Raw genomic sequence first — 57,671 nt, 5'->3', positions numbered from 1 at the left:
TCGTAGGTCATTATTGCGTAATTTGCTATTTGCACAGCACTATCAATATTTCCAGTCTCTAATAGACTATCAATAATATTTATAAAATCTTGTTCATTGAAATAATTCCAATCGCCTTTATCATATAATTGTAACGCTTCTACTTTGAAGCTATTTGAATACAATATGGCAGCAATCTTTGATAGTAGTTTCCCTTTTAAATGCTCTATATTTTTCAACATTACTGAACAAACATCGAATTTTTTATATAATATTAAATTTTTCAATAGAAATAGTATTAAACTCTCATCAATGTTTTCATCCCAGCTTTGACCATTTATAAGTTTAAGCAGTGCTTTATATTCATTATTTTCTTCATAAGGTTTTAATGCTATAGATAGTTTTTCACTCTCATTTTTAAAATTATTTAATATTAATAAATCAACAATATTGATCCAATTAGAATTTATTAGACTTTGGAATAAATCTAACTCAAATAACTCACTCAAATTATTTATATTACCCTCATTATTTATTACAAAATTCTTTAATAAAGACAATTTTTCCAAAAGTTTATGGTCTTCATGATTCCGATCTATCAATCTGATTGCTAAAGTAGGATTTCCAGCATCAAAACATGCTCTCACATAATCTTTAATATTATGAGGATTTATCAAATTATTTGAATACAGAAATTCGACAATCTCATCTACTAAATGAAATTTATTCAAAATAAAGATGACCTTTGCAATACTCTCTTTATGATTATTATTTATATTTAATACACTAGTATAGTGAAAAATGGCACTATTATAATCCTGCTGAAGAAGAAAGATCTCTCCTAGACGAAGATGCGGCCTTTGTTCTTTTAAATCTGGTCTAAAGATAATCTGATTATATTTTTCACTGTTATTTGTTATTTCCAGAAATACTGTTTTGGCGTCCTCTAATTGTCCTCTAAGGAAAAAAATCTCACCCTTTAAGTAAGGGAATTCTGGGGAATTTTCATAGATATTTTCTGCATCCTCTATCACATTTAGTGCATCATTGTATCTTTTTAGATTAACCAAACAAATTATTATTTGAACTAATGTTGCCGATACCCATGATAAACGAAAATCCTTTTTTTGCTTATATGCCTCTAAATAAGCATCTAGTGCCTTAGAGTATTCACCAAGTGAGCAATATTCATTTCCATAATTAAAATAATCAAATGCATTGGTAATACCTTTTCCTATTTCCTGATCAAGCAATTCCTTATTACGGACGCTCTTATCCTTTTCACTTACTGTATGATTCAAATAACCGGAATGAAATATTACTAATTTTGAGTGTTTATTTTTAATTGATTCATTTTTATTACTTTTAAATTGTTCATGTATTTTGCGATAATAACTAATTTCACCATTATTCTTATAAATTCTATCATGAAAATTTTGCACCAAGTTTTCACCAAAATTCCCAGTAAAATTTATTATTTTCGCATAATAAGTATCAAATTTTCCATTATCATCTTTTAATTGTTGAACGAAGTCTTTAAAGTTTTCTTCATCTACATACTCATCAGCATCTAAAACTAGTATCCATTCTCCCGATGCCTTTGAAGCAGCAAAATTTCTAGCTGCAGAAAAGTCATTTATCCATTCAAAATTATATATATTAGATGTATACATAGAAGCAATTTCTTTCGTTCGGTCAGTTGACCCTGTATCTACGATTATTATTTCATCAACTAAGTTCACTACAGATGATAAACAGCGTTCTATAACTTTTTCTTCATTTTTAACGATCATACAAAGAGAGATATTAGGGTTCATTACACATTGTTCCTCCTAAAATTAATGAATCTAATAAAAACATCGTGCTTAAAAGTAATAAGCACGATATTTCGATAGAATCATTAATTAAATTATTAATTAACGAAGTAATTGTAGTACACCTTGTGGTTGTTGGTTTGCTTGTGCAAGCATTGCTTGAGCAGCTTGAGAAAGAATTGAGTTCTTAGTTTGAGCCATCATTTCTTTCGCCATATCTACGTCACGAACACGAGATTCAGCAGCTGTTAAGTTTTCACTTGAAGTACTTAGATTATTGATAGTGTGCTCTAATCGGTTTTGATAAGCACCTAATTTTGAACGCTGAGTAGAAACTGCTGCGATAGCACTATCTAAAGCTGAAATTGCTAGACTTGCAGCACCATTAGTTGAAACTGCAATATTACCAGTGCTAATTCCTAAACCTGTAGTATTCATAGCAGAAATACCAATGTTGATAATTTGACCATCATTTGCACCAATTTGAAGAGTTCCTGAGAAACTTCCACCTAATAGGTTTTGAGTATTGAATTCTGTAGTATCAGCAATACGATCAATCTCAGACATTAATTGGTTTAATTCGTCTTGAATTGCTTCACGGTCAGCAGTTACGTTAGTATCGTTACCACCTTGTACTGCTAATTCACGCATACGTTGAAGGATTGCATGTGTTTCGTTTAATGCACCTTCAGCTGTTTGGATTAAAGAGATACCATCTTGAGAGTTTTTCGCAGCCATGTCTAATCCGCGAATTTGTCCACGCATTTTTTCAGAGATTGCTAGACCTGCTGCATCATCTCCTGCACGGTTGATACGAAGACCTGAAGATAGTTTCTCCATAGATTTTGATTGTGCATCATTTGCTGCACCAAGTTGACGATATGTGTTTAACGCAGCGATATTGTGGTTAATTCTCATTTTAATTTTCCTCCTTGAATTTGAAGTTCACTTCCTTGTGAACGATAAAATGTATTTTTCGAGAAAAGAGAAGCGGCCGTCTTTTCTTTTTCTCCCTTACATTAATAATATCGACAAAATTCGTGGAGGTTTTATAGTTTTAAATAAAATTTTTTATTATATTTTTAACGCCAATTTTTCCCTAGATATAAGACGCATATATGACTTTACTTTTCATTAATATTTGAAATAAAAAAATGGAAGATAACTTTTTTGTTATACTTCCACTTAATTATTTTATTCAACTTTAATTTTCTTTCATCTTTTTATTAAACGCTATTAGTATGTCGGATGATACTAAAGCTGCCTTTTGATTTTCTTCTAATATATTTTCATATACTTCTTTACGATAAACATCTATATTTTTTGGTGCCTTGATTCCTATTTTTACTTGTTCTCCCTGGATCGCAGAGATTGTTATTTCTATATCATCACCGATTTGTATCGTTTCACCTTTCTTACGTGTCAGGATTAGCATTGTATCACTCCTTTATCTTCTTCGCAAAGAGCGGATGTCGAATGTCATATGATGTGTCATTTAAAATAATTTGTTTTGCTTCATTATTTTTCAAATTGATAATAATCGGCGCTTGAAAATTAGCAGTCGTTTCTTGAAGAGGCTCTTTAACTGTTACGATTGAAAATATGCTCACATCTTCGTCTTTTTCAATTGATAACTGTTCAAGCGTGACTTCATCTAAGATAATTTCGTAATTTTCGATATAGCTAAATGGATTGGTAAGAACAAAAGCCAGCTCAGGAGTTTTAACAGATTGCATAATCGTGAATAAATCCTGCTCAGGTAGAGCCATTAAAATAAATTCATTTTCATCAGGAAAGGCTGGAATTCCTTTAGAAAAATGTAGAATATTCTTTTTATCTATTTCAGTCTCCCCATGATACCTTGTTAATATTTTCATCAAAATCTCCCCTAAATTTCCAATTCATAATTTATTCCCACATATTTTAGATTATCAAAATCAATTTTTAAATCCTGGTATTGCTTCATTCGTATGTCTACTGTACCTGGTTGATAATCAATAATCGGTTTTCTTGCTATAGTATTGTTAACAGGCTTATGTAACTCCCATTGTATATCAAGCTTAGTTGGAACATATTCCAGTTTAACGCTTCCTGCTTTAGGGACATATCCAATATTAAAGTCAAAAGTATGAAATAATTTCCCATTTTGTTTAGCGATATTAGCAATAGCATTTCCACCATTTTCTATTCTCATAAGTTCGTTGCCTTCTTGTGATCTTCTTGCAATTCCATTTAACCATTCTTGATATCCATTTTGTGCAAATTCTTCTACTCTTCTTCTAATTGATTTTAAATCTATATCTGCTCTTGCTTCTGTTTGATCAATATATAACATAGATGGGGTTCGAGTGATATGGAGCTCAGCAGGTGGTTGCTGTAAATCTAAATCAGGTCCAGGCTGTTCGATCGATTGGATTGCTGGATTAGTAGTCATTTCAATTTTTGCCATTTGTGACTGCATTCGTATTTGTGGTAATTCCATAATTCTCACCTCTAGTAAAAAAGGATCTAACCTTGAGGGGTCAGACCCTGATTATTTTATCGCAAAAAGTCTAGTAATGTTGGCTGAATGATTCGAGCACCCATACCTAAAGATGCACGTTGAACAGATTCTTGGGTAATTAATTCAGTGATGACTTTTTCCATATCTACATCTTCATTATCAGACATCATTTTTGAAGCACTTACTTCCTGCTGATCAATTCTATCTTCCATTAATTCAATACGATTATCACGTGCCCCTATAGTTGCACGTTCATTAAGTATTGTATTAATGCTATTGTCTAAGTTTACTAGATCATCTTTTAAATCAACTGTAGTGTTATTGGGATCTAATTTATTTATTAACGTATTAAGGTTAGTAAATAATTCTTCTGAAAATACTTTTGTCCCATCTGTATTTACTTGAATATATACACCTTTTGCTAATTCTAATTTTACTGGTTTATTATTATCAGATACTTTTGGTGGATCCACATCAATAACCAAAGGGGTAAGCGTATCTGTACCGTTAAACAAATATTTATCACCAACTTTTGTATTAGCCACTTCTTTTAACTGATCACGTAATTGCTCAATTTCTTTAGCAATCGCGTTTCTCTGGTCACCTTCTAGTGTTCCATTATTTGCTTTAACAGTTAGTTCTCTAATACGTTGTAATGCTTGTGTCGCTTGATCTAGAGCAGCATCCGAGTTGTCAATCCAGTTATGTGCTTCTGTAAAATTACGTTTAAATTGCTGCACTTCAGCTAAATTTGTTCGATAAGCTATCCCTTTCATTGCAACAACCGGGTCATCAGAAGGACGAGTAATTTTCTTCTGTGTTTGCATTTGTTCAGAAATTTTACCCATTTTTTCATAGCTATTACTGATATTTTTTAAAAAGTTATTAGAAAGCATTGATTGTGTAACACGCATCTTCTATCAATCTCCTTATCTACCACCAAGGCCCATACCATTGATGATTTTATCTAGCATTTCATCGACAATGGTGATATTTCTAGCCGAAGCATTGTAGGCTTGTTGGTATTTAATCATATTAATAAATTCTTCATCAATAGAAACAGCACTTACTGATTGACGTCTTTCGTCAACGGATTGAAGGAGGTTTCCACTGTTCGTTGTAAGACGATTTGCTTGTTGGGCATCTACTCCTAAAGTACCAATAATAGATTGATAGTTTGTTCCTATTGTTCCAGATTCAAAATAATTATCTTTATTAAAACCTGTAATTGCACCTATATTTAGTACTATTCCACCCTCTAATGTAATATCTTTTCCCGCTAATAAATCGTTTAGATTAACATTTTGAACATTCCCTAGATTTAATGCATTCAATCCATTCCCCGCTTCACCATTAGGTCCTGAAGCCGCAATATCTTTATTCTTCAAACTGTCTGGGACATTTATATTACTAGCAGCTCCTTTGTAATCTGTGCCAAGTCCGCTAAAAAACTCGCCTCCAATATCATATGTACCATCTGCTTGTTGATTTAGTGTATAGCCTTGTTTATGTACAGCATTAAATAATGTTCCAAAAGTAAATGCCAATTTATCCAAATCATCCAGCATTTTAGGATAAGTACCTTTTAATTCTCCCGTACTATCTTCATAACCATAGCCCTCAATAAGCCCACGAATTTTCCCTTGTGAGAAATCTTCAATGTTTATTTTTTGTCCATTAACTTCCAATGTTTTGAGTGAATCGTTGGAAGGAACCTTATCTAAAATTCCACTTGCAGGATCACTTGCTTCTCCACCTGTAATTTCTAAATAATGAGGGGTTGATCCATCTATTAATGAAGGACCTTCACTACCATCCTTATTAACAAGCTTAATATTATATATCCCTTCGGCAATCTTAGATGGGTGACCACCGCTTTTTTCCACATCAATTTTAATATCTACATAGGTTGATAGTTCATCAACTAAGCGATCTCGTTCATCATACAAATCATTAGGTACGTATCCATGGGGTTCAATTTCAGAAATTTGTTTATTTACATTGGCAATTTGTTGAAGAACAGAATTCATATTTTTAACAGAAACACTTATTTCATTTCCTAAGTCCTTTTGAACTCCTTTTAGTGAGTCATTTAAATAATGAAAGGTTTCTGCAACAGCTTTTCCACGTTGAATGACTACTGATCTCGCACCATCATTTTCTGGATTGGCACTTAAGTCCTGCAATGCCTGCCAGAATTGCCCCATGGCTGCTGACAGTCCTGAATCACTCGGTTCATTCATTATGTCTTCCAGTTTCGCAAGTGACTCTGCTTTCGTACTCCAATAGCCGAACTTATTATTTTCACCACGATATTGCTGGTCAATGAAGGATTCACGTACACGCTGTATCGATCCTGCCTGTACCCCTGTCCCCATTTGTCCAGGTATTTGCGGACGATTCATTGCTGCTGCTGGGTAAGCTGGTGTAGCTTCAAAATTGACCCGTTGTCTTGTATATCCTAAAGTATTTGCATTTGAAATGTTTTGTCCTGTTACATATAGTGCGGATTGTTGCGTATTCATCCCACGTTTGGCTGTTTCTAATCCATGAAAAGTGGAAACCATTTTGTTACCTCCGTTTGATTAGCAAGCATGCTATGCTTCTGAATTGAATGTTGATATCGCTCGTTTTTCCATCTTTTTTTGATCCGGTCTGCCGTAGTTCATTGACTCAGGTCGGGGTTGGATCATATCGATTGTCATGTTGACAAATTGAAGGCTTTGATGAATCAGTAGTTGATTTAATTCATTGCGATCTTTTAATTTATTGACTACTGACAAAATCTTCTCTTTCAGTTCATTAAGTATTTCCTTGTCATTCCCTGTTACTGCTTCTATGCAGTTGGTTAGGGTGATGTCTGTTGCTTCGGATTTTCCTAATAGTTGTTTAGCGGCTTCTTGCCGTTGTTTTTCCATCGTATTAATGGCTGCCACAAAGGTTTGTTCGTCCTTAAGCATTTTTTGGAGGCCTTCCATCTCCCCTTTTTTGATGATTTCTGTTTTTGCTTCGGAGAGTTCATAAAGTTTTTCATGCAGTTGGTATAGTTTTTCTAATGCCTCGATGAGCGTTTCAGTGGAAGTGGACATGGAGAACCCTCCTTTCTATTTTCCTTGATAAAAGTTTTTGATCCCTTTGGCGATTAGCTCTGGGTTGACTTTATATTGACCATTTTGTACTTCGATTTTTAACTGTTCAACTTTTGCACGACGAGCCTGTTCAATAGTAGAAGTTTGCATATCCTTCGCCTTCGAAGATATTTCCACTTTATCTGTTTGTTTTCCGCTCTTATTCGCTTGTTCAAATTTATTCATTTGTTTTTTATATGGATTAATTCCGTGTGTACCGTAATTATTGATTTTCATAACTTTTACGCCCCTTTCGTTCGAACGTATCCCTTGTATATTTATTATATCGGATAAAATGGAAAAACTTTTATAGTAGATTTTGCCCAATAATTAGAAAAAGAATAAGTACTTATTCAATAGGGCATGTAGGATTGGAATTTGACAAGCTTGATTCTTCCTCTTAAGCTTCACGAGAGACAAACCACAGCCCAATTACTGCAGGGTTAATGCGTATCAATACGTTTTGCACTAAACAGATCAGTACCTCTTTAACTTTAAAAAGGTACTGAAATTTATATTCTCCTATAAAAAAAATCCAAACAATAGGTTTGGATCCATTGATAGGACTTTCGCTTCAACTATTAATTTTGACTATAATAGGTCCGATTTCTTAATTCCTCTTTGCGCTTTTCTTCTTTATCAAGTACTTCAAGGTCATTTTTTATTTTGCCTGCACAGCTTGAACAGAGCTTGCCAGTTCTAATTAAGGCGCCACATTTACTACATGGGTAGCCGAGGTTAGGAAATTGGGCAAGCTGTAAGCGTCCTTTTCGTACCCATTTGTAGAGTAACTCTTCCTCTACACCTGTTTCTTCAACAACTGTTTCTGTTGTAGCTGAGCGGTTTTCACGTTTTCTCAGGAATTTATAGACGATATCATAAAGTTTTTCTTCTTCTTTATAGCATGATCCACATACATCACGTATATTGTTTTTTAAATAGAGATTTCCGCATTTCGGACAGTTTTCTAGTTCAGGCATCAGGGTCATCCTCCTAATGTATACTTGTACCTCTATTATATCGGATGTATTGATAAATTTGTTAAACCTAATTTACTTTTTTATCCACGTGCTACCGTAAGGGCTGTTACCGAATTTGCACCTGCTTCTTTCAGTTCCTTCGCTGCATGCCTGAGTGTTGATCCGGTTGTGTATATATCATCAATCAAGATAATGGATCGGTTCATAATTAGGGACGGGTTCCTTACTGTAAAAATTTGTTGAAGATGTATCCGTTCTTGTCGTGATTTTTTTGATTGTTTTTCGGTATGGGTGCGATGTAGATTATCCATTACCTGTAATCCTGCTTCATTAGCGAGTGCTGCTGCTTGATTGAAGCCTCTTTCCTTTAATCTTTCTTGACTAAGCGGAATGGGGACGATGGCATCATAATCGAGAGTTTTTAAGATCTCATTTATTTTCCGCGAGAAAATCTTGCTAAGAATATAATCGCCGCGGAATTTGAAGCGTGCGATGATGTCCTTAAGAAAATCATCGTACTCATACAAAGAAATATTTTTATCAAGCACTCCTTTCCATTTCTGATCTTCTTCCCATCGTTGGCAATCGAGGCAGAGGGTTTCTTCTACAATGTATTCCTTTTGGAGTTTTTCCATTGGTCGACCACAGGTATGACAGATTGGCTGTTTGATTGGAATTAGCTTATTTTCACAGTCATTACATAAATATTTGGGAGGTTGTGGTAGGAAAAGTGTAGTCCATTTCGGATCAAATGCGATAGGTATATGGCAATTCAAACAATAATCATGCATCAATCAATCCCCTTTCTCTTGCTTCTTTATTCATCTGAACGATATGGCTGTATGCTCTATTCATTGCCATTGTCTTACCATGGTGAAAAAAAGTAATTGTTCCCTTTGGATATTGGGCACTTCTACCAACTCGGCCGGAAATTTGGACGAGGGCTGCTTCGGTAAAGATTCCGTCCTCCGCTCCTACGATCGCGACATCAATGTTTGGAAAGGTGACACCACGCTCCAGAATCGTCGTTGTGAGTAGAACAGGGGTTTCTTTCTTCCGCATTCTTTCTACTTTTTCCTTACGATTGGGATCTTCAGCATGAACCGTTTCTATGTTTGGATGTAATTGTTGAAAAAGTGGGGCTATTTTTTCCATTAATTTGATGTTTGGAAGAAAGATTAATGTTTGTTTATTTGCTTGCAATCTTGCCTTTATCCATTTTTCGATTTTGATAGGAATTTTTCCTTTTTCAAAGGACTTTCTCCAATTGCCACACCAAGCAAATTCAGGTATTGGCAATGGTAGACGATGGAATCTTGCGGGGATGGTGACATAGGGACGTTTTCCAGCAAGGCATTCCTGTTGCCATGTTTGGTTTGGAGTCGCCGATAAGTAGATTTTTGCCGCATTATTTTTTGCAGCTTTTTGCACTGCCCATTGCAAGGTATGATCATAGGAATAAGGAAAGGCGTCAACTTCATCGACAATCATGAGATCAAATCCATGGTAGAATCGAAATAATTGATGGGTGGTGGAGATTGTCAGTGGAGAAAATTTGTTTCGATCCTCACTCCCACCATACAGGGCCACAACTTGAATGGTAGGAAATACCTTTTGTAGTCGAGGAGCGAGCTCAAGGACAACATCTGTCCTTGGGGTTGCGATGCATACCCGCTGTTTTTGCTTTATCGCTTCATTGATGCCTTCGAAAAGTACTTCTGTTTTTCCTGCTCCACATACCGCCCAGACCAAAAGCTCAGATCTTGTATGAACCGCTTCAATGACACGCTTTGACGCCGTTTGTTGTCCAGGAGATAGGGTACCGCTCCACTCTAATGCGGATTCTGTTAGGTCCATTTCTGGTGGTGGACCAATCCAATGGTAAAGAGGTGTACAAGTGGATACTCGTCCCATCATGATGCAATTCCGACAATAGGTACAGCTTGATTGGCAATTCGCACATGGGAATTGCGCAAAAAGATGTAGAAACATGTTTCCGCAACGTTCACATTGAAATTTGTTATTTGGGGTAATTCCTGGTAGAGCGGCAATGAATTTATTTTCGAGATGTTTTTTGATAAGTGCTTTTGGAAAGGGAATTTCAGTTAAGAGGAGTTTACGTCCTGAGAGAAAGGTTTGAAGTTCTTGTGAGAAAGGTTGAGTCATTTCTTCACTCCTTTTTATAGGTTATAGGCTGTCTGATAACAGACAGCCCTATTCACTTACTTTATTGTCCAGGTTAAGCCCATCGCACCTTCACCTAAGTGAGTGGCAATGACCGGGCCAAAATAGCTGATGGAGAAATCTACATTTGGATAGAGCTGTTCAAGTTCAGCCTTCCATTCCTTTGCATCCTCCTCGCGATTTGCGTGAATGATGGATGCCTTTAAGGCTGTTCCTTTAGATGCATCTTCGCCAATTAGTTCACTGATTCGATTCATTGCTTTTTTGCGGGTACGGATTTTTTCAAATGGAACAATCACCTTGTCCACAAAATGAAGGAGAGGTTTCACTTTTAGCAAGCTTCCGATAATGGCTTGTGCACTTGTAAGACGTCCACCTCTTTGAAGATTGGATAAATCATCGACCATGAAATAGGCACGTAAGGATGCTTTCAATTCGTCAATTCGGGAGATTATTTCTTCAGGGGATTTCCCTTCCGCTGCCATTTTTGCTGCATCAATGGCATAAAAGCCTTGTGCCATACAGCTAATTTCCGAATCATAGGCATATACTTTTACCCCTTCAACCATTGTTCCTGCGGTTACTGCACCTTGATAGGTTCCACTAATCCCACTCGAAAGGTGGATACTAATAATCGCATCATAGTCCTTTGCTAGTTTTTCATATAAAGCAAGAAACTGACCTGATGATGGCTGGGATGAGGTTGGCAAGCGATCCTGTCTTTTTAATTCTTCATAGAATTGTCCAGCAGTAATATCTATTTCCTCTTCATAGGTTTCTCCGCCAATAACGACACTCAGTGGAATCATATGTATGTTTAACTCTTCTCGGACGTCCTTCGGGATATAGGCTGTACTGTCCGTTACGATAACTGTTTTCATTTTCTCTTAATCATCCTCAGTTTAGTTTTATTTCCATTTTATAAAAGAATCTCCAGATTGGAAAGGAGAATTTATAGTTTGGACACCTATACGATCAAAACACTATTATACGAATGACTCGTTATGAATGCAAACAATCAAAAGATAAAAAAAACACTTAAGAAACATTTGGTTTCTTAAGTGTTTTAAATGGCTTATCTATTATTTTTCTACTACTGCGTGTCCGCCGAATTCATTTCTTAGAGCAGCAACTACTTTACCTGTGAATGTATCATCCTCTAATGAACGGTAGCGCATCATAAGAGATAATGCGATAACAGGAGCAGCTGTTTGGAAGTCAAGTGCTGTTTCAACAGTCCATTTTCCTTCACCTGATGAATGCATTACACCTTTGATTTTATCTAGTTTGCTGTCTTTAGAGAAGGCATTTTCCATTAACTCCATTAACCATGAACGAATAACTGATCCATTATTCCATACAGTTGAAACTTTTTCGTAATCATATTCGAATGGGCTTTTTTCTAGGATTTCGAAGCCTTCAGCGATTGCTTGCATCATTCCATATTCAATTCCATTATGTATCATTTTTAGGAAATGACCGCTTCCTGCTTTTCCAGTATATAAATACCCTTTATCAACAGAGATTTCTTTGAAGATACTTTCTACTTGATCAAAGGCTTCTTTGTCTCCACCAATCATTGTACATGCACCGTTACGAGCACCCTCTACACCGCCACTTGTACCGCAATCAAGATAAGAAACACCTTTTTCCTTTGCTACATCATAGCGTCTTAATGAATCTTTATAATGTGCATTACCGCCATCGATGAGAATGTCTCCTTCATCAAGTAATGGAAGCAATTGATTGAAAACCTGCTCAGTAATTTCGCCTGCAGGAACCATCATCCAAATTTTACGTGGACGATCAAGCTGTTTCACAAGTTCTTCTAATGTATAGGCTCCTTGACCACCATCTTTAGAAATATTATCTACTGATTCTTTATTTACATCATATGCTGAAACTGCATGTCCTTTTTCCATAAGGTTTAATGAAAGCTGATAACCCATTTTACCTAAACCAACCATACCTATTTGCATGTCATCTGCCGCCTTTCAACTTTTTTTCACAATACCTTCATTATAAAAGAAAAAAAATTCCGTGCAAGTTTTTCGATTCCTATTCTATTGAAAAGTACCTCCTTAAAATAGGATCCACTAATCATTGTATAACTAGTATTACCTAAGCACTCAATTATTTTCCATCTAGTTCCTTAGTAGGAATTTTAAAAATAGTTGTTCAACTTCTAGATTGAATCATCTATGCTTTATAGGTAGTGGATAATTTAGGATAATTTGGATATGAAAGGGGAGGCTTCATGAAATCTGGAGCACTAACACCTATTTCAAAATATGAGGGAATTGGTGGCTGGTTAATTCTTGTGATGATTAGCTTACTATTAACGACTATAGCTTCAATTTTTTTCGTTAAAGATATAGTAGTAGATTATTTCCAACCAGAGGTTTGGCGTGAAATTACTACCGCTGGATCTGATTTCTATCATCCATTATTTGTACCAATCATTATTTTTGAAGTATTGATTAATTGTATCTTTTTTGTCATTGTACCTATTTTCTTATTAGTACTTATGTTCAAAAAGAATCGTCTTTTTCCGAAAGCAATGATTTACTATTTAGTTGGTAGTCTTATTTTACAAATTATTGATACTGCTCTTGTCGTTAACACCATCTATACTTTGGACGCCTACAAAAATATTCAACCCGAATATACAGCGAGTGCCAATAAGGAAATAGGACAATCCCTTATATACACACTCATCTGGGTTCCATATTTTCAAATATCCAAAAGAGTGAAAGCTACCTTTTTGAAAGAGCCATTTAATTATAAACCAACGAAGAAAGAAACCGCTGTAGCGAGTATACCGGCAGAAAACCTGTTCCGCACCTATCACAATAAAAGAGTTGTTTTAGTTAAAGGAAAAACGTAGGAAGGAATTGAAGAAAAACGTCCTTTTTCGGATAATTAGTAGCCTTATACAAGGGGTCAAATTTCTTGGACCTCAACCTCTTTTATAGTAGAAAAAGAGTTTGTCTATTATAGGATCAGCTCCCAAATAGACAATCTCTTTTATTTTGTTTCCATCGCAAAGGTGGCGTTTAATTTCCACTGCCCATCCTCTTTTTTGAACGTATTAATTTGACGACTTAGTTGTTCGACCTTTTTCTTAGAGCCAGTTTCCGAAACAATGGTTTTCATTTCTGTAAAAATATTGGCTTCATTGTCCTTATAATCAATAATAATCACATTTTGCGGATTGATTTGAATATCAGTTGTTTCAAAGATATTTTTTATATAATCACGTTCTTCATCCAACTTAAAAGAGGTCGGATTTTTCGAAATGGTACTCATATAACCATCTAGATCCTTTTGATTAAAGGTTTTAACATGTTGATCAAATGCAGCAAGTAGAGCCTTTTTCTCATTAGCTGGGATATTTTCGGCCTCCTGAATTGGTGGCGGCGTAGATTCACCAATATTTTCACTAGTTGAAGCATTGCTATTTTCTTGCTCATTATTAGTAGTTACCTTTGTATCTTCTTTTTTATCAGACGACTCCTCTTCTTTTCCACAAGCAGCTAGCATTAACGCCCCTACTAGCATGAAGATAAGCAGAAGTCTCATTTTATGTATATTCATCGGACACGACCTTTCAATCATAATATCTTTATTTTATTGAATATGATTGATATAGACAACTTCTTAAGTGTATATGTAAGAAATACTACATAAATATGGTAAAAAATTCAAAAAGCGCACTACAGCGTAGTGCACTTCATCAATGTCCCCTTCTAGCAAAATCTACGAAACGAAATTTATCGAGACGGTGTCTTGATTCCGTGTATTGAAATAGACTAGCGTCTTCTAAGTAAATATAGTTTTTAACAACGACAATATGCTTATAATCCTTTAAATCTAAATAACGATAATCTTCTTCGGTTGGTTCATCTACAGATATTTCTTTTTTGGCGAAGCTTATTTTTAGGCCTAGTTCTCCTTCAAGATAAGCAAATAGAGAACCTTCACAAATTTCCTTGCTCAAAGTTGGAACGACGGATTGTAATACATAGTCCTTGTCCAAAATGATTCGTTCATTCTCCAATTCTCTGGCACGGGCAATCTTCCATACTGAATCTTTTCCATTTATATTCAGTTGCTTCTGAATATAGGGATCTGGCTTCTCTAAATCTAGTTCACAGACGATTGTTTTCCACGGTTTCCCCATTTTTTCAGCTAATTCTTTAAAGCTTACTAGACCAGATACCGGGAAATCATATTTTCCTACATCTAAAGTAAAAGAACCCTTGCCTTTTATTTTTTGAATATACCCATTTTGAGATAAAAGATTTAATGCTTTTCGAACGGTTTCACGAGATGTTCCATACTGTTCAACTAATTCATTTTCCGATGGTAGTTTTGTGTTTGGCTTAATATTTCCTGATTGAATTCGTTCAACTAAATTTTCATAGATGGTTAAAAACTTATTTACGCGCATTGTATATCACCGTTTTTTCAGCTCATTTTAAAAGGCCGTTTTTTCGTATAGTAAATAGCAAAATTGCTAAAGAAAAAGCCTACTAATTAAGAGTCAAATATTAATTCCTATATTTGTCATTGTACAAAGAACTAGCCTAATTAACAATGCTTATTTTTTTAAGTGAAAAATGATTGACTCATAAGGACGTAGTTGAAGTCTATTCATATGTTTACTTGAGTCTGGATAGTTGGACAATAGAATTTGAATGTCGTACTCTTCTATATCGATTTCTTTAGGTAATTCAAAACAAGTCTCTTTATCATAAAAATTATTAATGATCATTAATTTTTCATTCTTGCCGTTACGAGCATAAGCAAATATTTCTGGATGATCTCCCAATATTAATTGATAATCCCCATCTGTAATGATGTCATAATTCCTACGTAGCTGGATTAGCTTTTGATAATGATAGAAAATAGAATCCTTATCATGGAGCGCATTTTCTACATTAATCTCTTTATAATTAGATGCTACACTAATCCATGGGGTTCCCGATGTAAATCCTGCATTAGGCTTGTTATTCCATTGAACAGGTGTACGTGAATTATCACGAGACTTTTCCTGCAAAATCGCTAAAATTCTCTCCTCAGAATAGCCTTTTTCCTTCATGATTTCATAAGCATTCAAGGATTCCACGTCACGATAATCTTCAATTTGCTGAAAGCCTGGATTGGTCATTCCGATTTCTTCACCTTGATAAATATAAGGTGTGCCTTGCATCATATGAATGGTTGTGGCGAGCATTTTAGCGGATTGCTTCCAATACTTTTTGTCATCTCCAAATCGTGAAACAATTCGTGGTTGATCATGGTTACACCAGAACAAAGCATTCCAACCACCACCTCGATGCATTTCTGTTTGCCATGTTGAGAGTATTTCTTTCAATTTTATAAAGTCAAAATCCGCTAGTGTCCATTTATCTCCTTGATCATAATCTACTTTTAAGTGATGAAAATTAAAGGTCATACTAAGCTCATGACGTTCAGGATTCGTATAAAGAATACAATCCTCGATGGATGTAGATGACATTTCACCAACGGTCATCGCTTCATATTTTGCGAATACCTCCTGATTTGCTTCCTGTAAAAATTCGTGTATTCTTGGACCATCTGTATAAAACTTTCTCCCGTCCCCTGTTGGATCATTTGGAAAGCGCTGATCCTTTGAAGCTAAATTAATAACATCTAAGCGAAAACCATCTACCCCTTTTTCAAACCAATAATGCATCATTTTATATACTTCATGTCTGAGCTGATCATTTTCCCAGTTTAAATCTGCTTGGGTAACATCAAACAAATGGAGATAGTACTGCCCTGTCAGCTCGTCAAATTCCCAAGCTGATCCACCAAATTTAGATCTCCAATTATTAGGGGCTGTCCCATCTGGACTCGGATCCTTCCAAATATAAAAATCACGGTATCGATTATCTTTAGAAGCTCGTGCCTGTTTAAACCACGGATGCTCGGTTGATGTATGGTTAACTACAATGTCCATTATTAATTTAATATCGCGCTTATGTGCTTCCTGTAAAAGTAATTGAAAGTCTTCCATCGTTCCATAGGGCTTGTAAATTTGATAATAATCACTAATATCATAGCCATTATCATTTTGAGGGGATTCATATATAGGAGTTAGCCAAAGTACATCGATTCCAAGCTCAGATAGGTAATCCAATTTTCGAATGATTCCTAGTAGGTCCCCTTCTCCATTTCCCGTTGTATCATAAAAGCTTTTTGGATAAATTTGATATACAGTTGCTTTTTTCCACCAAGGTTGTTTCATCTTATATCACCACTTTTTATATTTCTATCGAAGGGGTGTCGATTTAAGTAGTCTTGCCTTTTAATCGACAACCCTCTTCATTAGATTAGTTTGATTTTTTGAACTTCGCGAAAATGATTGTTAATACAAATGGTACAACTAACACAATGGCCATTCCGACAAAGAATGCCCCCCAATTTTGTGGGAAGATCGATAGGAAGGCCGGTAAGCCACCTACACCGACTGATGGTGCTTCTACTCCATTAATGGTAATAAGCATCCCTGCGATAGCAGAACCAATTATCGCTGCAATAAAGGCAAAACGATAGCGCAAATTAACACCAAACATTGCCGGTTCAGTAATTCCTAAAAACGCTGAAATTGCAGATGTTAACGATAGACCTTTTAGCTTTTCATCCCTTGTTGCAAACATCATTCCTAGTGCTGCTGCACCTTGAGCGATATTTGAAAGAGCGACCATCGGCCAGAGGAAAGTGCTTCCAGTTGATCCGATCAATTGTAAATCCACCGCTAGGAATGTGTGATGCATTCCTGTAATAACTAGTGGTGCATATAGTAAACCATAAATAATTCCGCCAAGTGCTGGTACTGCATGGAAAATGCCAACGACTGCATCTGTAATTACATTTGCAATAGCAAAAGTAATTGGACCGATAACGATAAATGATAAAAATCCAGTAATCAATAAGGCAATCGGGGCAACTAGTAAAAGTTGAAACGCATCAGCAATTCGTTTTTTCAAAAATATTTCTAGTTTCGCTAATACATAGGATGCCACTAAAACTGGCAATACTTGACCTTGATAACCTACTTTTTGGATTTCTAATCCAAATAGATTCCAAGTTGGTATTTCTTTCGTTGATCCATAAGCCCACGCGTTTAATAAATCAGGATGTACAAGCATTAATCCAAGCACAATCCCCAATAATGGATTTCCACCGAACTTCTTTACTGCAGACCAACCAATTAATGCTGGTAAAAAGGTAAATGCTGTATTTGCAATTAAGTTAATAATGCTTGCAAAGTCACTCCACTGTGGGTACACTTCGACAAGCGATTTTTTATCAAAGAATATACCTTGACCAGTTAATACATTGTTGATACCCATTAATAAACCAGCAGTAACGATGGCTGGTAGTATTGGAATAAAGATGTCAGCAAGTGTTTTTACTGCTCGTTGAATCGGATTAAGTTTTTTAGCAGCAGCATCTTTGATTTCTTGCTTAGAAGATTCCCCAATCCCCGTTTGGCGGACCATTTCTTCATAAACCTTATCAACTGTACCTTGACCAATAACCACTTGAAATTGACCATTTGCAGAGAATGCACCTTTGACAAGATCAATCTGTTCCAGTTCTTCCTTGTTTACTTTACTTTCATCGTTTAAGGCAAAGCGTAATCGAGTGACACAGTGAGTGGCAGCTGCGATATTTTCTTTTCCACCAATTGCCTTAACAATTTGTTCAACCGAATGTTTGTTAACACTCATTTCTCCCATCCTCCTGTTACCGTTTTCATTTTCACGGTTTTTTATCATGCTCTTTTCTAAGTCTTTGCTGCTGTTTTTGTAAAATTCGGTATTAGGATTTTCAACTACTTATTGTTTTTCTGTTGAAATTAGGGTACAAAAAGACAACCTAGCCAGATTATTTACATGAAAAAAGCGACAAACTATGCGAAGAGCGTGTTTGAAAATTAATATGCGGTTACATTTTCCCCTTTCTGATAATTCCTTAAATTATTCCCCATTATCTGATTCTCCAAAGGAACTGGTAAATATTAAAGATTTTAAAAGAATAATAGATACCGCTTACAAATAATTTATTACTTGTATATACAAGATAGAACTTATAGTTTTATATTAACTTGTATATACAAGTTGGTCAACTAAAAAATTTGGAGGAATGTTAATTTTTCTATTTTTCATTTAAGTTAGTGGTCAATAATTGAACTTTATTGTTATGGTCGAGGTACTATTTCTAAGTTATTCATTTATTATCCGTTTCGTCTTTCTTGAAAGCATTTTTCTCTTCGTTTACCCCTTCTTTGTTTCAAGCTTCAGGCTGAAACATATTTTTCTCCTTTTTCTCTCTTTATTTGTCTCAAGATCGGGTTTTGAAACACATTTTTCTCCTCTCTCCCTCTTTATCTGTCTCAAGAACCAGTCCTGAGACACATTATTCTCCACATCCCCATTTTATCTGTCTCATGACCCACTACTGAGACACATTTCCACTCCATTTACCTTTTTATCTGTTTCAAACTCCACTCTAAACACATTTTCACTACATACTGCCTTTATCCGTCCCAGCTCTCTTTCCCTAGACAAAAAAACACTCCTCAATTGAACTTGAGGAGTGTTGATGAAAAAATTATCTTACTTCGACCCAACCATTTTTGATTGCTGCAACGACTGCTTGGGTACGATCGTTGGCGTTCATTTTTTGCAGGATATTGCTAACATGGTTTTTAACGGTTTTTTCACTTATGTAAAGAGTTTCACCAATTACACGGTTACTTCTTCCATCTGCAAGTAATTGGAGAACTTCGCATTCACGTGGTGTAAGAAGATGTAGTGGGCGAACCACTTCGGGTTGCTGATAGCCTGTACCATTATTATGGCGATTGGCTAAGCGACGGAACTCTTCAACAAGGTTACGAGTGATTTTCGGGTGAAGGTAGGATCCTCCATCTGCTACAACCTTGACTGCATCAATTAATGCATCTGAATCCATTTCCTTTAAAAGGTAGCCTGTGGCACCTGTTTTTAGTGCATGGGTTACATAGTTTTCATCATCATGAATGGATAAAATAATGACTCTTGTTTCAGGATACGTTTCTACTAATTGACGAGTCGCTTCAATCCCGTTTTTATTTGGCATATTAATATCCATTAATACTACATCTGGCTTTGTTTCTTCAATTAACTGAAGGGCGCTAGCACCATCATCACCTTCTGCGACAATTTCGAATGTTTTTTCGAATTCTAGTATTCTCTTAACACCTTCACGAAACAATTGATGGTCATCTATAATAGCTATTTTTGTAGTCACACTTTTTTCCTCCTTATAAAGTGTTTTTTCAAAGACACTTTCACAATTGTGTGTATTTCATATATTTCAATTTTTATAGGGTTAATCAAATTTCACTTGTATCATAACAATGGTTCCTTCACCAATTTTGGAATCTATCGTTATTTTTCCATCAATAATTTCAACTCGTTCTCTCATGCCCATGATTCCAAATGAACCTTCTTTTTTCTCACGAACATCAAAGCCTTTTCCATTATCTTTCACAATAAGGAATACACTATCTTGTTGCATATCGATCTTCACATGGATTTCACTCGCTTGCGCATGTTTAATCGCATTTTGTACAGATTCCTGAACTAAGCGAAATAGGGCTACCTCATATTTTGATGGTAGACGATATTCCTGACCTAGATTGATAAAATGGAACGTTACCCCATTATTATATTCTTCGGTTCGTTCTAGGTATTTTCTGAGGGTCGGAACTAAACCTAAATCATCTAATGCCATAGGACGTAAATCATAAATAATACGACGGACCTCAGATAAAGAGGATCTTACCATTTTTTTCAGGCTCTTCACTTCTTCTAATGCATTTACAATTCCTTGCTCACGATAGACCTTTTCAACTAAGTCAGATCTTAGGAGCATATTTGCAAGCATTTGTGCCGGACCATCATGAATTTCCCGTGAAAGCCGTTTCCTTTCTTCCTCTTGTGCTTCTATGACACGAAGACCAAAATCTTGCTTTTCTTTGGCATCTTCAAGTGCACTACCAATCTCCTTTAAATCACTTGTTAAATAATTTAATACGACACTCGTTTGTGATACAAGATTATTTGCACGATCAATTGTTGCCTCTAAATGAATGAGCCGTCTTTCTAATTCATCCCGTCTCCTACGTAATTGCTTCTCTAATTCAAGATTCATTGAATATTTCATCTGATAATTATGAGCAATTTCATAAGCTTCTCGAACTTGCTCTTCTGTATAATCGCGAAAATGCTGACTAACAATAGATAGACGTCTTCTTGACTGACGAGTTTTTACTTCGAGATCTTCTCCCTCATCAATCACTTGAGAAACCATTACTTTTACTTCTTTTAACTCATCAGAGAGAGTTTCATACTCTTGGCGGCATTGTTCTCCGATTTGGAAGATTTCGGATTTGCTAGAATCAACGGTATTTATCATCTTTTCCAAGATTTGATCCAATGTCCTTACATCAATTTTTTTCAGTGACATCTCCATTCCTCCAAGGCAAACTTCCTCTAATTTAGAGTAATTTTACCTCTATTTACAAAAAGATTCTATGCGAAAAATGTGTAAATTAAAAAGTTAGTAAAATATCCCTAATCTAAAAGTTCGATAGAAGGAAAACCTATAGTAACAAAGATATATTCGCTACAAATACTTGAATTTCCTCTATAAATTTTATTTCAACTCTTTTATTATATCATTTAATTTTAGCAAGATTAAAATGATAGAAAAATGTGAGTATCAAAACATTTAATTCGCTGTTTAAATTTTGTTATAGTGAAAGAAGAAAAACGTTTGAACTTTGAATGTACTATAGGAGTGAAATAGATGTTAAAAAAGTATTATACGGTTAAAGGTGATGGTGAACACGAGATCATTATTCAAAAATCTCGGTTCATTGCCCATATCCATCGTGCAACAACCGAAGAAGAGGCCCTTCACTTTATACAAGAAATTAAAAAAAAACACTGGAATGCCACTCATAATTGCTCAGCTTATATGATCGGACAACAAAATCAAATTCAAAAGGCAAATGATGATGGGGAGCCTACTGGTACAGCCGGTATTCCTATGCTGGAGGTATTAAAAAAACGTGATTTGAAAGATACCGTTGTTGTGGTGACACGTTATTTTGGAGGAATTAAATTAGGAGCCGGTGGATTAATTCGTGCATACGGTAAGTCTACTTCTGAAGGGATTAATGCAACTGGGATTGTCGAAAGAAAGAGAATGACCATTATTACGACAAAAATCGACTATACTTGGTTAGGCAAAATTGAAAATGAGCTACGATCTTCCATCTATCAAATAAAAGACATTCATTACTTGGATCATGTTGAAATTGAAACCTATGTAGAAGAAGATGATCATGAGACCTTTATTAACTGGATAACAGAATTAACAAACGGTCAAGCGACCATTACAGTTGGAGAGTCTCTCTATCTCGAATTCGATGTTGATCCTCAGTAATATTATTCGTAGAGCTGTGATACTTCATAGCTCTTTTTTTGATTTTGTACATTTTTTTATATCTAATAAGGATCCAGCGTGACTTTGAAGATAGTAGCTCTTTTCTAAGTGGATTGAAAGTCTTTCAAGGTAATCAATAGCAACAATATTTTAGAAAAGTTGGCAACTCTTCAATCTTTCTGCGTAAAATAAATTAATAAATATATAAGGATGCTTTCATATAAAAAGATATTTTACACATATAGCATATAACCTTATTTTATTACCTTTACACCCATCCCCTACACCCGATATCGAATTTTTCATTGCAAAAATCACTATATTAGAAAAAGCTGAAAAAAATAGGAAAAGCGCGTTACAAAAAATTCATTTTACAGTCAATAATATACATAGTAAAATAAAATTTGACATAATTTATGAGAAAAATAGAATAATATGAAACTTTTTATCATTTGTAACCGTCTAGAATGAATCTGAGATTATCAAATTCAATCTTGCTACACATCGAAACTTAAAAAAATTAACATTTAACCTTAAAAACAAACTTTTTTATAAGGAGTGTGGGTATGGGAAGACAGGAGAAAAGTATGAATAAGAAAAAGAAAAAAAGAAAACTCATTGCGTGGTTGGTTATCTTTCCAATCTTATTACTAGCATGTTCATTCACGGCATATGGTGCCATTCTATATAAAAAGGCAGAAAGAGCAGTCAATGATTCATATAAGGAAATAGACGGGAGAAAAGGGAAATCAGAATATCGAGAAGCAAAGGTAGATCCATATACAGATAATATTTCGATTTTATTTATTGGGGTAGATGGTAGTGATGCAAGAAATTATGGTGATGCTACCCGTTCAGATGCCTTAATGTTAGCAACATTAAATGAAAAAGAAAAAACAGTAAAACTCCTTAGTATTCCACGAGACTCCTATGTATATATAGATGATGTCGGCTATAAAACCAAAATTAATCATGCCCATGCGTATGGAGGGATCAAATCAACGGTTGATACGGTTGAAAATCTACTTAAAATCCCTGTTGATTACTATGTAGAAATGAACTTCTACGCATTTATGGAGATCGTTGATACGTTAGATGGGATTGAAGTAGAGGTACCATATAAAATTTCCGAAATTGATTCAAATGATAAAAAGCATGCCATTCGCTTGGATCCAGGACTTCAAACATTAAATGGTGAAGAGGCACTTGCACTTGCCAGAACGCGTAAACAAGACAGTGATATCATGAGGGGACAACGTCAGCAGGAAATTATGAAGGCCATCTTAGATAAAGCTACCTCAGTAAAATCCGCTACAAAGTATAGTAATTTAATCGATGCGGTTGGTTCAAATATGACAACGAATATGACATTTTCAGAAATGAAATCATTAATTGAATATGGTCTTTCAGGTCATTTAAATATTGAATCACTAACACTTGCAGGAACTGACTCAATGATTGATGGTGTATACTACTATCAACTTGATGATGCAGCACTTGAAGAAATTAAAACAAAGTTATCCACACATTTAGAACTAAAAAATAATGTGGCAAATGTGGATACAAATAATAATTACGATGAAGAAGAAAATAACTATTGATATAGTCTCTTTACAAAGCAAAAATTGACTTAATTTAAAAAACCGCGAAATTGTGATCGCGGTTTTTTTTAATGAATACCCTATTCGGCAAATCCTTACCTTAACTTTCATGATTTCCCAGGTAATAGTGACAAATTATGCTATTTTCCATTGCTATTTTTGGCTATATTTTTTGAACTGCTATATAGACCACTTGCTGATAGGCCCAACATTAGTCCAACAATAATGCCTTCTTTAATATTATCTGTGAGATAAAAGAAACTAAGTAAAAGGCCAAGAATAATCGCTACATATGGGGAGTATTTAATTGGAAGTCCTGCTCGTTTAGCCAATTCAACCAATCCAGCAATAAGTGGGATTAATGCTACATCATAAATTTGAAACATATAATCTTCCCCCTTTTCTATAGGCTCTTCACTAATCAGCGTTTAAAAAGTTCACTATTTTTTCTACTACCGATTGAAAGTATTTGCTGAAGAAAAGAGCTTGCAGGTAGCTACATAAGATGATAAGCCTTAATAAGTCCACTATCTTACTTATAAATATATGCAGCTTGTCAGCTGATTGGAACGGCTTACTTATAGATTTCATTACATCCAAGTAAGAAAATTCTGTTAATTTAATTATAATTTATATTTCACCCTTTTACTACTGCCCATAGTACTAGGACTAAGCAATAAAATTGATTCTTTTTAACGTTTGTGAATATTGCCCTATTTTTCTAAGAACACTTTCGACTGGAATCATCTTACAAGTAATAGTAAAATTATACTAAAAAGGAAAATGAATATAGGAGGACCCTATGGTTAAAGTCACTTTTTTGGAAAATGACGAAAAAATTCAAGTTCCAAATTATAAGGAAACAATTCATGAGCTTTTGCAAAATGGAAGCACAGCAATTTTTCCAAATTTATATGAATATGATAAGCTATCTCTCAATTTAGATGAAATAAAAATATATCTGCAAAAGCAATAACTAAACAATTATTATTACTTTACAGATTAATTTATTACTTATTTTCAACAATAAACATTTGTCCATTTCAAATGGCACCTCTCTTACATAAAGTAAATTATCTGGTTAAAGGGAGGTGTTATTTATGAGCTGTGGTTACGGCGGAGGTTACGGCTATAGTGGTGGCTATGGTGGCGGATCAACATTTGTATTGATTGTTGTATTGTTTATCCTTTTAATCATTGTTGGCGCGTCTTTTGTTGGCGGTGCATACTAAATGAATTGAACGAAGCGTTATTGACGCTTCGTTCTTTTATTTGTAGCATGATCCACTTGTTCAGCTCCGACAAAAAAGGACTGGTCACTTCACAGAGCAGACCTTAGATCCAAATAGGAACTTAACAAAAGACTAAAAACATTTTTTACTTATTTTTTTCCATTTATCATAGGCATATAATAGTAATATTGGAACAAGATTATAATAATGGATGTGATGAACATGAAGATAAAAATCATCATTGCGGATGATAACTCTTTTATCCGAGAAGGATTGAAAATCATTTTAAATACATATGAGGAATTCGAAGTTTTGGATACCTTGAATGATGGAAAGGAAGCAGTTGACTATTGCAAAAATAACGAGGTAGACGTGGCATTATTAGATGTACGAATGCCCCATATGAACGGGGTTGAAGCAACAAAAATCATTTCCGAAGAAACGAAAACGAAACCAATGATATTAACAACATTTGATGATGATGAGTACATATTAGATGCAATAAAAAATGGAGCAAAAGGCTATTTATTGAAAAATAATGAACCAGAACGGATTAGAGATGCCATTAGAAGTGTGTATAACGGAAATAGTATCATTCAGGATATTGTTTTAGAAAAAATTAAGTCCAATTTATTAGAAGCAAAGGAGACTGAAACAAAAATTGATCCCACTATGTTTACGACCAGAGAAAGAGATATTATGTCTCTTATTGCTAAGGGATATTCAAATAAGGAAATATCTAAGCAGCTATTTATTTCAGAAGGAACGGTTGCTAATTATATTACCTCGATCTTAGGAAAAACTGGTCTAGAGCATCGGACACAAATCGCGATTTATATTATTACAGGAAAAGTAGATTAATATGGAAAATTGGATCATTTTAAACAAAGTTCTTATTTTACTTTTTATCATTATCAACGGAATACGGGGTATAATTGACAGTCTTTCATGGTTTGTTTTTGCACTCATTTGTTATTTCTGTATAAATATTGCTGTCTATATTTTTAAGCAAAGGATGTTAAAATGGATCTTCTTCCTATTATCTATTACCCTATCCATTTTGGCCTATGTATTCATCCATCCTTTGTTTATTTTTCTATTGCCATTATCACTAATTGAATTGTCATCACATATAATTGAACGAAAATGGGTTCAGCTGTTCACTTCTGTCATTCCCATTTTTTACATAGAAAAAGCATTACAGCCTGAATATTTCTTTATTGCTATATCAAGCTTTATCATATTCAACATTGCTACGAAATATCAAATTGGCATGCTAAAAAATGAGCAACAAATTGATACAATGAGAAAGTCGATTCAAAAGCTGACAAAAAATTTGAACGAAAATAATGAGTACATTAGACAATCCGAATACACCTTTAAATTGGAGGAACGAAACCGCATCTCTCAAGAGATTCATGATAAAATTGGCCACTCAATGACAGGGGCCCTTATCCAAATGGAAGCAGCGAAACGCTTACTAGAAATTGATAAAGAGAAAGCAACGGAATTACTGCAAAATGCCATTAATATTTCCAGTGATGGCATAGAAAACATTCGTTTAACATTAAAAAATATGAAGCCTCCAACAGCCCAAGTTGGAATCCATCGAATGAAACTCTTTATTGAAGAGTTTTCTTCCAAGCATCATATAAAAACTGCTTTTACTCATCATGGAAATATGGACATCCTTTCCCCAATCCAATGGAAAATTATCCATGAAAATATAACGGAATCATTAACAAACTCACTGAAATATTCGACTGCTACCTTTATTTCAGTAGACATGAAAGTGCTGAACAAGGTCATTAGAGTTGAAGTAAAGGATAATGGTTCTGGAGCAGATAAAATCAAAAAGGGGCTAGGTATCATTGGTATGGAGGAACGTGCTGCAACCATTCATGGAAAAGTAATCGTAGATGGGACTAATGGGTTTTCCGTTACTACTCTCCTTCCTATTGAATAAATGAAATTCTCATACAAAAAATATGAATATTTTCATATGAAAAGGATGAACGATTACACTTATATTCGTTCATTCTTTTTTTTATACTAACGATACAAACTTATTTAGGGGTGAGAGGATGAACGTTTTAGAGATAAAAAACTTAACAAAAAAATTTGGTGATTTTATTGCCGTTGATAATATGTCCCTTTCTGTTCAGGAAGGAGAAATCTTTGGTTTTCTTGGTGCCAATGGTGCTGGTAAAAGTACAACGATTAATATGGTTGCAGGGCTATTAAGACATAATGAAGGAACTATCAATATTCTTGGCAAAAACATTATGAAAAATAGCCGTTTTGCCAAAATGAATATCGGAATGGTCCCTCAGGATCTAGCCATTTATGAGGATTTAACTGCCTATGAAAATGTAAAATTCTTTGCGGGACTTTATGGTTTACGTGGAAATGCTCTCCGAGCGAGTGTAGAGGAAGCATTGGAATTTGTCGGTTTACAAGATAAACATAAAAGTTATCCGAAAAATTTCTCAGGTGGGATGAAACGACGCCTGAATATTGCTTGTGCCATTGCCCATCAACCAAAGCTCATTATTATGGATGAACCAACTGTTGGGATCGACCCACAATCAAGAAATTATATTTTAACCTCTGTTCGAAAACTAAATGAAATGGGATGTACGATTATTTATACAAGTCATTATATGGAAGAGGTTGAGGAAATCTGTTCACGAATTGCTATTATTGATCATGGAAAAATCATTGCAGAAGGAACAAAGGAACAGCTTAAATCGATTATCACCAATACGAAAGATCTTTGGATTGAGGTCAAATCTACTGATAATATTGATCTTGCAGCTATCAAAGCTATTAATGGAGTCGAAGCCGTTCAAATAGATGAGAACTGCATCAAAATCAATTCTGATACAGGTGTGAATAATTTAAATCAAATTATTGAACATTTTATAGGTAGTCATGTTGAGATTCGCTCTCTACAAGAAAAAGCACCAAATTTAGAAACCGTATTTTTAACATTGACAGGTAGAAATTTAAGAGATCAATAAATACAGAAAGGAGGTTATTGGAATGAATATTTTTCATATCGCGATGAAAGAAATCAAATCTGATTTTCTAGATATTCGTACTTTGGTATTTATGCTTGCTTTTCCGATCGTCTTAATGCTTGTTTTAGGCACTGCCCTTTCAAGTACTTTTAATGCAAGTATAACAATAGACGATATGAACGTTTTATATAAAGACCAATCAAATGGAGAGTTTTCCGAATATCTCAATCCATTCATTAAGGTAGCTGAAAAAGAAGGAATTCATTTTAAAAAAGCCGCTGAGAATGCTAATGGAAATGAAGACATGAAACAGAATAAATATGATGGATATATAGAGATTAATCCAAAAGGCATTCAGCTTTATTTAAATAACCAAAACAGTATAGAGGGCAATATTCTTCAAGGGTTGTTAACCTCATTTGTTGATAAATACAATATTGCTTCACAAGTAGTCAATGTCGCTCCTGAAAAAGTGGGAATGGTATTTACTAATCAGAAACATGAATCATTTATTAAAGAAACTTCTTTGTTGCCTGAAAAACAACCTGGCTCAATGGATTATTATGCCATTGTAATGACAACAATGATCGCTCTTTATGGTGCGATGTCTGCTAGCTCCTTAATCAATGGAGAAAGAATTCGAAAGACAGCGATTCGTTTAATTGTCTCCCCAGTAAAAAAGAGTGAAATTTTTATCGGAAAAGTTCTTGGAAATGTTGTACTTAATTTCATTTGTGTATTGCTAGTTGTCTTCTTGAGTAAGTTATTGTTTCATGTCAATTGGGGAGATAATATTTGGATGATATTTCTTGTTCTACTAACTGAAGTAATTCTAGCTGTTAGCTTTGGACTCGGAATAAGCTATATTACTAAATCTAGTGCAGCAGCAACCACCATTATTATGCTGGTCATTCAACTCTCCTCCTTTTTTGGTGGTGCTTATTTTAAAATCGAAAATCCAGAAGGAATGATGAATTTTCTTACAAAGCTTTCCCCCTTAACATGGGAGAACCAAGCAATCACAAAAATTATTTATGCGAATGACTTTTCGGCAGCAATTCCAGCACTTACGATAAATATTTGTGTCGCCATTGTATTTTTATTGATCGCTGTTACCTTTTTAAAAAGACGGGAGGGATTATAATGAAGGATATTCTTTGGTTAGTCGGTAATACGCTTAGTGTCACCTTTCGTAAAAAGAAAAATATCATTATGTATCTATTCATGCCATTAATCGGGATCTTCATTGCCCTTGTTGCCTATGGTGGAGATACAAAAATGAACCTTCATGTAGGTGTTGTGAATCATGATCAACAGGAAATTTCACAAGATACGGTCAAATTTTTACAAGGTTTAAAAAATGTAAAGGTATCAAAAATCAATGAGTCCCAAATTCAAGATACAATAACATCTGGAACGCTCGACACCGTTATCACCCTCGATGAAGGGTATTCTGAAAGTGTCTTAAAAGGATCTCCACAACATATCGAAATCACCTCCATCAAAGGAGCGGCAATAACTAGTTATGTAAAATCCTATTTGTATCAATACATCGATAATATTTCTACTATTAGCCAAATAGCAGATGGTAATCAACAATCATTTGATAAAATGTATAAGGACTTTCAAACAAGTACCTTTAAAGTGACAACTCAAGTCGTATCAGATACGTCTAAAGGAAAGGGAATGACCTATACAACAGTAGGTTTCCTAATTATGATCATGCTCATGTCAGCAGGAAATATGTCAGAGATTATTCTAACAGAAAAAGAAAATCGTACCTATTTTCGATTATTATCCACACCGATTAGTGCACGAAAATATATCCTGTCTAATGTCATTGTAAACATGATTGTAATGACAATCCAAGTGATCATAACACTAACGGTGTTAACGACTGTATTTAATATCGATATTCAAATTCCATTGATTGAAGCAGCTCTAGTGTTATTTACTTTTGCCTTAGTCGCAGTAGGTCTCGCATTAGTAATCGTTTCGTTTTCAAATAGCAGGAGTGCAGCAAATGCTCTGCAAAATTTAATTGTCCTACCTACCGTTATGCTTTCTGGATGCTTTTGGCCATTAGAGGTTATGCCAGACTCTCTCCAAAAAATCGCTAATTTCCTTCCACAGCGCTGGACATTGTCTACGATAACAGCACTTCAGGAAGGAAATACACTTGGAAGCTTATACTTAAACTTTATGATTCTACTTGGTTTTGCACTTGCATTTTTCTTAATTGCCATCTACAAATTTGGTCGAAATAATAATACAAAGAGTTTTGTGTAGATAGTTGTTTTAAGCCTATTCTTGTTTATTGAGAATAGGTTTTTTTAAATTTTAGGGTTGACTTTTTTGTGTGGTTTTCCACTTTTCTTGTTTGGTCTTTCTCTTTTCTTGTGCGGTTCATCCTTTTTATTGTTCTGTCTTTTACTTTTTTTGATTGGTTTCTACTTTTTTGTGTGGTTTACTCATTTTCTTGTGTGGTCCTTCTCTTTTCTTGTGGGGTTCATCCTTTTTATTGTTCTGTCTTTTACTTTTTTTGATTGGTTTCCACTTTTTTATGTGGTTTACTCATTTTCTTGTGTGGTCCTTCTCTTTTCTTGTGGGGTTCATCCTTTTTATTGTTCAGTCTTTTATTTTTTTTGATTGGTTTCTACTTTTTTGTGTGGTTTACTCATTTTCTTGTATGGTCCTTCTCTTTTCTTGTTTGGTTCATCCTTTTTATTGTTCAGTCTTTTACTTTTTTTGATTGGTTTCTACTTTTTTGTGTGGTTTACTCATTTTCTTGTGTGGTCCTTCTCTTTTCTTGTTTGGTTCATCCTTTTTATTGTTCAGTCTTTTACTTTTTTTGATTGGTTTCTACTTTTTTGTGTGGTTTACTCATTTTCTTGTTTGGTTCATCCTTTTTATTGTTCAGTCTTTTACTTTTTTTGATTGGTTTCTACTTTTTTGTGTGGTTTACTCATTTTCTTGTTTGGTTCATCCTTTTTATTGTTCAGTCTTTTACTTTTTTTGATTGGTTTCTACTTTTTTGTGTGGTTTACTCATTATCTTGTGGGGTCTTTCTCTTTTCTTGTCTGGTTCATCCTTTTTATTGTCCTGTCCTTCGCTTTTTTTGATTGGTTTCTACTTTTTTGTGTAGTCTTTCCAATCTTTTGAACGTTCTTCTTCCTTTAATTGATCCTGATCCAGTCAATTTTTTAGCAAACAAAAAGGATGAGACTACTCTCATCCTTTCGATTAATTTGCTTTTAATGATTCTTCCGCTGCATCAACTGTATGTTTTAAAAGCATAGATATTGTGACTGGACCTACGCCACCAGGAACTGGAGTGATTGCACTTGAGTTTACAAGGCAAGCTTCATAATCTACATCCCCGATGTTTCCTTTGTTGTATCCAGCGTCTAATACAACGGCACCTGGTTTGATCCAATCACCTTGAATAAAGTTTGGCTTTCCAACGGCAGCTACAACGATATCAGCCAATTTTACGATTTCTGCTAAATTGGTAGTTCGTGAATGACAGGTCGTTACCGTTGCATTTTCATTTAATAGTAAGGCAGATACAGGTTTGCCTAAGATTGGGCTTCTACCAATAACAACGGCATGTTTTCCTTCAATCGGAATTTCATAGTAATCTAAGATTTTCATAATCGCAGCAGGTGTACAGGAAGGAAATTTTCCAAACCCTAATGCAGTTTGTCCGTATCCAAAGCTTGTTACTCCGTCAACATCCTTACGAATATCAATTGCATCAAATGCTTTTCGCTCATCAATTTGGGACGGGACTGGGTGTTGAAGTAGTATTCCATGTACGGTGTCATCTTCATTTAAGTTTTGAATGGTTTCTAAAAGTTCCTCTGTTGATGTTTCTTTAGCGAGATGGATTTTTATTGATTTCATTCCAAGCTTTTCACAAGCTTTTCCCTTCATATTTACATATGTTTCTGAGGATGGATCATCCCCAACTAGAATTGTAGCGAGGCATGGAGTGATCCCCTTCTTAACAAGGTTTTCCACTCTTTCTTTCAAGCTATTTTTCACACTGTCAGCAACTAATCTTCCATCAAGAATTTGTTTTTCCATTAAGAAACCTCCTTAAAATGTAAGGCTCTTTTCTCAAACATTATTGCAATTGAAGTAATAATGAATGCTGAAGGGGTTACATTAGAAAAGAGCTGCAAACTTCATAAGAACCGCTGTATTGAGTGTAAAAGCCGACTGTTAGGCTTTTACAAAAATAAAAAGAGATAAGGGTGGTGAATGATGTTCTACCTTCCTTATCTCTGCCCAGACGACCCGACCCGATATAAACACAGCTCCCAAGTGGTCTATTCCACAAATGTCGTCAGTTACTGTGTTAACAATGATTTAACTAATTCGATCATATCACATAGAATATGGATTCTCAATATCATCATATTTGAAAAACCGCTTTTAAATCAGAAATATAAACATAATGAAGATTCTGTGAACGCTATTGTAAATTTAGGAAAAAGAGTTTATATTAGAGCTATAGAAAGTTAGTGAAATATTTCACAAACTTTCCAACAAGCTAGCTGGCTTACAATCTTACATCTTAGATAGCAAAAATTTTTATCATAACTTGTGAAATACTTCACAATATATAAGGAGATGTTGGTCATGAAATGGTTACGAGGACCGAAAATGGCAATTGTATGGACAGTTTTAAGAATTTGGTTAGGTATTCAGTGGTTACAAGCCGGGATTGGAAAATTGACACATGGATTTGATGCATTTGGATTTTTACAAGGAGCCATTGCTAATGCAACTGGAGAGCATCCTACCGTCCAAGGGTGGTATGCAGACTTCCTCCAACATTTTGCACTACCGAATGTAGAATTATTTAATCATCTCATTCCATATGGTGAATTATTAGTTGGACTTGGATTAATTGTAGGATTTGCAACTATCCCGGCACTTATTGCAGGAGCATTTATGAACTTAAACTTTATGTTAGCTGGTACAACAAGCACAAATCCAATTTTATATACAGTAGCTATTCTCATCATGGCAGCTGGAGCAGCAGGTTATTATTACGGAGTAGATCGATTGACAATTCCTTATATTAAAAAATGGTGGAATACAAATAAATTAAATCGACATCATGCTCCAACTCATTAAACATGAAACAATTTGGTAAATTAAAAAGTAAAAGCTTACTTCCCTTCAGACTGTCGAGAATTATCGACAGTCTTTTTCATTATACGTTATTCATATTGTCCCAATTAATCTTATAAATTAATTAAAATAAAAAAGCAGGTGGATTTACTATCAACCTAGCGTTATAAATAACTTTTAATTATTTTCGCCTGCGTTTCAAGCGCCTGTTTTCTCCTTCGTAATATTTCTTCCTCTTTTTGCACTGCGTCAAGTTGGTCTATTAATTTTTTGTATACTCCTTGAAAGAGTTCCACCTGACCACAGCCTACTTTTTCTTTAAGCTCAAAAAGCAATTGGATATCCTTTAAGCTTAATCCCATTTCTTTTAACTCGATGATTACTTGAAAATCATTCACTTCTTTTTCCTGATAATCCTTCCGATTCTTGTTCCACTTCGGTTTAAGCAGTTTCATCTCTTCATAATGACGAATGGTATCCTTTGAGGCATTTACTAGCTTGGCAAATTCTCCTACTTGCATCTTCTCACCTTATCTATCATTTTATTAGAATTCTTCAAAAAAAACTTCAGATTTCATGTTGACATGGGGTTAACCCCGTAAAGTTTAATGATCTCAATCTCTTTTCTTGAAAGGCTCTTTTCTCAAACATTGTTGCTAATGAATAATCACTCTCGGTTGTATATTGCTACATCTTTCATTTCACTGAGGAAAGTGAGGCAAACTCTATAAGACCGCTGAATTCTTTATTGGAAGTAAAAGCCGGCACTTGGGCTTTTACAAAAGGCAACAAACTATACGAAAACAGCCTTTTGAAAAGAGCTAACTTATCTTTAGGAGGTTGTTTAATGTTTTTCCTTGGACTTTTACTTGTCATCATTTACGGTGGGGGAACAACTCTAAGTGGGGCAATCCAACTTCAGAAACAGAAAATCCCTTTTTTAGCTGCTTTAAGCCTTTGTTTATTAGGTTTACTTTTAATTTTGTCAGCTTGCCTGTCGTCTACATTTCCCTTTACATTATTCATACTCGTTTTTGTTTTAATGTTGATTCATGGTGTGGCATTATTTAATGGATTCCACATGTATGGAAAAATAAATCCGTTGCACCACATAATAAGATTATGTCTTTCCGGTATAATCATTTTTATTTTTACTGTTAAACATTTATATTAAAAGAAAAGGGTGTCTGGCTTGAATCTACCGGACACCTGATTTTTCATCTTGTTGATTGAACAAAGCCCACTCAGAATAAAGGATTCCCATAATCACCCGATCATAGGATTTTCCATCACGCTTGACCGCTTCGCGCATTCTACCCTCTTGTTGAAATCCAACCTTTTCATAAGCACGAATCGCCCTTTTATTATATTCAATCACATCTAATCCTACACGATTGAGGTTTAATTCACAGAATGCATAGCGAAGCATTAATTGCAGTGCATCTGTTCCAAAGCCTTTATTTCGAAAAGACGGATCTCCAATTCCAATGGATAATAATCCTGCTCGATTATTCCATTCAATACTATGTATAACAATAAAGCCGATTAATTGATCGTCCTGAATCGTTCGCAATTGAAAATAAAAAGAATTTGAACTTGAGCTTGATTCTTTCTCAATTTGCTGTTTCGATTTGGGAATGGCAATATCTGTATCAATATTACGAAGATACTCTACATCTTCCCCCCATTTCACCATTATATCTGTATCATTTTCCTGTACTCCTGTTAATTTCACGTATTTTCCTTGAAATAAATTGGTTAGCATATATCCTCCTAAGCAGATGACCTACAACTCTATAATGAAACTCATGCTTTTTCTAGTTTCTACATTCATTATCATATTTCCTTCTATAAAAACCAGATAAGTTTGCCAAAATAGATAGGGAATAATTGGATGAATGTCGGAGAAAATAATGTCATCTATGTCCAAAGGAGTATTGTATGGAATCTATCTTCATTACCTCTCTTAGAACATTCATTAGCTTTAGTATTTTGCTTCTATTGACTCGAATTCTTGGAAAAAAACAATTAAATCATGTGACTGTATTTACATATATAACCGGAATTGCTCTTGGAAACATTGCTGGAGATATGGTTGTCCATAAAGACATTAAAATTACTGATGGTATTATTGGTTTAACACTATGGTCATTATTAACATTAATTATCGAATACATTTCATTAAAATCAGTCAAAGTTAGAACCATTCTTGATGGGGAACCTTCGATTATCATTAAGCAAGGAAAAATACATGTAGACGCGATGCGTTCCAATAAATTAAATATGGATGATTTAATGATGCTCATGAGATTAAAGGATGTCTTTAGTATAAAAGAAGTAGAATATGCGATCCTCGAACCTAATGGACAGTTAAGTATACTAAAAAAAGAGGAATATGAATCGGTCATAAAAAAAGACACACATATTTCAACCAAACGGAGACCATATCTTCCAACAGAGTTAGTAGTTGATGGAAAAATAATTAAAAAGAATTTGAAAGAACTTAATATTAATGAAGATTGGTTATTGGAAGAATTGAAAATGAAAGGACACCCCCATCTAAGTAAAATCTTTTATGCAGAATTACAACCTGACGGAAGCATTCATGTTGATTAAAATAACAGTTTAGCTGCATTAACTCTAGATATCGATTGTGGCTGAATCATGTATCCTAATCACCATCAATTGAATCACTTGAATATTGGTCACAATATTTATAAACTGAAAGGGCAAAACTAATTGAAATGAATGAGGTGATTATCCATGTTTCAAAACGTAGAAGGATTTCTACAAATGTGGAAATATGAAGTTATGGAAACACAGAAAGTTTTAGACGTGTTAACGGATCAATCCTTGCAACAAGAAATTGCTCCTGGCCATTGGTCATTAGGTCGTGTTGCTTGGCACATTACGACAGCAATTAAAGTAATGGGATCTCAAACAGGGTTACAATTTGATGGACCAGATAAAGACTTTCCAGTGCCAGAATCAGCTACATATATTGCGGATCAATATCGAAAAATGGGTGAGTTATTCGCAGATGCTGTCAACACTCAATGGACAGATAGCACATTAAGCGAGGTTCACAATGTTTTCGGTAGAGATATGTCGAATGGAGCATTACTAATGTTTATCATTCATCATCAAATCCATCATCGTGGACAACTTACCGTTCTCATGAGACAGGCTGGCTTAACAGTTCCTGGCGTTTATGGACCATCGAAAGAAGAATGGTCAAAAATGGGTATGGAACCACCTAAAATGTAAACATGAAAAGGCTGATTTTGAAATCAGCCTTTTCATCTAAGTATTTTTTAATCAATCACTATTATATTTTTGTATTACTCTTTTTCGCTCTATTTTCTAGCTGGCTTTTAGGATCGTTAGTCATTGTATCATCTTGGCCATAGCCTTGTGGATTTACTCCTGGAGCTTTTTTTCCACGGTTATTATTTTTAGGCATCCTTTCACCTCCAATACTAATTATTAGTATCCTCCCTCACCATTCACTTTTTATCCTAAAAACCGCTACATTCTTAAGAATCTAGATGCTTCGCACAATTATATAGATTACATGTCCATCCATTTGATGTTTTATTGAGTTCTGTCATGGATGTGTTTTCTAAATGTCCTTCAAATTCTACTTGTGGGACTAGTACTTGGATCAGACATTGAATGCAAGCACCGTGTGAAACAATCAGTATATTTCTATTTTCATGTTTTTCTTGAATTTCTTGAATAAAAGGTAAAGTTCTTTTAATTACACTTTCCACATCTTCCATACCTAAATCTAGCTCTCTCCAGTTATGACCCCATTTAGCGATTCTTTCAGATTCAATTGTTCCTTCAATTTGACCACCACTCACTTCACGAATTCGTGGTTCTAGAACAATTTGTTTATTACCCATTCTTTCACTGATGATTTCCGCTGTTTGTCTTGCTCGTAAAAGATCACTAGAGTATATTACATCCCAATTTTCCATACTTAACCGCTCAGCAAGCTTATTTGCTTGAATAATTCCATCCTCATCGAGTGGGATATCAGCACTTCCCTGTGCCCTTCTTTCCTTATTCCACGCTGTACTTCCATGGCGGACAAAACCAATTTTAGTCATATGCACCCCTCCATTCTTGTTAAAAATCTATTCTCTTAATCCAAATCTTGCGATAAGCGGATCATATCTATTGCCTGTATTCCATTTTCATAGATTTCCTCTGAATAATGTCGAAGGAAAAAATCTCTATCGATTCCCGTTATTCGAAATCCACATTTCTGGTAAAGTGCAAGCTGTGAAATACTTGAATTAGCTGTTCCAATCTCAATAGTTTTGAACCCTTGTTCTCTTGCATGAGCAATCGCATGATTCACTAACTTCTTGCCTATTCCCTTTCCTTGTTCCTTCTCAGATACAGCAATATTTACTAATTCAATCGTCTCTGGCCTAGTCGGTAAAAGTACATAAACTCCATGGACTACACCATTTTCTTCCGCAACAAAACATTGCCCTCGATCAATATACTCCTCAACAAGCTTCCGTGACGGATCGGCTAATAATAAAAGTTCAATTGGAGGACTTTCATTAGCTCCTAATTGTCTAAACTTCATTTTAATCCCCTACCTTTAAAGCATATAATACATGTGGTTTTAATGGATCATTTAGTTCAAGCTTCGGATGCAAAAATGTTTTGACCTTTTTTAAACCAATTTTCTGCATAATTCGTTCTGAGCGCGTATTAATTTCTGCTGTGAAGCTGTACACATTTTCAAACTGCAAATTCTCCTCCGCATATTCTAAACAAGCTTTTGCTCCTTCAGTTGCCAGCCCTTTGCCCCAAACTTCCTTTTTTAATCTCCAGCCAATTTCTATACAAGGTGTGAAATCCGCTTCAAATGTTGCGTGATGAAATCCAATAAAACCAATGAACTCCCCTGTTTCCTTTAGTTCAGTAGCATATAGTCCATAGCCATAGGTTTGAAACTCATCCATGATTGCCTCGTAAAATGCTGTAGTTTCTTCATGTGTCAGTATCTTTGGAAAATACTCCATTACCTTAGGGTCTTCATTCATTTTCTTAAAATCTAGTAAATCTTTTGTTTCAAAAGCACGCATGCGTAATCGATCTGTTTCAAAGTAAATCAAGTCTATCACCTATTTTCTTTTTTTAGCGACTCTTTTCTTAGACATTGAGTTTTAACTAATGATTTAAGTAAAGTTTTAAGAATTTCTATCGGATGAAAGACCGCTACACCTTTCATATCACCGAGAAAAGAGAGACAAACTCCATATGACCGATGAATTCTTTATTTGGTGGAAAAGCATGGCAGTTGGGCTTTTCCAAAAGCAACAAACTATACGAAAACAGCCACACTTCAAATCACGCGAAAAGAGCTGCAAACTAATGTAACGTCATTAAGGCTTTGAATTCTATCAAATGATTCATATCCCCATCGATACTCTTAACATTTTAAAATCCAAACCTTATATTTCTTCTCGATATCCGATCTATTTTCCTTTATTTTTTTGGCACTTTTCTCAAACATTGTTGCTATTTAAGCAAAGTTTTAACTATCGGATGAAGACCGCTACACCCTTTATTTCACATAGAAAAGAGCTACAAACTATATACGAAAACAGCCATTCTTTTAAACTGATAAGTTATCTGCTGCATGTCCCCTGTTTTTCCTAAAAGTGATGATTAAAGACAATCCAGCTAATGTAACTAAAATTCCTGATACATTCAAAATCCATGAGATCGATAAATAGTTAATAATAAAAGAACCAAACATTGTTCCGAACGGTACGATAAATGTTGACAAGGTTGAAAGCAAGCTTCCTACACGACCCATTTTATTTTCTGGGACCATGGTTTGGTATAAGGTTCCAATGCCAACACTTGCCATGCTAACTCCAATACCTAAAATAAATGCAAAAATTAGGAGGGCTATATAGCTTTCAGGAAAAACTCCTGAGATTAGCAAAGCAATTCCTTCAATTGACAAACCGAAGATAACCATTTTTACTCTATCTTTCATGATGTTTAATAATATAATGAGGCTTCCTGATAATGCTCCTACTGAAATGGCAGCATCCACGATCCCCATTCCACTAGCGCCTACTTTTAGTATTTGATTACATAGGACAGTAATAAATACATTTAATGGTGCTAGGAAAAAATTGATGATGATTCCGCCAACAATTATTAGGTGCAACAGCTTCTTATAGCGTAGAACATAGGTGAATCCTTCTTGAAATTGGAGATAAAATTTTCTTTTCACATGATCAATGTCCACTTTTGGTATCGCAAGGAACATTTCACTAAATGCAGAAATAATAAATGAAATCCCATTGATCAAAAATAGGAGCCACATATTTGTAACTGCTATTAGTATTCCTGCAAGTGCTGGCCCAATAATATTCGATAGTTGATTCGTTACTTGCATAAATGAGTTTGCTTTTGGCAAGTTCTCTTTTCCTACTATGAGTGGTATCGTTGCTCCTATCGCTGGACTAAAAAAAGCAGATACAAGTGATGAAGCAATCATCAGTAAATATAATAAATAAATAGGTAGCTCCTCAAAAAACATGAACAAAGCAATCGCAAGCATGATACACCCATTAATCATGTCTGAAAAAACGAGAAGATACTTTTTAATATTCCTATCTGCTAAAACTCCTACAAAAGGCATTACTAATACAGACGGAATAGTAAAGCAAAGGACACTTAAACCTAATGCAATGGACGAACCTGTTGTTTCAATGATATACCACATAATCGCAATATTATAAAAGCGATTACCTAGCACAGAAACACTATTGCCCATCCATAAAAGAAGAAAGTTTTTATTCCTTAATACATTATTTTTCATCATATCCCAACCTTCCATTATCATAAAATCACTCTTTTTATACAAATCGAACTACAATGCATTATACAACATACATAAAATGACTCATTCTACACAAATCGAATATCGATAGTATATATAAGGAGGTCGCCTTATGACCTCCTTACTCTAGTAATGATTTTGTTAATGTTTCCATTAGCTCCTTTAGCTTATCTTTATTAAGTTGATAATAAACTTTATTTTCGATTCTCATAGAATAGACAATTCCAATCGAATGTAAAGTGGATAAATGATGAGAAATAGTTGAATTAGATAAAGACAATGTCTGGGCAAGCTCATATCCATATCTAGGAGCTTTATTTAAAAGCATGATAATTCTAATACGTTTTTCATCTGCAACGATTTTAATGGCATCTAAAACATCATCTTGGCTCATCTTATTTTTGGTGTTAGAATCATATTCATTTATCCCATAGTGGTAAATAAATGACTGCTCACTATCTGATGAAAGAGATGATGTATCATAAAAATAAGATGGAGATAGAATTAGCTTCATCGCTTTATTCTCAATCACATATGAAGGAATAACTGGAAATGCCTCTCCAACCTTTTCCCTCGTTGAAAATATTTGTTTTCCCTTTAAATAATCAATATTTTCTTGCTGCTTCTTCAAAAAGTATGGAAGATCCGTTTTAAAGTAAAACTCATAAAATTGTTTCATTAATGAGATAAAACGATTTTTAGTATTTTCTATATCAACATATAAATAAGTCAATTTCCATTTTTCATTTTCCGGTAAGCTTGTATTTTTGATAAACAGTCTAACCTCTGTAAAATCATGAATATCGGATACTTCAGTTGGTGTGAATCCCGTTTCTAGAAAATGTTCAAAAATATGATGTGCGGAATCCGATTCAATCTGCTGAATAAATTTCTCTAAAGATTGATAACAATTTGTTTCATATGCATATCGAATCATACTTAACCCAATAAACGTTTCTTGGCTAAAAAAGACTTCTAATTCATCCTTCAATATTTGGGGAATACTTCGCACCTTCTCGTCTACCCACTTTTGAAGTTCCCCGTTTAGTTCTCGTTTAGTCTGCTTATTTGCGTAATCTTGGATAATAAACATAGATGAAAGCTGTTCAAACACAGGTGATTGAATAATAAGAATATTTTCTCCCAGCTCTACCATTAGATCCCCTCCTATTTTAATCATAATATACATCGAACATTCTATTTTCGTCAACATGTATTTTCGATATCAATCAAAACAAAATAATTAGAAGCTCCATTGTATTTTTATACTAATCAAAGCAAAAGCTATCTTCGATGAAAAAACTTTCAAAAAAGGAGGACATCGAATGTCTAAGGACACAAACCAACCAATCAATCAAACAAATGAAGAACATGAAGACACATTAACAAACAGACAAGGGCATCCAATTACGAATAACCAGAGCATTCGTACAGTAGGAAATCGTGGACCCGCTACATTAGAGAATTATGATTTTATTGAAAAGATTAGCCATTTTGATCGTGAACGAATTCCAGAGCGAGTTGTTCATGCACGTGGTGCAGGGGCACATGGATATTTTGAAGCTTATGGTACATGTGGAGATGAACCAATTTCTAAATATACGCGAGCCAAATTATTTCAAGAAAAAGGGAAAAAAACACCTGTCTTTGTACGTTTTTCGACGGTTATTCATGGCGGACATTCACCTGAAACATTAAGGGACCCAAGGGGGTTTGCTGTAAAATTTTATACAGAGGACGGAAATTGGGATTTAGTAGGGAATAACCTTAAAATCTTCTTTATCCGTGATGCAATTAAATTTCCAGATATGATTCATGCTTTTAAACCTGACCCAATAACAAACCTCCAAGATAATGAAAGATTTTTTGACTTTTGCTGCAATTCTCCAGAAACCTTTCATATGGTCACATTTGTTTATTCTCCTTGGGGAATTCCAGCTAATTATCGAATGATGCAGGGTTCTGGTGTGAATACATATAAATGGGTGAACAGTGCAGGGGAAGCTGTACTTGTAAAATATCATTGGGAGCCAAAACAAGGGATTAAAAATTTGACACAAAAAGAAGCAGAAGAAATACAAGCAACTAATTTTAATCATGCAACACAAGATTTATATGATGCAATTGAAAGAGGCGATTATCCAGAATGGGAATTATTTGTTCAAATCATGAGCGATGATGCGCATCCAGAACTAGATTTCGATCCATTGGATGATACAAAGCTATGGCCTGACGATCAATTCCCTTGGAGAAAAGTAGGAAAAATGGTGCTTAATAAAAACCCAGAGGATTATTTTACCGAAGTAGAGCAAGCGGCATTTGGGACAGGTGTACTTGTCGATGGGCTTGACTTCTCAGATGATAAAATGCTTCAGGGTCGTACTTTTTCTTACTCTGATACACAACGGTATCGAGTAGGTGCGAATTATTTACAGCTCCCAATTAATGCGCCCAAAAAACGTGTAGCCACAAACCAAAGTGGCGGACAAATGCAATATAAGGTAGATCGTGCACCTGGACAAAATCCTCATGTGAATTATGAACCATCTATTTTAGGTGGATTAAAAGAAGCAAAACAATACGGGAAGGAATATACACCTCAGATTGAAGGCCAATTAGTACGCGAATCCATCGATCGCCAAAGTAATACGAAACAAGCAGGAGAAACTTACCGAAGCTTTGAACAGTGGGAAAAAGATGAATTAATATCAAATCTTGTTTCTGGACTTGCTCCTTGTGATAAAAGAATCCAAGAGAAAATGATCGCTCTTGCTGAAGAAGCAGATGAAGAATATGGACGTAGGCTAAGAGAAGGTTTGACTCAAGCATCTAAAAGTGGTTCCAGTCAAAAGCCACTTGGAAATAAGGATGCAGATAAAGCACCTGAAAAAGCCATCAATAAAGGTCATGAGGCTGATCCATACTAAAAAAATGGTAACGGCTGTCTGTAAATTGAAACAATCAGGCAGCCGCTATTGGAATACACTCATTTTTTTACCCGTTCAATAAATTCATGAAGTTTATCTACAGAAGTTAAATTTTGATTGCATTTTAAACTATCTATACAAATATAATTTCCTTTTTTAATAAACGTATCTCGTACCTCACCCTTTTTTTCTGTTAAGAATAATCCGACTTCCTCATGCTTATTACATAAAGCACAGATTCCTTTTTGCTGAATCCTTTTAAAGGATCCTTGTAAACCAACAAGTTTATTGTCAAGCATGGCCACAAGATATTTCTTACTAGATCCTTCGTCAATCCAACTTAAATAGGAAATTTCTCTTAAATCCATATCTTCCATTGCTGGTACTTTTAATTTCTTTGCTTTCGGAAACAGCTTTTTAATGGCTTGCTGTGAGACTGTTTTAAAAGGAACTACATAAGGCACTATTGTAGCTAAAAATTTCTCAGCATCCGCTGTATCTTGTACATTTATTATTGGTTGAATGAGTTCTTCCTGTTCCTCAGTTAATTCTTCAAATAATTGAACGACCTTTTCCTTTGCTAATGATTTTAGTGCTTGAAGGACATTTCCATCGTTAACAGTTGAATGGCCGTTTATTAAAATTTGTGTTTGTTGCTTTATAAAATGATATTGATCACTTCTTATGAAAGGATCCATGATTTTCAACTCCTAAACTTCAGATTCTTTTTAACTATAGAAGATTATCGTACCTATTGAAAGGTAGAAAATATGTCGGAAATGAACTATACCTAAAAAGGCACTCGTCAACTACCAAGGAGACAACTCCTTCATTGACAGTGCCTTTTCCATTTATTTAGCATAAACAATTTTTTTTATCGTTTCGATTGAAAGGAAATATTCATCTGCCAATTGATCGATTGTTGTGCCGTTTTTAAATGCTTTTTTTATCATCGCATTACGTTGATCAATGTATTTCCTTCCACCCGATTGAGTCCCCCATTTCTGGTGATTGTTCCGAGGTTTCGGTATATAAATTGTTTCCCCCTGAACATATTTCTGAATTTCCATAATGAGATTCTCAGGTAAAACAGTTGATGCTTTTACATATTTCAATTTTGCCAGCCCCTTATTTTTTTATATTTAGAAATAAGGTGCAAAGCCAAAATATTAGAAATGCAAAATTAAATAATGGGCGATTGTTTATTTTAGTATTGTCCACCCCATGCAAAGTATCGCCTTTCCAATAATAGGCTTTGCATGAGTAGCTACAGACTCTAGCAATTTGGGTTCTATTGCCATTTTATCACCTCCCAAATTGTGTTAGTAAAAACGTTTTTTCTTATTATAAAACAAATTAGTTTAGAAAACATCTTGAGTAGCTATAAAATAATAAGTTTTTTATTATAATAACTGCCACAAGCTACTCCATATTTTTGGGATTTTCCGCTATAAATTATATAAAACGATCCGTTTTTTTTACAAAAATTATTTTACAACTGGAATTAAATAATCAAAGGTACTCGCATCTATGTTCGAATATCTCTCTAGCTTCGAACCTATTGGTTGAAATCCGTAGCGGATGATAACCTGTATATAAGAAAAGCAAAAAAGTGCATCTTCTGGTCTACAGTCCTGTAAAACTGCAAATAAGGTTGGAGAAACTTTTTCAATTCTAAAATCTTTATGATCTCCTGTCAAAGAATTATTTAGAACCTCAAACCCTATCTCTCCTATTATTTTGTCCTCAGTAATCATTTCAGTTTTTACATATACCTGTTCAGAGCATGTGACTCCTAGTTTTTCTAATTGACTTTTTGCAGTAGTAAAATGCTTTTGAAAAGGATTCGGCTGCCTTTGCGAATGAACCCTTTGCCACACAAAATACTTTTCGGTCTCCCAATTTGATAATAATAGTGTTTGTTGCGGATTTTCTACATTGATTCCACCAATAAATTTTTGAGCTGCAAGGAGGACCTCCGTTCTTTTGTTCAAGTCCTCTCTCCAACGATCAAGTATCTTTTTTTTCTCCTGATCATTCACTGTAAAATATTGCTTAATATCCTGGATTGAAATACCTGCCTGTCTAAGCGAATCAATCATTTTTGCCTGATATATTTGATCGAACGCATAGGCCCTATAACCATTTTCCAACCTGACAAATGGCACTAATAATCTCTTTTTATCATAAAATCTCAGTTTACTAGGAGGGAGTCCTGTCCTTTTTGAAAATTCGTTTATCGAAAGATTCATTTCATCTGTCCATCTTTTTATTTGTACGACCAAATATTTATTCGGTTATTATCAGAATCATATATATGAAATCCACCCCAACCGTTTATAGGGTCTCCTGCAATTTCTGATGGTTTGATCCCATTACGAATTAATTTATTGTATTCTTCAAAGAAAACAGCAGGTCTAATATCAAAATAACATCTAGCCTGATGATCACTCGGTTTTTCCACTGAACTTTTCATACTTTGGAGTAACCATATATTATCCCAATATTGTTGTCCTAACACATTTCTGTCATAAGCATCTTCTGTCCTCAGATGTGCATAACCCTTTTCTACATTCACCTCAACCACTTCAAATCCAAGGTTCTTTGCATACCATTCCGCAGAAACCTTTGGATCTTTAACATAGATTAAGGAATTTACATTTCCGAAACCTAGAATTCCTGATTCCGGGTAGTCATCGGTATCCACTCTCTGCTTGTCCTCGACAAGTGTTAAACTCACATCGTTAAAAGCAAAAATGTCACAGAATCTTTGACCATTAGGTAAACTATTTGTTTCAGTGAATTTTACATCTTTTCTTTCTAAAAAGCTTAAGGTGTGATCAAGGTCATAGGTTACAAATACCAGCTTTACTTGTCCCTCATTACTAGAAGATTGTAAGTGCTCATATTCCCCTTCAAATGACTTTATCGTAACCATCCCCGCTTTAGGTAACTTCATAAATCCTTTCCTACCAACCCAAGAAGTAATTTTATCAACACACTCCCATCCCAGTATCTCCTGATACCAATTTACGCAGTTTTCAAACTCCTCTAAATCTACCATGATAAAGCCTCCATCCCAGCGATACATACAATCAGCTCCTATAATGTATTTACATATTAAGGTTAAAGGTTAAACCTAGTGCAATGTCAATCTATATATTTTAAAAATTGTGAAATTTTTATCGGTTATTAGCTTATTAAACTTCCACTTCAAGTTAGTAGAGTAACTTCAACAAAAAAGCAGACAAAGCGTCTGCTTAAAACTAATTGATCTTTTTCTCAAAAATTAATTCCATAGTCAGTGCTTGTCCAGCACCGCCAAAAGGGGGAGTTACAATTTGCAATAACTTCCATCCTTCCCTAGCGTTTTCGTGGATGATTGCTTGATAGTCTTTTTTTGGCTTTCCGTTTAATGCCCCAACAGGTATAGTTTCAAATTTATATTCATACATGAAAATCACTCCTAAAATTTATTTATTATTCTCTACGAAAGATACAAAGAAAGGTTTCATTAATCCATAGCTAGCTTGAACTATTTCATCAAAAAATTGATTAATCCCTTCCTACAGAAGCAATGTATAAATATATGTTTCGCTACGCTAACACAATTTAATAAATATGCCCTAATCGTTAAATCGGGATGATTTTTAATGATTCGGGTTAGCAGTAGCGTTGAAAAGGCAGCAATAAATGATATTTCATTTTCTTCAATATTAAAAACATTGCACTCAATGGTGTGAATTTTTATGTAAAGACTTTTTATCTTTTTAAACTATTGCTTGTTAAGCATAAAAAACAAAGCCTACTTTTCAAAAATATTGATCCAAGTAGGCTGTTAACATATTCGTTTCAAAAGTTGATCCACCTTTGCTCTGAGCGATTGCGATAGCGTGGATCCGGGTTTTCTCCTGCAGATTCTGCAAGACATTTTTTCCGTCAGATGGTTAATCACCTTACTAAGGTAAAAGCCCCGGAAGTATATAATTTGTATGGTTTCGATAGTGAAAAGTATTGATCGTTAATTTTGTAAGTGTACCAATTTATCCGGATTTGCCACCATATAAATGCGGGAAATCTTATCATCAAGGAATTCTATTGAGATCACATAGGCGACATAATCATTGATGGATACGACTACTCCTGGATACCCATTCACATCTTTAAATTCCATTTTCGTGTTTTTAGGCAACTTTTTCATAATGCTCGTAAATAAAAAGACAATTCGTTCTGATGTATAAATTGGATTTATCGCAGCTTTTACTTTACCGCCACCATCAGAAATAAATACGGAATCTGTCTTCAATAACTCCAGCATTTTATGAATATTCCCTTCTTGAAACGCCATCGTAAATTGTTCTACCCTACTCCTCATAGATTGAAAATCCAATGATGCAGCTTTTGGACGATTTTCCATGCCTTTTTTCGCGCGATGGAAAATCTGCCTGCAATTAGTAGAAGATTTTTCAATAATAGCTGCAATTTCTTCATAGCTATACTGAAAAACTTCTCGTAATATGAAGACAGCTCGTTCATCCTCAGATAACTGATGCAAAAGCAAGAGATAAGCGGTCGAGATAGATTCCTTTATCAAATAAGTATGAGTAGGGTCATTTCCTTCATCCACCAATGGTTCTGGCAGCCACTCTCCAACATAAACCTCGCGTTTACTAGCGGCTGAACGCAATTTGTCTATTGAACTATTCATCACAATCTTACATAGATACGCTTTCTTGTTTTCAATGACCTTTTTGCTACTTACACTGTTGTAAGTTAAGAATGCCTCCTGTACAAGATCCTCAGCATCCGTAACACTCCCCGTCATTCGGTAGGCAATCGAAAATAACAAAGGTTTATACGTCTGATACAATTGTTCAGTCTCCAAAACGCTACCCTTCCTTTATCACTATCATTTCATTAGCTTTTAAAATTTCTTGCGCTGCACGCTTCCCACTTGCAACTGCAGCATCAGCTAATACTTCTTCATGTCCGGTCCAATCTCCTGCAATATACATGCCTTTCATTTCTGGTATACTCGGACCCGGGTTCCCTTTTCGTTTCGAATGTGGGAAATTATATGATACTGTTAGCTTTGGTAAAAACTGTTGCACAACGACCTCTTGTCTCCATCCTGGATGAAGCAAATCCATTACCGATTCTAATTGTTGCTTATCTGCATTTACGTTGATTTCTTCTATAGGATTATGATATTTTGCTAGACTTACAACGACCGATCCATCATCACTTAATTTTGCTGCTCGTGATTGATTTGTGAAAAATAATGATTGATCAAGACCGATTACAAACTGATGTCGTGGAGTAGGTAATTTTTTCAAGCCTAGATCAATACAGCTTGCCGTAATAGGAATCGCCTGTTCATTCCATAATCCCAATGATGTATGTTCTGCATCTTTAATTATTTTCACTGCTTCTTTCGGAGGAGCGGCAACGATACAATCCGCTACATCAAGTACTGTTCCATCAGAACAAATTATGCTTTGATAGTCACCATGATGCTCAATCTTTATGACATTTTTATTCGAAAAAATTTCAACTCCTGAGGCTATAGCCTGCTGCCTAAGTTTCTCCACAATCGTTCCCCAACCTCCATCAACATACAAAACTCCGCCCTTCAAAGAACGTTGCACTTGCTTCAATACTGGCTTTGCAAGCTGTAAGGTCGGGGCATTTGTATAAGTCGTCAATCGGCAGATCGAATAAAAAATATGTCTTACCATTGGATCACTTATTTCCGCATCAGCCCACTCCTTAAGGCTAACTTCTGGAATGGTACCAACATTTAAGTTCATTAACTTTAACATGAACTTGCCGAACACAAACTTCGATTTCCATGATAAAAGGGGAGATGACATAATCGATGAAAAATCTGTTGGGATAACATGAACTGACTTATTGAGAATGCCATGAATTTGTACAGATTTTGAAGCATTACCACCAGGAATGGATAATCCAAGTTCAGTTAAAATTGTCATAGCATCCCCTGAAAGATACAGTCCATGCGGCCCCAAATTCAAATGCACTCCATTTTTTTCATTCGTTATCGCCCTGCCACCGAGACGATTCGATTTTTCCAAAACAACGACCTTTTTTCCTTCCCTCACCAATAAATTTGCTGCTGTCAACCCAGCCAATCCCCCACCAATTATTGCCACATCATATTTAAACATATAAAAATCCCTCCTAGAATCGTTCTGTAATCAAAACGATTGAAGAAAGGATTTTGTGACAGCTAAAATGTAATATTTAAAATTTATTAAGATTAAGATTTCATAATGAAAAGATATTGGTCAAGCACGTATAATTCCCTCGTCTTAAACTAAAACAAGCAAACCCAATAGTTTTTTGCACAGCTAATCATCTCCTGGGAAGATAGCTTTTTTAAAATTAATATGCAAAACTTCAAATCCTTTATCTATTTGCTAAAAAAATTCGTTGTTATTACAATCGCTTCACAGGTTTTTATGATTAGGTGAATGCTTAATGGCAATCTAATTGCAATTCTTCCATAGGTAGTAAGGGAATTTTCTCTCGCCTTATATTCCATTTCTCAACTTCAAATGTTCTTTTTCTTTTGTTTTTTTTCTAATACATTTTTGCTATTTAATTATTGTTATAACTAATAAATATAGCTAAGCCCTTTTCTCAAACGGTATTCATACACTCAGCTTATTGATTCAAACTTTACTCTTAAATAAATACGAAAGAGGAATTTACGTGACACGGTAACCTAAGGGAGGGGTTGATTACCGCGAAGGAAAAAATTGCGTGGGTACGGGAACTAATGAGAGCGGTTGGTTACCCCGAAGGAAAAAATTACGTGGGTACGAGAACTAATGAGAGCGATTGGTTACCTCGAAGGTGAAATTTGCGCGGACACAGGAACTAAAGGGAACGATTGATTACCCCGAAGGAGGAATTTCCGTGAGCACGGTAACTAATGAGAGCGGTTGTTTACCTTGATGGAGGTAATTCCGCGGACACAGGAACTAAAGGGAGCAATTGGTTACCTTGATGGAGATAATTCCATGGACACGGTAACTATAGAGAGGGGGTGGTTACCGACGCTATTGTCTACAACCAGCGATTATGGGTGATATCGAAATATTTACAGATTGCTTAGTTGAATCAAACTTTATTGCAGTAGAACCTTGTGAAGTATTATGTGTCCCTTTAGAAAGATTCGAAGCACATTTAAAATTTGATTGTAAATTTATTCAACTATTACTTCAGGAGCTAGCCTATAAACTTCGAACTTGCACCATTTCATCAAGAATAAATGCACTCTCACCAGCCTGGGTACGTTTAGCAGCTTATTTATGTACAGTTGAATCCCCTTCACATTTAAATCAATATATAAAAACAAATTTGCCAAAGACTTCTAAATCGAATACTAAGGGACTGGTCAGAGAAAGGGTTTAAAAACGAGAAGAAAAAGAAATTCAATTTTAAATTGGAATAAGATTAATGAAATCTCAGAAAATGTACGTTTTGAATAGTTATCAACGTGAGAAATTTATCAATCATTCTAGTGCTTACATTCCAATATAAATATAAAAAATATCCCTTTAGATCATCAAATCTCAAGGGATACCTCGTGAGTATTTTACAAATACTGCTAATGTATAAAACATCTTTTTATAAGGATCCGCAACTTTATTTCAAATTAGAAAAAATATTTTTTCCACCATCATTCCACTGTTAAGCTCTTCGCTAAATTTCGCGGACGGTCTACATCAAAACCACGAACTGTACCTGCATAGTAAGCTAATAACTGCAATGGAATCGCTGCAACAATTGGCATCAAGTATGGATGAACTTCAGGAATATACATGACTTCATCGACAATCTCACTTATATCATCATCACCAACAGTTGTCACGCCGATAACAAATGCATCTCTTGCCTTGATTTCGCGAATATTGCTTATCGTTTTATCACGAAGATGCTTTTGCGTAGATAAAGCGATAACTGGAACTCCAGGGGTAATTAGTGCCATCGTTCCATGCTTCATTTCGCCAGATGCATAGGCATCTGCATGTAAATATGCAACCTCTTGAAGTTTTAATGCTCCTTCTAAGGCCAAAACGTAATCTAAGCCCCGCCCAATTAAGAATAGGCTTTCTTGATCCTCTGTTACTTGTGCAAATTGATCGATCGCATCCTGAGTCATGATCAAGGTTTTTTCCACTTCATCAGGGAGCTGTTCCAATTCCTTGATCATTTCTGGAATACGTTCAATCCCTGGGCCATTGATCGTTTCAGTAAGAACGATCACTAGAAGTAATAAAACGGTTATTTGAGTGGTATATGCCTTAGTTGCTGGAACGGCTAGCTCCGGACCGGCATTTGTACATATTGTGTAATCTGCCTTTCTTGCAAGATTGCTGCGTTTACGATTTGTAATGGCAATCGTTTGGCATCCATTCGCTTTTGCCTCTTTTAAAGCAGATAATGTATCAGCTGTTTCACCGGATTGGCTAATGACAATGACGAGATTATGTTCATTTAGTGGTCCGTGTTCGTAGCGAAATTCGGAGGAAATGGAGACTTCCACAGGTAGATTTAGCATCGTTTCCATCACTTTTTTCCCAACAATTCCTGCGTGATAAGCTGTACCACTTGCAACAATATCAATTTTTTTAAAGGATTGAAGATTCTCTTGTGTTAATAGTTTATTAAGTTCTGGTAATTCGACACTGTTTTCGGTCAAACGCCCCTCTAAAGTTTTTTTAATCTCTTTTGGCTGTTCAATAATCTCTTTTAGCATGTAGTGATCATATTCCTTCATGCTGAAATCATCTTTATCCCATTCTACAATGATTTTATCAGGCTTCACCTCTGTCCCATCAACTGTTTGTACGTTAATTCCAGTTGAATGAAGAATTGCTATTTCTCCATTTTTAATCGGGTAAATTTCCTTCGTATAAGATAAAAGCGCTGAAATATCAGAGGATAAAAATGCCTCATCTTCACCAAATCCGATAATTAATGGATTTTCCTGTGAAATGGCAATAATCGTATCTGGTTGCGATTTTGACATAATCGCCAGAGCAAAGGACCCTTTCAATAAGGGTACTACTTTTTTTACTGTTTCTGCAAAATCCCCAGTATCAAAGTGAGCAAGGAGATTAGGGATAACTTCTGTATCCGTATCGGTTGTAAATGTATATCCCTCATGGATCAGCATATTTTTTAACGCTCGATAATTTTCAATGATTCCGTTGTGAACAACAATATATTTCTCCTCTACATCACAAAGGGGATGAGCATTTGCAACTGAAGGGATCCCATGAGACGCCCATCTAGTATGACCTATTCCTATATTCCCTATATTGATTGGCTCAATTTCCAAAAGTGCCTTCAAGTCCTCTATCCGACCTTTTTCCTTGCGAATTTCTATCGTTTTTATATTTGAAATTGCCAGTCCTGCTGAATCATACCCACGATAGTCTAAATGGGTTAGACAATCTAAAATGATTGAATGAGCCGAAGACTTTCCTATATATCCAACAATTCCACTCATTTCCCCATCACCTCGATTAATTTGTTATGAGTATTATATACGAATTTCTATGGGGTGGGTATCGAAAAGAGCTTATTGTAACAATTGTATGTTTGATGAGTGATTCTTACGTATACAGAGAAAAAGTGGGTATTATTGAAGATTAGAAGGATTTATTTTTGAACGATGGGGAAGTTTCGTTAAATCGCTTTATTTTATGTATATTAGAAGAATTTCGGGTGAGCCCCTGCTATTTTCCATAGAATAGACATTTTTTTAGAGCCTAGCGCCCCTTATATAGAGAAAAACTTACTCTAGTTATATTTCTATTATAGTAAAAAAGAGATTGTCCATTTTTTTAGACAATCCCTTTTTTTACTAGATTTTAAATTTCTTTAGTAATAATTGTAAATCCTCAGCAAGATTGGATAGTGACTTTGCTGAATACGAAATTTCTTGCATGGATGCGACGGTTTCCTCTGTTGTAGATGCCATTTCTTCTGCTGCAGCAGAGTTTTCTTTTGCAATCGCTGCTAGATCATTGGCTACAGAGCTCACCTCTTCAACACTAGCGGTCATTTGCTGAGAGATGGCTGCTACATCTTCCATTTGTGGAGCAATTTCCTTCATTCCGTTTAGGATTTCATAAAATTTCTCAATAGTTTCTTTTGAAATAGAAAGACCTGTTTCAACCTTTTTCGTTGCTTCCTCCATGGTCAATGCAGAGGTTTCCGTTTCCTTTTGGATTTCTGAAATTAATTGCGCAATTTGTAATGCAGATTTCCTTGATTGTTCAGCCAATTTTCTAATTTCCTCTGCGACTACGGCAAACCCTTTGCCAGATTCACCTGCACGAGCTGCCTCAATCGCTGCATTTAAGGCCAGTAGATTGGTTTGATCCGCGATTCCCGTAATCATTTCAATTATTGACCCAATTTCTTTAGAACGATCAGTAAGAGAGGTGATTTTCATATTTGATTGTTCAACCGAATCATATATCTCTTGCATTTGATCAACAGTTCGATTGACAAATTCTCCACCCTCTTCAGCAAGCTGAGTTGTATTCCGCGTTAGATCCGTAACATGTGCGGTATTATCTGCTACTCGCTGAATACCAAGTGCAATTTCGTCCATTGCATTCGCATTGCTCTCGATTCCTGTTGTCTGGTTTTCGGCACCTTTGGATACCTGTTCGATTGCATCAGCTACCTGTTCTGTTGCACGGGTTGTTTCATCTGCGCTCGCATTTAATTCTTCGGACGAAGCTGATAGTTGGATGGCACTTTCATCAATTTGTTGGACTAAATGTCGAATATTCCCCGCCATGTCGTTGAATGCATCAGCCAGATCATTGATTTCGTCACTAGTTCGAATATCAATTTTTTGGGTTAAGTCACCTTCACTCATTCGATTAGCAGCATCTTTTAATCGCAGAAGTGGTTTCGTTATCGATCGAATGATAAAAAAGGCAGCAATCCCCCCAATGACTACCGCAATTAAATTAATGATTCCAGTAAATATCATGATTGGCTGTGAAGTTTCATTTATTTCTGTATTAAATAGGGCGCCACCAATTTTCCATCCAGTCAGCTTATTGGTGCCAAAAATCATGATATTTTCATAACCTTGGGTCTTATATTCAAATTCCCCTGTGTTTTTTTCATATAATTTTTGATAGAATGATTGCTTTGCCTCAGATCCACCTTTTTCCTCTGGGTGTGCAATAAATCGTTTATTATTATCCAGAATCATCGCATACCCTTTTGAGCCGATATTAATTTTTTTAACAATATCATTCATACCTTGTAAAGATATATCGATTCCAATAACTCCTGATCGATCATTTATTGTTTTCGCTATTGTAACAACCATTTCTCCACTAGTAGCTGATACATAAGGCTCTGTAATAATCGTTTCACTTGGTTTTTTTAAGGCTTCCTGGTACCATGGTCTTTGTCTCGGATCATAGTCCTCTGCCATTTTTTTATTAGGAGATTGAATCATTAGCCCTGTTTCTGTTCCAACATATATTGCTTGTACATTTTGATGATAATTCATATAATCATCAAGTTTCTTTCGTACAATTGGACTTTCCATTCCTTGATAGTCATTCAAGTTAATCGTGCTCGACAAGTACTCTGCATCACTTAAATATGGGGTAATAGTATCACTAATAAGGGCGTTGAGTGTATCTACATTTTCTCTTGCAGATTTAATTAATAGTTTTTCAATACTATTTTTCGAGTTTATGTATGCTGCAGTTCCAACAATCATCGTTGGAACTAAAAGCATTATGACAAAAGTAATAACAAGCTTTTTTCGAATCGTTAGCTTAAACTTTTTCTGTTCCTTCATGAAGTTACTCCCTCTTTCATTTCAAAGATGTCATTTGAATCATGGTGTCCTCTCTCTTTCTTTCACCACTCCGATCAATTTTGAAATTTTTAAATATTAAGACATTCTGTTTTACCCCATATTTTTTTATCGACATTTTTTTTAAAGTTTTAACGTTTTCTAAATTGCCAAATGTTTCCTTTGTTATTTCTATTTAAAAGCTAGGGTCTTTTCAAATTTTGTAATCGATAGCTCTTAGGATCTCAATATTTATCAAACTGATTTCACGTTAAAATGGATCAATATATCAACCGATTTATTAACACAAAAATCAACAATATAACCATTCTAATTACTCCCTCCTTTTCTTTGAAACGTTTTTAATTCCTACACGTCGAAGTAGTTGAATTGAATTTAGAGGAGGAAATTGAATGAGAAAACTGTTCACAGTATTAATAGCGGTGTTATTGATCTTTAGTATTAATATGACAGCTTCCGCGAAAACCGCTACAGGAGATTTAACGCCAAAGGAGGCATTGTCGATTGCCAAAAAGGCACGTACACATTATTGGAGTGCAATGATTGGTCATAACTTAAACAATAAAAATACAAACTGTAAGGTAGAAACCTTTATTTACAAAGGAACAGATTACCGCTATTTCTGTACTGAATTTAATACAAAGAAGAAGTTGGTATCCTATCTTAATGAAGTATTTACATTGAATGCAATTGAAAAAGGGGTTAAAAAATATCGTTTTATCGAATACAAAGGAAAGCTCGCACAGCCTAATGCAGATGGGGGGAGTCTTTTAGATTGGGACAAAGCGAAGGGAAAACTTATTTATACCAAAAAAGATGTTCGCCTATACGAGTTTTCTGTTCCATTAGGTGAGACAGGTGAGCATTCAAAAGAAAAAGTGACCTTTGTAAAAGTAAAAAATCAATGGCTGATCAATGCAATCGATGCAGTAAAATAAAATAGTTTATGGGGAAGAATGAGGAAAAGGCAAATTTCCTCATTCTTAAAGGCCCTTTCCTTAAACATTGTCGCTAATGAAGTAGTGTATTGACTATTAACTCTCGGTTGTAGATTGCTACATCTTTCATCACCGAGGAAAGAGCTGCAAACTCCATAAGACCGTTGAATTCTTTATTGGAAGTAAGAGCCGGTACTTGGGCTTTTACAAAAGCAACAAACTATAAAAACAGCATTCTTATATAATCGATAGCGAATGATGACAAACACTCAGCCATACAATATTATATATAAGCTATTTTAGGGAGTGTGTTAACATGTTTATTTATACGGTTCAACCTGGGGATTCTGTCTATCAGATAAGTCAAAAATATTCCGTCCCACTTGACCAGATTCGTCTTGCAAACGGGCTGAACCAAACAAATATCGTTCCAGGTCAAGCTTTAGTGATTCCTACTAATACATATATTGTTCAACCCGGTGATAGCTTCTATTCCATCGCAAAAATGGCCTATTTATCTGTAAATCTTCTAATACGTGCGAATCCCACCATTTCTCCCAATCGTTTACAGCCTGGGATGAGATTAACCATTCCTAATATATCTAATTACCAAGCAACTGGATTAGGATTTTATACACTAAGAACACCAGAGCAGGATCAAAGTCTCATCAATAATTTTGCACCGTATGCTACCTATATCGCCTTCTTTGAATACCATTTTTCTATTGATGGTTCTTTAAATACAATAAATGATGCTACTGCTATACGCACAGCTTGGTCACGCCGAGTTAAGCCGTTAATGACGATTACCAATTTAACTGAATCAGGATTTAATGCTCAACTAACCCATCAAATGCTTAATCAGCCCTCGGCTAGAAATAATTTAGTCAACCATATTGATCAAATTGTAACTAATAAAGGCTATGCTGGTGTGAATATCGATTTCGAGCAAACTCTTGCTGCAGATAGAGATTTATTCACTGGATTTTTAAGAGAACTTCGAGATCGTTTAAAACCAAAGGGGAAACTGTTGACGGTTGCTGTTCCACCAAAAACAAATGAGAATATCCCTTGGCTGCGGGGCTATGATTACGGGGGGATTGGGTCTGTTGTCGACTTAATATTTATCATGGCATATGATTGGCATCACGGGGCAAGTGAACCAGGGCCCGTTGCACCAATCAATGAGGTAAGACAAACATTGCAATTCGCGATCGATAGAATACCAAGAAATAAGATTCTATTAGGTCTTCCATTATATGGATATAATTGGACTCTTCCCTATGTTGAAGGAACCATCTATCCGGGTATATCAAATCAGAATGCTGTCCAATTGGCTATGAATTATCAGGTTCCTATTCACTATTCCGAAAAAGATCAATCCCCGTATTTTCAATATGTTGATGATCAAGGTATCCAGCACGTCGTATGGTTTGAGGATGCGCGAAGCATGAGCGTAAAGAGCCTACTGATTCGGGAGTTCCAAATTGAAGGTGCCGGTGTCTGGCAACTTACTCTCGGTTTTCCAGAAGGGCCTTGGATCCTTACAAACTTTTTCCATATAAAAAAGTCCTAAAATCTCATAAATTACTAGCTATCCGCTTAAGGATAGCTTTTTCTATGAACCTTTATAATTCTGATTTTCCTCCAAATCAAAAATATTCCTTGTATTACATTTAAATTAAATTTTTTTAATTTCTGTAACCTTTCCTGTTTCAATTACGACAAATATATTTAGGGGGGTATGGAGATGGAGAATCGGTTTTATGAGTTTTATGAAAAATATCATCAAAACTTATTTCAGTTTTTATTTTATATGGTAAAAAATCGCGAACAAACTGAGGACTTGGTACAGGAAGTATATATTCGCGTATTAAAATCGTATCATCAATTTGAA

General features: G+C 35.1%; 57 protein-coding genes and 1 riboswitch (2 of these 58 only partly in view). Of the genes, 18 read left to right on the top strand and 39 right to left on the bottom strand.

The genetic code is table 11. The features are described 5' to 3' along the window. The 14 genes from NST63_RS06050 to gnd form a co-directional block, all read right to left on the bottom strand. Window positions 1–1,796 carry the 5' portion of a tetratricopeptide repeat-containing glycosyltransferase family 2 protein gene (locus tag NST63_RS06050; protein ID WP_212944643.1) on the bottom strand. It extends 127 nt beyond the left edge of the window, so the window shows 1,796 of its 1,923 coding nt (coding positions 1–1,796); its start codon is at window positions 1,794–1,796; its stop codon lies off the left edge, out of view. A gap of 99 nt (window positions 1,797–1,895) precedes the next feature. Further along, window positions 1,896–2,711, bottom strand: coding sequence for a flagellin Hag (hag, locus tag NST63_RS06045; protein WP_212944644.1), 816 nt, complete (start codon window positions 2,709–2,711; stop codon window positions 1,896–1,898). A 286-nt stretch (window positions 2,712–2,997) separates the two neighbouring features. After that, window positions 2,998–3,228 (bottom strand): carbon storage regulator CsrA, encoded by a 231-nt coding sequence (csrA, locus tag NST63_RS06040; RefSeq protein WP_212944645.1) that lies wholly within the window; start codon window positions 3,226–3,228, stop codon window positions 2,998–3,000. 4 nt (window positions 3,229–3,232) lie between these two features. After that, a complete protein-coding gene (gene fliW / locus NST63_RS06035) occupies window positions 3,233–3,670 on the bottom strand; it encodes a flagellar assembly protein FliW (RefSeq protein WP_242598220.1) in 438 nt (145 codons plus the stop codon). Between the two features lie 11 nt (window positions 3,671–3,681). Continuing rightward, on the bottom strand, window positions 3,682–4,275 hold the full coding sequence (locus tag NST63_RS06030; protein WP_212944647.1) for a DUF6470 family protein: 594 nt from the start codon (window positions 4,273–4,275) through the stop codon (window positions 3,682–3,684). A gap of 56 nt (window positions 4,276–4,331) precedes the next feature. Continuing rightward, the gene (flgL, locus tag NST63_RS06025; protein ID WP_212944648.1) at window positions 4,332–5,210 is read right to left on the bottom strand and encodes a flagellar hook-associated protein FlgL; all 879 of its coding nucleotides are present in this window, start codon (window positions 5,208–5,210) and stop codon (window positions 4,332–4,334) included. A gap of 15 nt (window positions 5,211–5,225) precedes the next feature. Further along, window positions 5,226–6,863 carry a flagellar hook-associated protein FlgK gene (flgK, locus tag NST63_RS06020; protein ID WP_212944649.1) on the bottom strand — a complete coding sequence of 546 codons (1,638 nt, stop codon included), beginning with the start codon at window positions 6,861–6,863 and terminating at the stop codon, window positions 5,226–5,228. A gap of 30 nt (window positions 6,864–6,893) precedes the next feature. Next, a complete protein-coding gene (locus tag NST63_RS06015; RefSeq protein ID WP_341041576.1) occupies window positions 6,894–7,385 on the bottom strand; it encodes a flagellar protein FlgN in 492 nt (163 codons plus the stop codon). A gap of 15 nt (window positions 7,386–7,400) precedes the next feature. Next, window positions 7,401–7,661: a flagellar biosynthesis anti-sigma factor FlgM gene (gene flgM, locus NST63_RS06010; RefSeq protein ID WP_058002968.1), complete on the bottom strand. Its 261-nt coding sequence runs from the start codon at window positions 7,659–7,661 to the stop codon at window positions 7,401–7,403. 344 nt (window positions 7,662–8,005) lie between these two features. After that, window positions 8,006–8,404, bottom strand: a complete 399-nt coding sequence (locus tag NST63_RS06005) for a TIGR03826 family flagellar region protein (RefSeq protein WP_071977784.1) — start codon at window positions 8,402–8,404, stop codon at window positions 8,006–8,008. A gap of 80 nt (window positions 8,405–8,484) precedes the next feature. Next, window positions 8,485–9,195 (bottom strand): ComF family protein, encoded by a 711-nt coding sequence (locus NST63_RS06000; protein ID WP_212944651.1) that lies wholly within the window; start codon window positions 9,193–9,195, stop codon window positions 8,485–8,487. Further along, window positions 9,188–10,570 (bottom strand): DEAD/DEAH box helicase, encoded by a 1,383-nt coding sequence (locus NST63_RS05995; protein ID WP_212944652.1) that lies wholly within the window; start codon window positions 10,568–10,570, stop codon window positions 9,188–9,190. Before NST63_RS05995 ends, NST63_RS06000 begins: the two co-directional genes overlap by 8 nt. Before the next feature lie 56 nt (window positions 10,571–10,626). Continuing rightward, the gene (locus NST63_RS05990; protein ID WP_212944653.1) at window positions 10,627–11,469 is read right to left on the bottom strand and encodes a DegV family protein; all 843 of its coding nucleotides are present in this window, start codon (window positions 11,467–11,469) and stop codon (window positions 10,627–10,629) included. 201 nt (window positions 11,470–11,670) lie between these two features. Then, a complete protein-coding gene (gene gnd, locus NST63_RS05985; RefSeq protein WP_212944654.1) occupies window positions 11,671–12,567 on the bottom strand; it encodes a phosphogluconate dehydrogenase (NAD(+)-dependent, decarboxylating) in 897 nt (298 codons plus the stop codon). Window positions 12,568–12,845: 278 nt separating this feature from the next. On the opposite strand from gnd, the gene NST63_RS05980 reads away from it, so the two are divergent. After that, window positions 12,846–13,475: a DUF2569 domain-containing protein gene (locus NST63_RS05980; protein ID WP_212944655.1), complete on the top strand. Its 630-nt coding sequence runs from the start codon at window positions 12,846–12,848 to the stop codon at window positions 13,473–13,475. Between the two features lie 140 nt (window positions 13,476–13,615). On the opposite strand, the gene NST63_RS05975 is transcribed toward NST63_RS05980, so the two are convergent. The 6 genes from NST63_RS05975 to NST63_RS05950 all read right to left on the bottom strand — a co-directional run bounded on the left by NST63_RS05975 (window position 13,616) and on the right by NST63_RS05950 (window position 21,139). Further along, a complete protein-coding gene (locus NST63_RS05975; RefSeq protein ID WP_212944656.1) occupies window positions 13,616–14,185 on the bottom strand; it encodes a nuclear transport factor 2 family protein in 570 nt (189 codons plus the stop codon). A 139-nt stretch (window positions 14,186–14,324) separates the two neighbouring features. After that, entirely contained in the window at window positions 14,325–15,041 is a 717-nt protein-coding gene (gene treR, locus NST63_RS05970; protein WP_071977777.1) for a trehalose operon repressor, read from the bottom strand. Window positions 15,042–15,191: 150 nt separating this feature from the next. Continuing rightward, window positions 15,192–16,865: an alpha,alpha-phosphotrehalase gene (gene treC, locus NST63_RS05965; protein WP_212944657.1), complete on the bottom strand. Its 1,674-nt coding sequence runs from the start codon at window positions 16,863–16,865 to the stop codon at window positions 15,192–15,194. 85 nt (window positions 16,866–16,950) lie between these two features. After that, window positions 16,951–18,354 carry a PTS system trehalose-specific EIIBC component gene (gene treP, locus NST63_RS05960; protein ID WP_212944658.1) on the bottom strand — a complete coding sequence of 468 codons (1,404 nt, stop codon included), beginning with the start codon at window positions 18,352–18,354 and terminating at the stop codon, window positions 16,951–16,953. 883 nt (window positions 18,355–19,237) lie between these two features. After that, a complete protein-coding gene (locus NST63_RS05955; protein WP_058003586.1) occupies window positions 19,238–19,918 on the bottom strand; it encodes a response regulator in 681 nt (226 codons plus the stop codon). 81 nt (window positions 19,919–19,999) lie between these two features. Further along, the gene (locus NST63_RS05950; protein WP_212944659.1) at window positions 20,000–21,139 is read right to left on the bottom strand and encodes a sensor histidine kinase; all 1,140 of its coding nucleotides are present in this window, start codon (window positions 21,137–21,139) and stop codon (window positions 20,000–20,002) included. Between the two features lie 342 nt (window positions 21,140–21,481). Between NST63_RS05950 and NST63_RS05945 the strand changes: the two genes are divergently transcribed. Together NST63_RS05945 and NST63_RS05940 are read left to right on the top strand one after the other, a co-directional pair. Beyond that, window positions 21,482–22,123: a YigZ family protein gene (locus tag NST63_RS05945; protein ID WP_058003584.1), complete on the top strand. Its 642-nt coding sequence runs from the start codon at window positions 21,482–21,484 to the stop codon at window positions 22,121–22,123. A 566-nt stretch (window positions 22,124–22,689) separates the two neighbouring features. Beyond that, window positions 22,690–23,724 carry an LCP family protein gene (locus tag NST63_RS05940; protein ID WP_212944660.1) on the top strand — a complete coding sequence of 345 codons (1,035 nt, stop codon included), beginning with the start codon at window positions 22,690–22,692 and terminating at the stop codon, window positions 23,722–23,724. 140 nt (window positions 23,725–23,864) lie between these two features. Here NST63_RS05940 and NST63_RS05935 read toward each other — a convergent pair whose 3' ends face one another. Beyond that, window positions 23,865–24,110, bottom strand: a complete 246-nt coding sequence (locus NST63_RS05935) for a hypothetical protein (protein WP_212944661.1) — start codon at window positions 24,108–24,110, stop codon at window positions 23,865–23,867. A 416-nt stretch (window positions 24,111–24,526) separates the two neighbouring features. Between NST63_RS05935 and NST63_RS05930 the strand changes: the two genes are divergently transcribed. From NST63_RS05930 to NST63_RS05900, 7 genes are all read left to right on the top strand, one after another. Further along, complete coding sequence (locus NST63_RS05930) at window positions 24,527–24,700, top strand: hypothetical protein (RefSeq protein WP_212944662.1); 174 nt, start codon at window positions 24,527–24,529, stop codon at window positions 24,698–24,700. Window positions 24,701–24,824: 124 nt separating this feature from the next. Then, window positions 24,825–24,956 (top strand): YjcZ family sporulation protein, encoded by a 132-nt coding sequence (locus tag NST63_RS05925; RefSeq protein ID WP_212944663.1) that lies wholly within the window; start codon window positions 24,825–24,827, stop codon window positions 24,954–24,956. A gap of 222 nt (window positions 24,957–25,178) precedes the next feature. Continuing rightward, entirely contained in the window at window positions 25,179–25,817 is a 639-nt protein-coding gene (locus NST63_RS05920) for a response regulator transcription factor (RefSeq protein WP_341041572.1), read from the top strand. Between the two features lies 1 nt (window position 25,818). Next, window positions 25,819–26,922, top strand: a complete 1,104-nt coding sequence (locus NST63_RS05915; RefSeq protein WP_212944665.1) for a sensor histidine kinase — start codon at window positions 25,819–25,821, stop codon at window positions 26,920–26,922. A 118-nt stretch (window positions 26,923–27,040) separates the two neighbouring features. After that, a complete protein-coding gene (locus tag NST63_RS05910; protein ID WP_071975054.1) occupies window positions 27,041–27,979 on the top strand; it encodes an ABC transporter ATP-binding protein in 939 nt (312 codons plus the stop codon). Between the two features lie 22 nt (window positions 27,980–28,001). Continuing rightward, a complete protein-coding gene (locus tag NST63_RS05905) occupies window positions 28,002–29,123 on the top strand; it encodes an ABC transporter permease (protein WP_341041570.1) in 1,122 nt (373 codons plus the stop codon). Beyond that, a complete protein-coding gene (locus NST63_RS05900) occupies window positions 29,123–30,268 on the top strand; it encodes an ABC transporter permease (protein ID WP_212944667.1) in 1,146 nt (381 codons plus the stop codon). Before NST63_RS05905 ends, NST63_RS05900 begins: the two co-directional genes overlap by 1 nt. 954 nt (window positions 30,269–31,222) lie before the next feature. On the opposite strand, the gene NST63_RS05895 is transcribed toward NST63_RS05900, so the two are convergent. Then, on the bottom strand, window positions 31,223–32,068 hold the full coding sequence (locus NST63_RS05895; protein WP_212944668.1) for a bifunctional 5,10-methylenetetrahydrofolate dehydrogenase/5,10-methenyltetrahydrofolate cyclohydrolase: 846 nt from the start codon (window positions 32,066–32,068) through the stop codon (window positions 31,223–31,225). Window positions 32,069–32,263: 195 nt separating this feature from the next. After that, a riboswitch (ZMP/ZTP riboswitch) is annotated at window positions 32,264–32,348 on the bottom strand. A 278-nt stretch (window positions 32,349–32,626) separates the two neighbouring features. On the opposite strand from NST63_RS05895, the gene NST63_RS05890 reads away from it, so the two are divergent. Beyond that, a complete protein-coding gene (locus NST63_RS05890) occupies window positions 32,627–33,127 on the top strand; it encodes a DoxX family protein (protein ID WP_212944669.1) in 501 nt (166 codons plus the stop codon). Between the two features lie 161 nt (window positions 33,128–33,288). Here the strand turns inward: NST63_RS05890 and NST63_RS05885 are convergent, their stop codons facing one another. Next, window positions 33,289–33,645, bottom strand: coding sequence for a MerR family transcriptional regulator (locus tag NST63_RS05885; RefSeq protein ID WP_212944670.1), 357 nt, complete (start codon window positions 33,643–33,645; stop codon window positions 33,289–33,291). A 326-nt stretch (window positions 33,646–33,971) separates the two neighbouring features. Here NST63_RS05885 and NST63_RS05880 point away from each other — a divergent pair, with 326 nt between their 5' ends. After that, on the top strand, window positions 33,972–34,298 hold the full coding sequence (locus NST63_RS05880) for a hypothetical protein (RefSeq protein ID WP_078109163.1): 327 nt from the start codon (window positions 33,972–33,974) through the stop codon (window positions 34,296–34,298). A gap of 24 nt (window positions 34,299–34,322) precedes the next feature. On the opposite strand, the gene NST63_RS05875 is transcribed toward NST63_RS05880, so the two are convergent. Continuing rightward, on the bottom strand, window positions 34,323–34,889 hold the full coding sequence (locus tag NST63_RS05875) for a GNAT family N-acetyltransferase (RefSeq protein ID WP_078109162.1): 567 nt from the start codon (window positions 34,887–34,889) through the stop codon (window positions 34,323–34,325). Window positions 34,890–35,065: 176 nt separating this feature from the next. Between NST63_RS05875 and NST63_RS05870 the strand changes: the two genes are divergently transcribed. Both NST63_RS05870 and NST63_RS05865 read left to right on the top strand, forming a co-directional pair. Continuing rightward, window positions 35,066–35,740 carry a YetF domain-containing protein gene (locus NST63_RS05870; RefSeq protein ID WP_078109161.1) on the top strand — a complete coding sequence of 225 codons (675 nt, stop codon included), beginning with the start codon at window positions 35,066–35,068 and terminating at the stop codon, window positions 35,738–35,740. A gap of 147 nt (window positions 35,741–35,887) precedes the next feature. Then, the gene (locus NST63_RS05865; RefSeq protein WP_078109160.1) at window positions 35,888–36,391 is read left to right on the top strand and encodes a DinB family protein; all 504 of its coding nucleotides are present in this window, start codon (window positions 35,888–35,890) and stop codon (window positions 36,389–36,391) included. Window positions 36,392–36,452: 61 nt separating this feature from the next. On the opposite strand, the gene sspL is transcribed toward NST63_RS05865, so the two are convergent. From sspL to NST63_RS05835, 6 genes are all read right to left on the bottom strand, one after another. Further along, complete coding sequence (sspL, locus tag NST63_RS05860) at window positions 36,453–36,587, bottom strand: small, acid-soluble spore protein L (protein ID WP_078109159.1); 135 nt, start codon at window positions 36,585–36,587, stop codon at window positions 36,453–36,455. 73 nt (window positions 36,588–36,660) lie between these two features. After that, complete coding sequence (locus NST63_RS05855) at window positions 36,661–37,239, bottom strand: histidine phosphatase family protein (RefSeq protein ID WP_341041567.1); 579 nt, start codon at window positions 37,237–37,239, stop codon at window positions 36,661–36,663. Window positions 37,240–37,274: 35 nt separating this feature from the next. After that, window positions 37,275–37,730 carry a GNAT family N-acetyltransferase gene (locus NST63_RS05850; protein WP_071975060.1) on the bottom strand — a complete coding sequence of 152 codons (456 nt, stop codon included), beginning with the start codon at window positions 37,728–37,730 and terminating at the stop codon, window positions 37,275–37,277. A gap of 1 nt (window position 37,731) precedes the next feature. Next, window positions 37,732–38,265, bottom strand: coding sequence for a GNAT family N-acetyltransferase (locus tag NST63_RS05845; protein ID WP_212944871.1), 534 nt, complete (start codon window positions 38,263–38,265; stop codon window positions 37,732–37,734). Between the two features lie 503 nt (window positions 38,266–38,768). Next, window positions 38,769–39,992, bottom strand: coding sequence for an MFS transporter (locus NST63_RS05840; RefSeq protein ID WP_216385257.1), 1,224 nt, complete (start codon window positions 39,990–39,992; stop codon window positions 38,769–38,771). Window positions 39,993–40,134: 142 nt separating this feature from the next. Next, window positions 40,135–41,169, bottom strand: coding sequence for an ArsR/SmtB family transcription factor (locus tag NST63_RS05835; RefSeq protein WP_212944673.1), 1,035 nt, complete (start codon window positions 41,167–41,169; stop codon window positions 40,135–40,137). 169 nt (window positions 41,170–41,338) lie between these two features. On the opposite strand from NST63_RS05835, the gene NST63_RS05830 reads away from it, so the two are divergent. Continuing rightward, window positions 41,339–42,940 (top strand): catalase, encoded by a 1,602-nt coding sequence (locus NST63_RS05830; protein ID WP_078111316.1) that lies wholly within the window; start codon window positions 41,339–41,341, stop codon window positions 42,938–42,940. A gap of 59 nt (window positions 42,941–42,999) precedes the next feature. On the opposite strand, the gene NST63_RS05825 is transcribed toward NST63_RS05830, so the two are convergent. The 9 genes from NST63_RS05825 to NST63_RS05785 form a co-directional block, all read right to left on the bottom strand. After that, window positions 43,000–43,638 (bottom strand): FusB/FusC family EF-G-binding protein, encoded by a 639-nt coding sequence (locus NST63_RS05825; protein ID WP_078111315.1) that lies wholly within the window; start codon window positions 43,636–43,638, stop codon window positions 43,000–43,002. Window positions 43,639–43,791: 153 nt separating this feature from the next. After that, a complete protein-coding gene (locus NST63_RS05820; RefSeq protein ID WP_212944674.1) occupies window positions 43,792–44,055 on the bottom strand; it encodes a CD3324 family protein in 264 nt (87 codons plus the stop codon). Window positions 44,056–44,427: 372 nt separating this feature from the next. Then, a complete protein-coding gene (locus tag NST63_RS05815) occupies window positions 44,428–45,192 on the bottom strand; it encodes a helix-turn-helix domain-containing protein (RefSeq protein ID WP_212944872.1) in 765 nt (254 codons plus the stop codon). Between the two features lie 17 nt (window positions 45,193–45,209). Further along, window positions 45,210–46,031, bottom strand: coding sequence for a VOC family protein (locus tag NST63_RS05810; RefSeq protein ID WP_212944675.1), 822 nt, complete (start codon window positions 46,029–46,031; stop codon window positions 45,210–45,212). Between the two features lie 175 nt (window positions 46,032–46,206). After that, window positions 46,207–46,395 carry a DUF4177 domain-containing protein gene (locus NST63_RS05805; RefSeq protein ID WP_212944676.1) on the bottom strand — a complete coding sequence of 63 codons (189 nt, stop codon included), beginning with the start codon at window positions 46,393–46,395 and terminating at the stop codon, window positions 46,207–46,209. Between the two features lie 566 nt (window positions 46,396–46,961). Then, window positions 46,962–47,825 carry an RNA polymerase sigma-70 factor gene (locus NST63_RS05800; RefSeq protein WP_212944677.1) on the bottom strand — a complete coding sequence of 288 codons (864 nt, stop codon included), beginning with the start codon at window positions 47,823–47,825 and terminating at the stop codon, window positions 46,962–46,964. Window positions 47,826–47,829: 4 nt separating this feature from the next. Beyond that, window positions 47,830–49,128, bottom strand: coding sequence for a phytoene desaturase family protein (locus tag NST63_RS05795; protein ID WP_212944678.1), 1,299 nt, complete (start codon window positions 49,126–49,128; stop codon window positions 47,830–47,832). Between the two features lie 1,520 nt (window positions 49,129–50,648). Then, the gene (glmS, locus tag NST63_RS05790; protein ID WP_212944680.1) at window positions 50,649–52,484 is read right to left on the bottom strand and encodes a glutamine--fructose-6-phosphate transaminase (isomerizing); all 1,836 of its coding nucleotides are present in this window, start codon (window positions 52,482–52,484) and stop codon (window positions 50,649–50,651) included. Between the two features lie 357 nt (window positions 52,485–52,841). Continuing rightward, on the bottom strand, window positions 52,842–54,818 hold the full coding sequence (locus NST63_RS05785) for a methyl-accepting chemotaxis protein (RefSeq protein ID WP_212944681.1): 1,977 nt from the start codon (window positions 54,816–54,818) through the stop codon (window positions 52,842–52,844). Between the two features lie 410 nt (window positions 54,819–55,228). Between NST63_RS05785 and NST63_RS05780 the strand changes: the two genes are divergently transcribed. The 3 genes from NST63_RS05780 to sigX all read left to right on the top strand — a co-directional run. Continuing rightward, the gene (locus tag NST63_RS05780) at window positions 55,229–55,774 is read left to right on the top strand and encodes an IseA DL-endopeptidase inhibitor family protein (RefSeq protein ID WP_209391867.1); all 546 of its coding nucleotides are present in this window, start codon (window positions 55,229–55,231) and stop codon (window positions 55,772–55,774) included. A gap of 316 nt (window positions 55,775–56,090) precedes the next feature. Then, a complete protein-coding gene (locus NST63_RS05775; protein WP_341041564.1) occupies window positions 56,091–57,350 on the top strand; it encodes a glycosyl hydrolase family 18 protein in 1,260 nt (419 codons plus the stop codon). A 174-nt stretch (window positions 57,351–57,524) separates the two neighbouring features. Then, window positions 57,525–57,671, top strand: partial view of an RNA polymerase sigma factor SigX gene (gene sigX / locus NST63_RS05770; protein WP_071975073.1) — the 5' end (the start) only. Its footprint extends 405 nt past the window's final position; the window shows 147 of its 552 coding nt (coding positions 1–147); its start codon is at window positions 57,525–57,527; its stop codon lies beyond the right edge, outside the window.

Origin of the sequence: Heyndrickxia sp. FSL W8-0496 (assembly GCF_038007825.1) — a bacterium.
GTDB lineage: Bacteria > Bacillota > Bacilli > Bacillales > Bacillaceae_C > Heyndrickxia > Heyndrickxia oleronia.
The sequence above is the reverse complement of the archived record's forward strand: the minus strand, read 5'-3'. Positions and strand labels throughout refer to the sequence as shown.

Excerpts from the sequence above, each read along its gene's own strand:
- NST63_RS05795 (WP_212944678.1), bottom strand. The coding sequence starts at position 49,128 with ATGTTTAAATATGATGTGGCAATAATTGGTGGGGGATTGGCTGGGTTG.
- NST63_RS05900 (WP_212944667.1), top strand. The coding sequence starts at position 29,123 with ATGAAGGATATTCTTTGGTTAGTCGGTAATACGCTTAGTGTCACCTTT.
- NST63_RS05870 (WP_078109161.1), top strand. The coding sequence starts at position 35,066 with ATGGAATCTATCTTCATTACCTCTCTTAGAACATTCATTAGCTTTAGT.
- NST63_RS06030 (WP_212944647.1), bottom strand. The coding sequence starts at position 4,275 with ATGGAATTACCACAAATACGAATGCAGTCACAAATGGCAAAAATTGAA.
- NST63_RS05990 (WP_212944653.1), bottom strand. The coding sequence starts at position 11,469 with ATGAAAACAGTTATCGTAACGGACAGTACAGCCTATATCCCGAAGGAC.
- treC (WP_212944657.1), bottom strand. The coding sequence starts at position 16,865 with ATGAAACAACCTTGGTGGAAAAAAGCAACTGTATATCAAATTTATCCA.
- NST63_RS05815 (WP_212944872.1), bottom strand. The coding sequence starts at position 45,192 with ATGAATCTTTCGATAAACGAATTTTCAAAAAGGACAGGACTCCCTCCT.
- NST63_RS05855 (WP_341041567.1), bottom strand. The coding sequence starts at position 37,239 with ATGACTAAAATTGGTTTTGTCCGCCATGGAAGTACAGCGTGGAATAAG.
- NST63_RS05825 (WP_078111315.1), bottom strand. The coding sequence starts at position 43,638 with ATGGATCCTTTCATAAGAAGTGATCAATATCATTTTATAAAGCAACAA.
- NST63_RS05840 (WP_216385257.1), bottom strand. The coding sequence starts at position 39,992 with ATGAAAAATAATGTATTAAGGAATAAAAACTTTCTTCTTTTATGGATG.
- csrA (WP_212944645.1), bottom strand. The coding sequence starts at position 3,228 with ATGCTAATCCTGACACGTAAGAAAGGTGAAACGATACAAATCGGTGAT.
- NST63_RS05785 (WP_212944681.1), bottom strand. The coding sequence starts at position 54,818 with ATGAAGGAACAGAAAAAGTTTAAGCTAACGATTCGAAAAAAGCTTGTT.
- NST63_RS05910 (WP_071975054.1), top strand. The coding sequence starts at position 27,041 with ATGAACGTTTTAGAGATAAAAAACTTAACAAAAAAATTTGGTGATTTT.
- NST63_RS05780 (WP_209391867.1), top strand. The coding sequence starts at position 55,229 with ATGAGAAAACTGTTCACAGTATTAATAGCGGTGTTATTGATCTTTAGT.
- treP (WP_212944658.1), bottom strand. The coding sequence starts at position 18,354 with ATGAGTGTTAACAAACATTCGGTTGAACAAATTGTTAAGGCAATTGGT.
- NST63_RS05930 (WP_212944662.1), top strand. The coding sequence starts at position 24,527 with ATGGTTAAAGTCACTTTTTTGGAAAATGACGAAAAAATTCAAGTTCCA.
- NST63_RS05875 (WP_078109162.1), bottom strand. The coding sequence starts at position 34,889 with ATGCTAACCAATTTATTTCAAGGAAAATACGTGAAATTAACAGGAGTA.
- NST63_RS05880 (WP_078109163.1), top strand. The coding sequence starts at position 33,972 with ATGTTTTTCCTTGGACTTTTACTTGTCATCATTTACGGTGGGGGAACA.
- NST63_RS06005 (WP_071977784.1), bottom strand. The coding sequence starts at position 8,404 with ATGCCTGAACTAGAAAACTGTCCGAAATGCGGAAATCTCTATTTAAAA.
- NST63_RS05885 (WP_212944670.1), bottom strand. The coding sequence starts at position 33,645 with ATGCAAGTAGGAGAATTTGCCAAGCTAGTAAATGCCTCAAAGGATACC.
- NST63_RS05775 (WP_341041564.1), top strand. The coding sequence starts at position 56,091 with ATGTTTATTTATACGGTTCAACCTGGGGATTCTGTCTATCAGATAAGT.
- flgL (WP_212944648.1), bottom strand. The coding sequence starts at position 5,210 with ATGCGTGTTACACAATCAATGCTTTCTAATAACTTTTTAAAAAATATC.
- NST63_RS06015 (WP_341041576.1), bottom strand. The coding sequence starts at position 7,385 with ATGTCCACTTCCACTGAAACGCTCATCGAGGCATTAGAAAAACTATAC.
- NST63_RS05995 (WP_212944652.1), bottom strand. The coding sequence starts at position 10,570 with ATGACTCAACCTTTCTCACAAGAACTTCAAACCTTTCTCTCAGGACGT.
- NST63_RS05865 (WP_078109160.1), top strand. The coding sequence starts at position 35,888 with ATGTTTCAAAACGTAGAAGGATTTCTACAAATGTGGAAATATGAAGTT.
- NST63_RS06000 (WP_212944651.1), bottom strand. The coding sequence starts at position 9,195 with ATGCATGATTATTGTTTGAATTGCCATATACCTATCGCATTTGATCCG.
- NST63_RS05935 (WP_212944661.1), bottom strand. The coding sequence starts at position 24,110 with ATGTTTCAAATTTATGATGTAGCATTAATCCCACTTATTGCTGGATTG.
- NST63_RS05890 (WP_212944669.1), top strand. The coding sequence starts at position 32,627 with ATGAAATGGTTACGAGGACCGAAAATGGCAATTGTATGGACAGTTTTA.
- NST63_RS05850 (WP_071975060.1), bottom strand. The coding sequence starts at position 37,730 with ATGAAGTTTAGACAATTAGGAGCTAATGAAAGTCCTCCAATTGAACTT.
- NST63_RS05940 (WP_212944660.1), top strand. The coding sequence starts at position 22,690 with ATGGGAAGACAGGAGAAAAGTATGAATAAGAAAAAGAAAAAAAGAAAA.
- NST63_RS05895 (WP_212944668.1), bottom strand. The coding sequence starts at position 32,068 with ATGGAAAAACAAATTCTTGATGGAAGATTAGTTGCTGACAGTGTGAAA.
- glmS (WP_212944680.1), bottom strand. The coding sequence starts at position 52,484 with ATGAGTGGAATTGTTGGATATATAGGAAAGTCTTCGGCTCATTCAATC.
- fliW (WP_242598220.1), bottom strand. The coding sequence starts at position 3,670 with ATGAAAATATTAACAAGGTATCATGGGGAGACTGAAATAGATAAAAAG.
- NST63_RS05810 (WP_212944675.1), bottom strand. The coding sequence starts at position 46,031 with ATGTATCGCTGGGATGGAGGCTTTATCATGGTAGATTTAGAGGAGTTT.
- NST63_RS05905 (WP_341041570.1), top strand. The coding sequence starts at position 28,002 with ATGAATATTTTTCATATCGCGATGAAAGAAATCAAATCTGATTTTCTA.
- hag (WP_212944644.1), bottom strand. The coding sequence starts at position 2,711 with ATGAGAATTAACCACAATATCGCTGCGTTAAACACATATCGTCAACTT.
- NST63_RS05920 (WP_341041572.1), top strand. The coding sequence starts at position 25,179 with ATGAAGATAAAAATCATCATTGCGGATGATAACTCTTTTATCCGAGAA.
- flgM (WP_058002968.1), bottom strand. The coding sequence starts at position 7,661 with ATGAAAATCAATAATTACGGTACACACGGAATTAATCCATATAAAAAA.
- NST63_RS05975 (WP_212944656.1), bottom strand. The coding sequence starts at position 14,185 with ATGAATATACATAAAATGAGACTTCTGCTTATCTTCATGCTAGTAGGG.
- gnd (WP_212944654.1), bottom strand. The coding sequence starts at position 12,567 with ATGCAAATAGGTATGGTTGGTTTAGGTAAAATGGGTTATCAGCTTTCA.
- NST63_RS05805 (WP_212944676.1), bottom strand. The coding sequence starts at position 46,395 with ATGTATGAATATAAATTTGAAACTATACCTGTTGGGGCATTAAACGGA.
- sspL (WP_078109159.1), bottom strand. The coding sequence starts at position 36,587 with ATGCCTAAAAATAATAACCGTGGAAAAAAAGCTCCAGGAGTAAATCCA.
- NST63_RS05915 (WP_212944665.1), top strand. The coding sequence starts at position 25,819 with ATGGAAAATTGGATCATTTTAAACAAAGTTCTTATTTTACTTTTTATC.
- NST63_RS05830 (WP_078111316.1), top strand. The coding sequence starts at position 41,339 with ATGTCTAAGGACACAAACCAACCAATCAATCAAACAAATGAAGAACAT.
- NST63_RS05925 (WP_212944663.1), top strand. The coding sequence starts at position 24,825 with ATGAGCTGTGGTTACGGCGGAGGTTACGGCTATAGTGGTGGCTATGGT.
- NST63_RS05835 (WP_212944673.1), bottom strand. The coding sequence starts at position 41,169 with ATGGTAGAGCTGGGAGAAAATATTCTTATTATTCAATCACCTGTGTTT.
- NST63_RS05950 (WP_212944659.1), bottom strand. The coding sequence starts at position 21,139 with ATGTCACTGAAAAAAATTGATGTAAGGACATTGGATCAAATCTTGGAA.
- flgK (WP_212944649.1), bottom strand. The coding sequence starts at position 6,863 with ATGGTTTCCACTTTTCATGGATTAGAAACAGCCAAACGTGGGATGAAT.
- NST63_RS05945 (WP_058003584.1), top strand. The coding sequence starts at position 21,482 with ATGTTAAAAAAGTATTATACGGTTAAAGGTGATGGTGAACACGAGATC.
- NST63_RS05980 (WP_212944655.1), top strand. The coding sequence starts at position 12,846 with ATGAAATCTGGAGCACTAACACCTATTTCAAAATATGAGGGAATTGGT.
- treR (WP_071977777.1), bottom strand. The coding sequence starts at position 15,041 with ATGCGCGTAAATAAGTTTTTAACCATCTATGAAAATTTAGTTGAACGA.